Below are 55,544 nucleotides of genomic sequence, written 5' to 3' on the forward strand. Positions count from 1 at the left end.
ATCACGCCCATTCAAGGATCGCGCCAGCTTCACGGTGGCGCGATCCACGCTTAACAGCGCACCGCGCACCCTGCAGTCATCGTGATGCACAGGGATTGCGGCAATGAATGTCGACAAGAAAGCAGATTTTTCCAACGTGACCTCGTCGGTCGACAGCACTGCAGAGGTTGCGCCTGCGGCGGATTTTTCCAACGTGCGCACCAGTGTTCAGAGCACTGCGCAGCTGGTTGGCGAATCCGTCACCGTGCAGGCGGGCGACAGCCTGTCCAGCATCGCCAAGCGCCATTACGGCGATGGCAATCTGTGGCCACGTATTTTCGAGGCCAACCGCGAAACACTCAAGGATCCGGACAAGATCTTCCCCGGTCAGGTCTTGCAGCTGCCGCCGAAGTCATAAGCGCGTTGCACACCTGGCACCTTCCGAAACCCACTTTTATTTTGATCTCCGGAGATTGATCCATGCGTACCACATCCGTTTCTAGCACCCTTGCCCTTGCGCTGGCTGGCGTGCTCGCATTGTCGGGCTGCAGCAAGAAGGCTGACGATGACAGCGTATCCAAGGATCCGACGTCCGGCGCTGCCACCGAAGCGATGCCGGGCCCTGCTGCAACACCGCCGGCAAGCGATCAGGCCGGTCAAAGCACCGCGACCGGCGCTGCAAGCACCGATACCGCAGCTGCGACGGGTTCGGCAGTGACGGTGTCGAGCGTGGTAGTCGGTACCACGGCGACTGCAGACAAGTCGGTGACCCCGTCGGCCAATATCGGCAGCAAAGACACCATCATCGTCTCGGTGAAAACCGCGGGCAGCGCGAGCAACGTGGCGGTTGCAGCCAAACTCACTTATCAGGATGGCCAGGTGGCCGGCGAGCAGAATGCCACCTTGACCACGACAGGCCCGGAAACGACCAACCTGAGCTTCAGCAAGCCCGATGGCTGGCCGGCTGGCAGCTACACCGCGCAAGTCATGGTGGATGGCAAGCCGGCGGGTACTCCGCAGACCATCACGGTCAAGTAAGTAGCCACGCGAGCAGGCAGTCTGCAGATAGGGATGCGTTCTCGCAGCCTGGGTAGCGCACTGATCCCAAGCATGTCGGATACGCGCGTCCATCGCGCTGTCCCAACGCTCATTAAGCAGGCCATCAAGGCGCGATCACATGATCGCGCTTTTTTTCTGCGTAATTCTCTCAGTCGGCACATTCGTTACAGCTGCATCCATCGCATTGGACGGGTGGCGGGATGGAGCATCCGCCTGTGGTCGCTTTACCCGGGCGCGGCTCAGACGCGACAATGCCGTGCTGATCCATCGCCGCGTTCTACGCGCCGGCCGATCGGCGTGCCAGCAGCGACCCCCGTCGCGCACGCCAACGCCAGTGCCGTGAACACCGGCGCTCCTTCCGACCACACGAGCCATCGCACCTTATGTCGAAGACACCGAAGATCATCTACACGCTCACCGACGAAGCACCGTATCTGGCCACGCAGTCGCTGCTGCCGATCATCGATGCCTACACCAATACTGCCGGCATCGTGGTCGAAACCCGCGACATCTCGCTGGCCGGCCGCATCCTGTCACTGTTTCCCGAACACCTGAGCGACGCGCAGAAGATCGCCGACGATCTTGGCGAGCTGGGCGAGCTGGCCACCACGCCGGAAGCCAACATCATCAAGCTGCCCAACATCAGCGCCTCGGTGCCGCAGCTCAAGGCCGCCATCGCCGAACTGCAGGGCCAGGGCTATGCGCTGCCGGCCTATCCGGACACGCCCAAGGACGATGCCGAAAAGGACATCAAGGCGCGCTACGACAAGGTCAAGGGCAGCGCGGTCAATCCGGTGCTGCGCGAGGGCAACTCCGATCGCCGCGCGCCGCTGTCGGTGAAGAACTACGCACGCAAGCATCCGCACCGCATGGGCAAGTGGAGCAGCGATTCCAAGTCGCACGTGGCGCACATGGACGAGGGCGACTTCTTCGGCAGCGAACAATCCACCACCGTGGCCGCCGCCGGCGCGTTGAAGATCGAGTTCGTCGGCAATGACGGCAGCAGCAGCGTGTTGAAGGATAAAGTCGCGGTCAAGGCCGGCGAAATCGTCGATGCCGCGGTGCTGAGCAAGCGCGCGCTGGCCAGCTTCATCGACGCGCAGATCGCCGATGCCAAGGCCAAGGACGTGCTGTTCTCGGTGCATCTGAAAGCCACCATGATGAAGGTCTCCGACCCGGTGCTGTTCGGTGTGGTGGTCGGCGAGTTCTACAAGGACACGCTGAGCAAGCATGCCGAGGCGCTCGCGTCGGTCGGCTTCGATCCCAACAACGGCATCGGCGACCTGTACGCACGCATCGCCACGCTGCCGGAAGACCAGCAGGCGCAGATCAAGGCCGATATCCAGGCCGAATACGCGCAGCGCCCGGCCCTGGCAATGGTCAACTCCGACAAGGGCATCACCAACCTGCATGTGCCCAGCGACGTGATCGTCGATGCGTCGATGCCGGCGATGATTCGCGACTCCGGTCAGATGTGGAATGCCGAAGGCAAGCTGCAGGACACCAAGGCGGTGATCCCGGATCGCTGCTACGCCGATGTCTATCAGGCGGTGATCGACGACTGCAAGGCGCATGGCGCATTCGATCCGTCGACCATGGGTTCGGTGCCCAACGTCGGCCTGATGGCGCAGAAAGCCGAGGAATACGGCTCGCATGACAAGACCTTCCAGCTTGCCGCTGCCGGCACCGTCAAGGTCACCGACGACACCGGCGCCACCGTCTTCAAACATGCGGTGGAAGCCGGCGATCTGTGGCGCATGTGCCAGGTCAAGGACGCGCCGATCCAGGACTGGGTCAAGCTGGCGGTCGAACGTGCGCGCCTGAGCGAGACGCCGGCGGTGTTCTGGCTGGACAAGGCCCGCGCGCACGATGCGCAGGTCATCGCCAAGGTTGAAACCTATCTGAAGGATCACGACACCAACGGCCTGGATATCCGCATCCTGCCGCCGGTGGAAGCCACCACCTTCTCGCTGGAGCGCATCCGCAAGGGCCAGGACACCATCTCGGTCACCGGCAACGTGCTGCGCGATTACCTCACCGACCTGTTCCCGATCCTGGAGCTGGGCACCAGCGCCAAGATGTTGTCGATCGTGCCGCTGATGGCCGGTGGCGGCCTGTTCGAGACCGGTGCCGGTGGCTCGGCGCCCAAGCACGTGCAGCAGTTCGTCGAACAGAACAGCCTGCGCTGGGATTCGCTGGGCGAGTTCCTGGCCCTGGCCGCCTCGCTGGAGCATCTTGGCAACCGCTACGACAACCCGTCGGCCACGGTGCTGGCCAAGGCGCTGGACGTGGCCAACGGCCAGTTCCTGGACAACAACAAGTCGCCGGCGCGCAAGGTCGGTGAACTGGACAACCGCGGCAGCCACTTCTATCTGGCGATGTACTGGGCGCAGGCCCTGGCTGCGCAGACCGAGGACACCACCCTGCAGGCCAAGTTCGCACCGCTGGCCAAGGCCCTGACCGAGAACGAAGCCACCATCGTGGCCGAGCTCAACGGCGCCCAGGGCAAGCCGGTCGAGATCGGCGGCTACTACCACCCGGACCTGGCCAAGGTCAGCGAGGCGATGCGCCCCAGCAAGACCTTCAACGACGTGTTGGCCACGCTGAAGGCCTGATCCGGCGCACCGCCTGTCGGCGGTGTGTCCAGCGATGCGACAGGCAGGGCCCGCTCGATGAGAGGCGGGCCCTGCCGTTTTCGGCAGTTGCATGCAACTGCGATAGCGCAGGTGGTGCGCGCATAGCATGCATGACGTTGCAATGCCCTGACTGCGAGAGCTCCTGCGTCTGGTTGCGAGCGGCCTCGGCATTTGCGCGCCTGTTCGATTGGCCCGGCGGTCTTGGCTGCACGTGGCAACATGCGCTGGGTACACTGCCGGCATGAGCCAGCTCCCGTTACCGCCGCAGTCCGAGCGCCGTGCGCTGGCGATCGCCCAAGCCGTGTACGACGCCTTCGAGGATTACCACGCCCGGTTTGCCGAGATCACCGCACGCGCCAAACAGCGCTTCGAAACGCGCGACTGGAGCGGTGCGCGCGATGACGCGGTGGCGCGGATCGCGCTGTACGACCAGTACATCAGCGAATGCATGCTGCGCTTGCGTGCGGTGCTGCTGGGGCAGGCGCACGATCGCGCGCTCTGGATGCGCGCACGCCTGCATTACGCCGCGCTGCTGAGTGGGCTGATCGATCAGGAGTTGTACAAGACCTTCTACAACACCCTGACCCGGCGTTACTTCGGCACCCACGGCGTGGATGCGGAGATCGAATTCATCGCGCTGGATATCGAACCAACCGATGCGATCACTGTGCCGGTCGCGCGGCATACCTACGCGGTCTCGCCCGGCCGGCTGACCGACATGCTGGTGCGCGTGCTCGGCGATTATTCCTTCGACGTGCCGTATGCGCATCGCACCCGCTGTGCGGCGGCGATCGCGGTGCGCCTGCTCGACGATCTCGCGCATTGGGGCGAGCACCCGGTGCGCAGTGTGGAACTGCTGGAGACGGTGTTCTATCGCGAGCGGCGCGCCTACCTGGTCGGCCGCGTGTTCGGCGAACATCGCTTCTCGCCCTGCGTCATCGCCCTGGTCAACGACGACGCCGGCCTGCGCGCCGAAGCGGTGCTGACCCGACGCAGCGATGTCGCGCAACTGTTCAGTAACTCGCGCAGTTACTTCCAGGCCAATCTGTCCACCGTCGGCGATGCGGTGGTGTTCTTGCGCAGCCTGCTCACCCACAAGCCGGTCGACGAGCTCTACACGATGCTCGGGCGCGCCAAGCAGGGCAAGACCGAACGCTATCGCACCTTTTTTAGCCATTTCCAGGCACATTCGTCCGAGCAGCTGGTGCATGCCGATGGCACGCCTGGCATGGTCATGGTGGTGTTTACGCTGCCCAGCTATCCGCTGGTGTTCAAGCTGATTCGCGACCGCTTCGCCTATCCCAAGACCATGAGTCGCGCGCAGGTGGAGGGCAAGTACGAGCTGGTGTTCCAGCTCGATCGCATCGGCCGCCTGCTGGACGCGCAGCCGTATCGCTTCCTGCGGTTTCCCAAATCGCGCTTCGCGCCGGCATTGCTGGACGAGCTGCAGACCAGCTGCGCGACGAGCCTGAGCGAAGATGGCCAGGACGTGCTGATCGCGCTGTGCTACGTGCAGCGCCGCCTGCGCCCGCTCAATCTCTACCTGCGCGAACAGCTGCCCGAAGCCGCGCATGCGGCCGCGCTGGACTATGGCCAGGCGATCAAGGACATGGCGCGCAACAACATCTTTCCCGGCGACATGCTGCTGAAGAACTTCGGCATCACCCGCCATCAGCGCGCGGTGTTCTACGACTACGACGAGCTGTGCCTGATCACCGAATGTACGTTCCGCGATTGGCCCACGCCCACCACCTACGAAGAACAGATGGCTGCCGAGCCCTGGTTCCACGTCGGCCCGCGCGACGTGTTCCCCGAGCGCTTCGCGCTATTCATGGGCCTGCCGCCCTCGCAGCTGGAAGCGGTCAAGCACCTGCACCCGGAACTGTTCGACCCGCAATGGTGGCGTGATCTTCAAGCGCGACTGCGCGAAGATGATTATCCGGACACGCCACCCTATGCGGACTCGCGTCGTCTGGCGTAGCTGCCGAATGCCGATGTGCGTGGCGCGGCGATGCCCGTCGGACACAACTCCGCAGCAACAAAAAAGCCCCGCAATGCGGGGCTTTTTCGTCTCGATCAATTTGCTCGAAATCAGCGCTTCATCGAACTGAAGAACTCGTCGTTGGACTTGGTGGTCTTCATCTTGTCCAGCAGGAATTCCATTGCCGCGATTTCATCCATCGGGTGCAGCAGCTTGCGCAGGATCCAGATCTTCTGCAGCAGCTCCGGCTCGATCAGCAGGTCTTCGCGACGCGTGCCCGAGCGGTTGATGTCGATCGCCGGATACACGCGCTTTTCGGTGATGCGACGGTTCAGGTGCACTTCGCTGTTGCCGGTGCCCTTGAACTCTTCGTAGATCACCTCGTCCATCTTGCTGCCGGTTTCCACCAGCGCCGTGGCGATGATGGTCAGCGAGCCGCCCTCTTCGACGTTACGGGCCGCACCAAAGAAGCGCTTGGGACGGTGCAGCGCATTGGCGTCCACACCACCGGTGAGCACCTTGCCGGAGCTGGGCACCACGTTGTTGTAGGCGCGCGCAAGACGGGTGATCGAGTCGAGTAGGATCACCACGTCCTTCTTGTGCTCGACCAGGCGCTTGGCGCGCTCGATCACCATCTCGGCGACCTGCACGTGGCGCGCGGCCGGTTCGTCGAAGGTGGAGGAGATGACCTCGCCGCGCACGGTGCGCTGCATTTCGGTCACTTCTTCCGGGCGCTCGTCGATCAGCAGCACGATCATGTGCACTTCGGGATGATTGCTGGTGATGGCCGTGGCCACCTGCTGCATCATCATCGTCTTGCCGGCCTTGGGCGGGGAGACGATCAGCGCGCGCTGACCTTTACCCTGCGGCGCCATCAGATCCAGGATGCGGCCGGTGATGTCCTCGGTCGATCCATCGCCACGCTCCAGCCGGAAGCGCCGGCGTGGAAACAGCGGGGTCAGGTTCTCGAACAGCACCTTGTTCTTGCTCGCTTCCAGCGGCTCGCCATTGATGGTGTCGACGATCGACAGCGCGAAATAGCGTTCGCCGTCCTTCGGGAAGCGGATGCGGCCGGACAGGTGATCGCCGGTGCGCAGGTTGAAGCGGCGGATCTGGCTGGGCGAGATATAGGTATCGTCCGGGCCGGCCAGGTAGCTGGCTTCTGCGGCACGCAGGAAGCCGAAGCCGTCGGGTAGGATTTCCAGCACGCCGTCGGCGGCAACGCCCTCGCCGTGGCGGGTCAGCACCTTGAGCAGGGCAAAGATCACGTCCTGCTTGCGCGCGCGCGCCACGCCTTCCTGGATGTTGAGCTGGTCGGCGATATCCAGCAGCTTCTGCGCCGGCATCCGCTTGAGATCGCTCAGCGAGTAGATCGGGAAGCCTTCCGGCACGGCCGGGTGCGGGCGCGCGATGAACGGCTCGTTGCTGCCATCCGACGACGGCATGCCGCCGCCACCTTCGTTGCCGAAGCGGTCGCGTCCACGGTCGCGGCGGTTGCGGAAGCGGTCACGGCGGTTGCCTTGCTGGTTCTGCCCCTGGCCCTGGCCTTGCTGACTCTGGCCGCCATTCTGGGCTTGGTCCTGACCCTGACCCTGCGCCTGGGGCTGAGCCTGGTTCTGGCCCTGGGACCGGTGCTGCGCCTGATTCTGGTTCTGCTGCTGCTGCGCCTGATTGAAGCGCTGCTGCTGTGTCTGGCCACCCTCGCGGGAGTCGCCATGGGTGTCGCCGCCCTGGTTGCCCTGGTTGGCGCTGGGGGCGTTACCGGCATAGGAGGCGCCATCGCCGGACGTCTGCGCCGGTGCCGAATCGGCAGCGTGCGACGGGGCCTGCGGGGCACGTGGAGTCTCGGGTGCGGGGCTGGCGGGCAAGGGCAGGTTGGGCTGCTGCGCGCCACCATCGTCGGTGGCAGCGGCGGTCTTGCTCACGCGCGGCTTGCGCACGCGCTTCTCGACAGGAGCGTCGACGCTGCTCCCGGTATCGGAGGAAGGATGATCGGACAAGTGCGTGATTCCTCGCTAAGAGTGCGAGCGCCCGGCTGGGGGGCGAACTTTAGGTGATGGGAGTCTAGAAGAGGTTTCTAGAGGGGTACGTCGGCGCACGAACGTGCTCCGGATCAACTGACACTATCACCGCTGCGCGCAACCGCGCAAGCGCCTGCCTCAGCAGGATTTAACTGCTGGCGCATCACGGGGCGCCCATCGCTGGACGCCCGCTCTCTCAGGCGACCGCGCCGCCCAGGGTCTTGTCGATCATCTGGGTCAGCTGGCCCTTGCCAACCGCACCGATCTGGGTGGCCTGCACCTGCCCGTCCTTGAACAGCAACAGCATCGGGATCGAACGCACGTGGTACTTGATGGCCAGGGCGCGGTTCTGGTCCACATTGACCTTGGCAACCTTCAGTCTGCCCTGGTATGTATCGGCCAGATCGTCCAGCACCGGGGCGATCATCTTGCAGGGTCCGCACCACTCGGCCCAGAAATCCACCAGCACCGGTTCGCCGGATTGCAGTACAGCTGTATCGAAGTCGGCATCGCCGACATGTTGAACCTTGTCGCTCACGTTGGGTCTCCTGGAAACCAAAACGGCCCGCCCGAACGGGCAGGCCGCTACATTGCGTTAAACTGGGGCATTGCGCGACTGAATCAAGTGTCAGTCCTGAAGCCGCGCTGTCCGCCACAACAGCCGCAGTTTGCGACGCTGTCGGCATCGATGCAAGCCGCGCCCGGGCTGCCCAGGGCGCCTCACGAAGACGGAATAATGAGCGACAAACCGCTGACCGATTTGACTTTTTCCACGTTCGACCTGCATCCGGCGTTGATCACCGGGCTGGAGAGCGCCGGGTTTACTCGCTGTACCCCGATCCAGGCGCTGACCCTGCCGGTCGCGCTGCCAGGCGGCGACGTCGCCGGCCAGGCCCAGACCGGCACCGGCAAGACCCTGGCGTTCCTGGTGGCGGTGATGAACCGCCTGCTGATCCGGCCGGCGCTGGCCGACCGCAAGCCGGAAGACCCGCGCGCGCTGATCCTGGCGCCCACCCGCGAGCTGGCGATCCAGATCCACAAGGATGCGGTCAAGTTCGGCGCCGACCTGGGCCTGCGCTTTGCGCTGGTCTACGGCGGGGTGGACTACGACAAGCAGCGCGAGCTGCTGCAGCAGGGCGTGGACGTGATCATCGCCACTCCGGGCCGGCTGATCGACTACGTCAAGCAGCACAAGGTGGTCTCGCTGCACGCCTGCGAGATCTGCGTGCTGGACGAAGCCGACCGCATGTTCGACCTGGGCTTCATCAAGGACATCCGCTTCCTGCTGCGGCGCATGCCCGAGCGCGGCACCCGGCAGACTCTGCTGTTCTCGGCCACGCTCAGCCATCGCGTGCTCGAGCTCGCCTACGAGCACATGAACGAGCCGGAAAAGCTGGTGGTCGAAACCGAGACCATCACCGCCGCACGGGTGCGCCAGCGCATCTATTTCCCGTCCGACGAAGAAAAGCAGACGCTGCTGTTGGGCCTGCTGTCGCGTAGCGAAGGCGCGCGCACCATGGTGTTCGTCAATACCAAGGCGTTCGTCGAGCGCGTGGCGCGCACGTTGGAGCGGCATGGCTACCGCGTCGGCGTGCTGTCGGGCGATGTGCCGCAGAAAAAGCGCGAGTCGCTGCTCAACCGCTTCCAGAAGGGCCAGCTCGAGATCCTCGTCGCCACCGACGTGGCCGCGCGCGGCCTGCATATCGACGGCGTCAAGTACGTCTACAACTACGACCTGCCGTTCGATGCGGAAGATTACGTGCACCGCATCGGCCGTACCGCGCGGCTGGGCGAAGAGGGCGATGCGATCAGCTTCGCCTGCGAGCGCTATGCGATGAGCCTGCCGGATATCGAGGCCTATATCGAGCAGAAGATCCCGGTCGAACCGGTGACCTCCGAGCTGCTAACGCCGCTGCCGCGCACCGCGCGCGCGCCGGTGGAAGGCGAAGAGGCCGATGACGACGCTGGCGACAGCGTCGGCACGATCTTCCGCGAGGCGCGCGAGCAGCGGGCCGCCGAAGAACAGCGTCGTGGCGGTGGTCGCAGTGGCCCGGGCGGCGCATCGCGCAGCGGCAGTGGCGGCGGTCGTCGCGACGGCGGCAGTGCCGATGGCAAGCCGCGTCCGCGTCGCAAGCCACGTGTGGAGGGCGACGCCCCGGCAGTGGCCGCACCGAGCGAGACGCCGGTGGTTGCTGCAGCGTCGGTCGAGGCGCCTTCTACCATCGTCGCCGATGCCGAGCGCGCACCGCGCAAGCGTCGTCGTCGTCGCAACGGCCGCCCGGTCGAAGGGGCCGAGCCGGCAGTGGCCTCCACACCGGCCGCCGCACCTGCCGCTCCGCGCAAGCCCACCCAGGTGGTCGCCAAGCCGGTGCGCAGCGCCGCCAAGCCGTCCGGCAGCCCGTCGCTGCTGAGCCGTATCGGTCGTCGCCTGCGTTCGCTGGTCTCCGGCAACTGATCGCCCACGGCTGCAATCGCATCGCCGGACTCCGGCGATGCGACGCAAGCGCTGGCGCTCCGGCATAATCGCTGGATGACCGTTCTGCGTTTCGACAACGTCAGCAAGCACTACGCCGGTGGCCACCAGGCGCTGACCGATGTCAGCTTCGAAGTGGCCGATGGCGAGATGCTGTTCGTGACCGGCCACTCCGGCGCCGGCAAAAGTACCTTGCTCAAATTGATCCACCTCAGCGAGCGGCCCAGCCAGGGCGCGGTGCTGCTGGGCGAGCGCAACCTGCTCAAGGTGCGCGGCCGGCAGATTCCACTGCATCGTCGTCAGGTGGGGGCGGTCTATCAGGACCATCGTCTGCTCAACGACCGCAGCATCGCCGAGAACGTGGCCTTGCCGTTGATCCTGCGTGGCACCCGGCGTGCGGAGATCGGCAAGCGTGTGCGCTCGGCATTGGAGCGGATCGGTCTGGCCCATCGCGAGAAGGCGCTGCCGTCGCAGTTGTCGGCCGGCGAGCAGCAACGCGTGGGCATTGCCCGCGCCATCGTTGGCGAACCGCGCCTGCTGGTAGCCGATGAGCCCACCGGCAATCTCGACCCGGCACTGGCCGCCGAAATCATGCAGTTGTTCGCCGAGCTGCCGGCACGCGGGACCAGCGTGCTGGTGGTCAGTCACGACCTGGCCCTGCTCAAGCAGATGCGCAAGCGCGTGCTGATCCTGGACCACGGCCGGCTGGTCGACGACATCTCGCCGCAGGATCTGGCCGAATGAGCAAGCCCGCCAATACCGAAGCCGTTGCCCCCTCGCGGGTCGGCGTGTGGATCGACCACCATCTGCACAGCATCGCCTTCAGCCTGGGGCGGGCCATGCGCAAGCCCTGGGCCACCTTGCTGACCATCGTGGTGATGGCGCTGGCGCTGGCCTTGCCGCTGGGGCTGTCGATCGCGCTGGACAACGTCAAGTTGCTGGCCGGCAGCGTGCAGCAGTCGCGCGAGATCAACCTGTTCCTGAAGGTCGAGATCGGCGCCGAGGCCGCGCAGGCGCTGGCCGGCGAACTCCGCGCCCGCCCGGATGTTGTCCGGGTCACGCTGCGCACGCCAGCGCAGGGGCTGACCGAGCTGCGCGAGAGCGCCAAGCTCGACGAAGCGATCGACGCGCTCGGCGACAATCCGCTGCCCACGCTGTTGATCGTCACGCCCACCGAGACTGCCGATGATGCGCAACTGGCCGGCGCGCTGCAGGCCTTGCCGCAGGCCGATCAGGTGCAGCACGACGCGCTGTGGCGCAAGCGCCTGGATGGCTGGCTGCGTTTCGGCGAGCGGCTGGTGCAGGTGCTGTCGGCACTGCTGGGGATCGGCGCGGTGCTGGTGGTCGGCAACACGGTGCGGCTGGATATCCAGTCGCGGCGCGAGGAAATCGGCGTGCTGCAGTTGCTGGGCGCCAGCGATGGCTTCATCCGGCGCCCGTTCCTGTATCTGGGCGCCTGGTACGGGCTCGGTGCCGGCGCCGTGGCGCTGGCGCTGATCGCCGCCTCCGGGCTGGCGCTGCGCGCGCCGTTGGCGATCCTGGCCGACAGTTACGGCAGCTCCTTTACCCTGCACGGGCTGGATCTGCTGCATTCTGCGATGGTGCTGGTCGGCACCCTGGTCCTGGGTTGGCTGGGCGCCTGGCTGGTGACCGGCCATTTCCTTCGCCAGACCCGTCCCACCGAGACCTGAGGCTTGCCATGCATCCACCAGATCTCAAGCACCTGATCAGCGACGCGCCGCGCGTGATGGTGGTCGATGGCTCCAAGCTGGTGCGCAAGCTGATCGCCGATGTGCTGCAGCGCGACCTGCCCAACGTGCAGGTGATCGGCTGCTCCAGCATCGCCGAAGCGCGCCAGGCGCTGGAAGCCGGTGCGGTGGATCTGGTCACCACCTCGCTGTCGCTGCCCGACGGTGACGGCCTGACGCTGGCGCGCAGCGTGCGCGAGGCGGCCGGCCAGGCCTATGTGCCGGTGATCGTGGTCTCCGGCGACGCGCAGCAGCACCTGGTGGAGCGCCGCTTCACCGAATACGTCACCGACTACTTCGACAAGGCGCTGGGCCACGAAGCCCTGGCGACCTTCATCCGCGGCTATGTGCAGCCCGAGCCGGTGGTCGGCGCGACCGTGCTGTATATCGAGGACAGCCGCGTGGTAGCCGAGGCGACCAAGCGCATGCTCGAGCGGCAAAGCCTGAAAGTCATCCACGTACTCACCGCCGAGGACGCCTTTGCGCTGCTCACCGCCGAATCGCTGGGCCGCACCGAGCGCCGCATCGACGTGGTGCTGACCGATGTGACCCTGAAGGGCGAGCTCAACGGCCGCGACGTGGTCGAGCGCATCCGCATCGATTTCGCCTACGGCAAGCGCCGTCTGCCGGTGCTGGTGATGACCGGCGACACCAATCCGCGCAACCAGTCCGAGCTGCTGCGCGCCGGCGCCAACGATCTGGTGCAAAAACCCATCGAAGAACGTCTGCTGGTGACCAAGGTGCTGTTCCAGCTGCGCCTGGCCCGGCTCGAGGATCAGGCCGTCACGCTATGACCGAAGTGGCTGAAGTGGAAGCGCGTATCCAGCTGGAACCGTCGTGGAAGGCGCGGGTGGGCGATTGGTTGCTGCGCCCGGAAATGCAGGCGCTGTCCGCATTCCTGCGCCAGCGCAAGGCGGCCGGGGCGCGGGTGTTCCCGCCGGGTCCGCAGATCTTTGCGGCCTTCGACGCCACCCCGTTCGAGCAGGTCAAGGTGGTGATCCTGGGCCAGGACCCGTATCACGGTGAAGGCCAGGCGCATGGGCTGTGCTTTTCGGTGCTGCCCGGCGTGCCGGTGCCGCCGTCGCTGCTCAACATCTACAAGGAGATCCAGGATGACCTTGGGATTGCGCGGCCGGACCATGGCTATCTGATGCCGTGGGCGCGCCAGGGCGTGCTGCTGCTCAATGCGGTGCTGACGGTGGAGCAGGGCCGGGCCGGCGCGCACCAGAACAAGGGCTGGGAAGGCTTCACCGACCATGTCGTGGAGACCCTCAATCGCGAGCGCGAAGGCCTGGTGTTCCTGCTCTGGGGCAGCTACGCGCAGTCCAAGGGCAAGGTCATCGACCAGGCGCGCCACCGCGTGTTCAAGGCCCCGCATCCGTCGCCGTTGTCGGCGCATCGCGGCTTTCTGGGCTGCCAGCACTTCTCCAAGACCAACGAGCATCTGCAGCGTCGCGGGCTCGGCCCGATCGACTGGTCACTGCCGCCGCGCAACGTGCTGGACTCCACGTCGGCCAGCGGCTGAACGACACAGGCGTCAGCGCGTTTCGTGGTGTCTTTGTCACGGTCCGCGCAGGACCACAGTGGTAGCGTAGCCACTTGAATTCGGGAACTGTGCCATAGAACGACGGTGAAGCCAAAAGCCCGAACGTCCTATAAATGGAACGCTGGGAACTCTTCCTGTACCCGGCAGTCCAATAGTTCGACTGCTAAGATGGTGCCCTATGAACCAGATCACCTCGACTGCCCTTGTGGCAAACAATCTCCCGATTCCCAGTGCGCTCGGTTCGCTGGACGCCTACATCGGTGCCGTGCACCAGATCCCGGTGCTGTCGGTCGATGAGGAACAGAATCTTGCCCGTCGCTTCCGTGACGAGCTGGATCTGGACGCCGCGCGCGAGCTGGTCCATTCCCACCTGCGCTTCGTGGTGCACGTCGCTCGCGGCTACAACGGCTACGGCCTGCCGCTGGGTGACCTGATCCAGGAAGGCAATATCGGCCTGATGAAGGCGGTCAAGCGCTTCGACCCGGAAATGGGCGTGCGCCTGGTCAGCTTCGCGGTGCATTGGATCCGTGCCGAAATGCACGAGTTCATCCTGAAGAATTGGCGCATCGTCAAGGTCGCCACGACCAAGGCGCAGCGCAAGCTGTTCTTCAATCTGCGCAAGTCCAAGACCCGCCTGGGCTGGCTCAATGCCTCCGAAGTGACGGCCGTTGCCAAGGACCTGAACGTCTCCGAGCGCGAAGTGATGGAGATGGAGTCGCGTCTGTCCGGTCGCGATATCGGCTTCGATGCCTCGTCCGACGAAGACGACGATCACGGCCCGCCGTCGCCGGTCAGTTACCTGGTGGCCAACGACGAAGATCCGTCGCAGGCCTACGAGCGTCACGACAGCGAAGACAATCAGCTGCAGCTGCTGCGCGAAGGCATGGCCGGTCTGGACACGCGCTCGCGTGATATCGTCAAGCGTCGCTGGCTGGATTCCGACTCCAAGGTGACGCTGCAGGAGCTGGCCGACGAGTACGGTGTGTCGGCCGAGCGGATCCGCCAGATCGAGGCGAATGCGCTGAAGAAGATGAAGGCACTGTTCGTAGCCTGATCGTTGATCATGCTGCAGGTGTTGCACAAACGGCCCGGTTTTCCGGGCCGTTTGCATGTGTGGCGCTGGTGATGCCTCGATTCTGAAGACGCGTGCTTGTTCACCGGTGATCGACCACGCACGGCGGCCGGCTGCGCTATTCCGGCAGGCGTGCCACCGGCAGGTGCCAGCCGTAGCGGATGGCCATGAAACGCAGCCCGAAACAGACCAGCGCACCCGTCGCCAGCGACCAGGCCTGCGGCACGTCGAGCACGTGCCCGATCGCGACCAGGCCGCCGCCGGCCAGCGCGGCGACGGCGTACAGCTCGGCCTGCAGCACTACCGGGGTACGCGCCACCAGCAGATCGCGGGCGATGCCGCCGCCGATGCCGCTGAGCATGCCGAGCAAGGTCGCGCTGAGCGGGCTGAGTTGATAGTCGAGCGCCTTGCTGGTGCCATAGACCGCAAACAGCGCCAGCCCGGCCGCGTCGAACAATTGCACCGGGTTGCGCAGCCGCTCCACCGCCGCATGCCAGTAGAAACCGGCCACGCCGGCCAGGCAGGCGACCAGCAGGTACTGCGGATGCACCAGCGCGGCTGGCGGGGTGGCGCCGATCAGCACATCGCGCACGATGCCGCCGGACACCGCCGCCGCGCACGACAGCACCAGGACGCCGAACAGATCCAGACGATTGCGCACTGCCACGGTGGCGCCGCTGAGGGCGAACACGAAGGTGCCGAGCAGATCCACCAGGAACAGGAGAGTGGTCACGATCAGACCGTCGCATCAGGCCGCACAGCATCGCGTACGGCCCGTGGCGCTGTCATCCGTCCTTGCTGCTGGGCGGCGGGTCGTCGGTGGCGCCGCCGAAGATGATGCGCGCGGCACGCTGGTAGCTCCAGTACGCCATCGCCCAGTTCACCAGCACCACGAAGCGGTTGCGGAAACCGATCAGGAAGTACACGTGCGCGGCCAGCCAGAACCACCAGGCCACGATGCCGGAGAGCTTGAGCTTGCCGACATGCACGATGGCGGCCATGCGGCCGATCGTGGCCAGGTTGCCGTAGTCCTGATAACGGAAGGCCGGTGCAGGCTGGCCGCGGTGGCGGGCGCGGATCGCCTTGGCGATATGCTTGCCCATCTGCTTTGCTGCCGGTGCCACACCCGGCACCGGACGGCCGTCCTGCTGGACCGAGGCCAGGTCGCCGCCGACAAAGATCTCCGGGTGGCCAGGCACGCTCAGGTCCGGCTCCACCAGCACGCGGCCGGCGCGATCCAGCGGTACGCCGAGCGTGCGCGCCAGCGGCGATGCGGCCACGCCGGCGGCCCACACCACGGTGCGTGCAGGCACGAAGGTGTCGCCCAACTGGTAGCCCAGCGCATCGATGTGGGTGACTGGCGTGCCGGTGTGCACTTCCACGCCCAGGCGCTCGAGCTGCTTGCGCGCCTTGGCGGTGAGATCGTCCGGGAACGAGGGCAGCACGCGTGGGCCGGCTTCGACCAGGCGCACGCGCGCCTGTTGCGGGTCGATATGGCGGAACTCGTTCTTGAGCGTGTGGCGGGCGATTTCGGCCAGCGTGCCTGCCAGCTCGACGCCGGTCGGGCCGCCGCCGACCACCGCAAAACTCAGCCAGGCCGCGCGTGCGGCCGGGTCGGATTCGGCTTCGGCGCGCTCGAAGGCGAGCAGCAACTTGCGCCGTAGCACCAGCGCGTCGTACAGCGTCTTCAGGCCGGGCGCATGCTCGGCCCATTGATCGTTGCCGAAGTAGGCATGGGTGGCGCCAGTGGCCAGCAGCAGCACGTCGTAGCCGAGCGTGCTGCCATCGGCGAGCACCACTTCGCGGCAGGCCGGTGCGATTTCGGCGACGTCGCCGAGCAGTACCTCGACGTTGCGTTGTTCGCGCAGGATGTGGCGCAGCGGCGCGGCGATATCCGGTGCCGACAGCCCGGCGGTGGCGACCTGATACAGCAGCGGCTGGAACAGGTGATGGTTCTGGCGGTCGATCAGGGTGATGCGGATGCCGGGATCGTCGAGCGCGCGGGTGGCCCATAAACCGGCGAAACCGCCGCCAACCACGACCAGGTGCAGCGGAGCTTGGGAGGGGGAAGAAGTCATCGTCAGGTCCGATGGAATGCGACGCGGGCTCATCAGCATGCCGCATCGGCAATGAACATGACGCCTGAACGCGGCCCGCCTGCGGCATCATGTCGCATCTCATCCACGTGATTACCGCATGCCGTCACTACCGCCACCGTTGCCGCCGTTGCCGCCATCACCATCCGTTTCGCCGGCGATGGCAGCGGCTGCCGCGCGTACGCCCGGACAGCAACTCAGTGGCGTCACGATCGGGCTGATCGGGCTGGCGGCCTGCGTGGTGCTGTTCGGCATGGTGGTGCTGGGCGCGCTCGGCTGGCTGATCGTTTTCGGCTGGTCGCTGTTCGCCGATCAGGCACGCGCCGCGCTGCAGGACGATGCCGTGGTGCAGGAACAGATCGGCCAGATCCACACGATGCGGGTGGATCTGGTGCGCACCGGTCTGGCGCCGGGCGACGACGATTTCGTGTTCACGGTGGAAGGCGATCGCGGCCGCGGACGCGTGCATGCCACCTGGGTCAGCGGCGGCTCCGAGCGTGAGATCCTGAGTGATGGCGTGTTGACCATGCACGACGGCAGCCAATACACGCTGCCGTCGGCGGATGCCGTCGAGACCGAAATCGATGCCGCAAGCGACACCGACTCTGCCGACACCTTCGAGGAATGACCATGATCGACAATCCCGACAAACGCATCGCCTTGCTGATCGATGCTGACAACGCGCCGGCCGGCAAGATCGACGTGGTGCTGGCCGAAGTGGCGCGCTATGGCGTGGCCAACGTGCGCCGCGCCTACGGCAACTGGAAGAGCCCGCATCTGAAGAACTGGGAAGCGGCGCTGCACGAATATGCGATCCGGCCGATCCAGCAATTTGCCTACAGCTCGGGCAAGAACGCCTCGGACATGGCGATGGTGATCGATGCGATGGACCTGCTGTACGCGCGCAATCTGGATGGCTTTGCGATCGTCTCCAGCGATGCGGATTTCACTCCGCTGGTGATGCGGCTGCTCACCGATGGCATGAAGGTGTACGGCTTCGGCGAGAAAAAAACCCCGGCGCCGTTCGTCAATGCCTGTTCCAAGTTCACCTATGTCGAAGCGCTGGGCGAGCAAGCGGCAGCGGCCAGTGACACCGCCGCCGGCCGCAAGGATGCCACCGCGCTGCGCGGCGACACCCGGCTGGTGCAGATGCTGCGCAATGCGATCGACAGTGCCTGCGAAGACGATGGCTGGGCGCATCTGGGGGCGGTGGGCAAGCAGGTGGCCAACCAGGCCTCGTTCGACCCACGCAACTACGGCTATCGCAAACTCAGCGATCTGGTGCGTGCGATCGGCCTGTTCGAGATCAAGCAGGACGAGCAGGCCCTATGGGTACGCGATGCGCCCAAGGGCGGGCGGGCGAAGGCAGCGCAGCCAGCGGCCGCTGTCGCCACGCAGGCCTCCACCGCGAAGCGTCCGGCGCGCACGACGCCCAAACCGGCAGCAGGGAAATGACGATGGCTGACGTTGCAATGCCATCGGCTGCAGGGAACGGCCCGATCACGCTATGGGGGCGGCGTAATTCCAGCAACGTGCGCAAGGTGCTGTGGTGCGCCGAAGAAGCCGGGGTGGCGTATACCTCGATCGAAGTCGGTGGTGCGTTTGGTCGTAACGACACGCCCGCCTATCGCGCGTTGAATCCCAATGGCCTGGTGCCGACGATGCAGGATGGCGCGTTGGTGCTGTGGGAGTCCAACGCGATCGTGCGCTATCTGGCCGCGCAATATGCGCCGGCCCTGTATCCGCAGGCACCGGCCGAACGCGCGCTGGGCGATCGCTGGATGGACTGGACCACCTCGACGTTTGCCGGTGTGTTTCGCGACCTGTTCTGGGGCGTGCTGCGCACACCGCAGGCCGAGCGCGATCCTGCGCGCATCGCCGCGGCGCTGACGCGCTCGGGCGAACTGCTGGCACGCGCCGATGCGGCCCTGGCGCAGCAGCCGTATCTGTCCGGCGCACAATTTGCGATGGGCGATATCCCGCTGGGCAGCTTCATCTACGCCTGGTTCGAAATGCCGATCGAGCGCCCCGAGCTGCCGCATCTGCAGGCCTGGTATCAGCGCCTGTGCGCGCGGCCTGCCTACCAGCGTGGCGTAATGACCGCGCTGACCTGAGTTTTGCGTTTCCGCTCAGGCCAGCATGGTCCATGGCAGGCGCCGCACGCGCTGCCGACCTCACGCGTTGTTGCAAGTACATGGGCCTTGTACATCACGCAACCAAGTAGCCCGCGTTTTCTGTAGGAGCGCACTTGTGCGCGAGGGCATTCCCAGTAACGCCCCATCGCGCGCAAGCGCGCTCCTACAAAAGCGTGAGGACACGTGCAGCCTGTTGGCTCGCGTTTGTTCGTAGGAGCGCACCCGGGCGCGATGGCATTCCCGGTAACGCCACATCGCGCCCAGGTGCGCTCCTACAAAGGATCACGCCACGCGCGATCAAGGACCTGGGCACACCGCGCAAAACGTGAGCCTGGCTGCAGCGCCGCGTGTGCGATACGCCTGCACTAATACAGATCGATCGGATCCACATCCAGCGACCAGCGCACGCGTCGCGCCTGCGGTAGCGCATAGATCGCAGGCAGTTGCGCGTCCAGCAGACGATGCAGCGCCGAACGCTGTTGCGCGGACAACAGCAATTGGGTGCGCTGGAAACCGGCGCGGCGCGGCATCGGTGCCGGCATCGGGCCGTAGCATTCCACTGCGGCAAACGCGGGCGATTGCGCGGTGCTGTCCGCCGTGGTCAGGCCACGCACCGCCAGCAGGAATTGGTTGGCCGCTGCCACGTCCTTGGCTTCGGCGCGGAACAGCGCCAGATGCGCGAATGGCGGAAATCCCGCGGCCTGGCGCTGTTGCAGTTCGGCATCGGCAAAGGCGTGGTAGCCGCCGTTGACCAGGGTCTGCAGCAGGGGATGTTCGGGATGATGGGTCTGCAGCCAGACCTCGCCGGGGCGGTCGGCGCGCCCGGCGCGTCCTGCCACCTGTATCAGCTGCTGGGAGAGTTTCTCGGCGGCACGGAAGTCGGCCGAGAACAGGCCTTCGTCGATGCCGACCACCACCACCATGGTCAGCCGTGGCAGGTCATGGCCCTTGGCCAGGATCTGGGTGCCGACCAGGATGCCGGCGGCGCTGCCCAGGCGCGCGAGCTGGGTTTCCAGCGCGTCGCGGCGCTGGGTGGTGCTGCGGTCGATGCGCACCACCGGAAAGTCCGGGAACGCCTCGGTCAGGCGTTCTTCCAGCCGCTCGGTGCCGATGCCTTGCGGCTGCAGCGCCAGGCTGCCGCAGGCCGGGCAGGCCAGCGGTGCGGGCTGGCGCGCGCCGCAGTGGTGGCATTGCAGGCGCCGGCCACCGGCGTGCACGGTCATCGGGGTCTGGTGCAGCGGGGTGCTGCAGCGCTGGCAGGCGGCGGTCCAGCCGCAGTCGTGGCATAGCAGCACCGGCGCATAGCCGCGGCGGTTCTTGAACACCAGCACCTGCTCGCCGCGCGCCAGGGTGGCGCCGATGCCGGCCAGCACTTCCGGCGACAGGCCGTCCTTGAGCGGGCGCTTGCGCACGTCGAGCACGCGCACGCGCGGCGGACGCGCCTCGCCGGCCCGGCGCGACAGGCGCAGATGCTGGTAGCGACCGGAATAGGCGTTGTGCAGGCTTTCCAGCGATGGCGTGGCGCTGCCCAGGATCACCGGCACATCCAGCGCCTTGCCGCGCACCAACGCGAAGTCGCGGGCGTGATAGCGGATGCCGTCCTGCTGCTTGTAGCTGCCGTCATGTTCTTCGTCGATCACGATCAGCCCGGCATTGGGCAGCGGGATGAACACCGCCGAGCGCGTGCCGACGATCAGCTTGGCCTCGCCGCGCCAGGCCGCCGCCCACACCCGCGCCCGCTCGCCATCGGACAGGCCCGAGTGCAGCGCGTGCACCGGCACACCCAGGCGGGCGCGGAAGCGGCCCAGCGTCTGCGGGGTCAGGCCGATCTCCGGCACCAGCACCAGCGCCTGGCGACCGGCCGCCAGGCAGTCGGCAATTGCTTGCAGGTACACCTCGGTCTTGCCGCTGCCGGTGACGCCATCGAGCAGATAGGTGGCGAAACCGCTTTGCGCACGGATGGCGTCGGCGGCGGCCTGTTGTTCGTCGTTGAGCTGCGGGCCGCTGCCGGGGCGGGGCGGGATGCTGTCGGCCGGCACCGCCACGCGCGCGGCATAGTCGCGTTTGGCCAGGCTGCGTGCGGCCTCGCGCCATTGCGGCAGCAACGGGTCCAGCTGTTCTTCGCCGAGCGCGCCGGGCAGCAGCAGGGCGGCCAGCAAGGCGGGGCGGCTGCCGGCACGCAGGCTGGCGGCGCCGGTGCGCCCGGCTTCGGTCAGTTGCCAGGCCCAGGCGTGGGTGTCGGCCAGCGGCTCGCCGCGGCGCAGCGGGCCGGGCAGGGCGCTGGACTGGGCTTCGCCCAGCGGGGCATGGGTGTAACGCGCCAGCCACTGCAGCGAGCGGGCCAGCTCGTCGACGAGCAGCGGGGCGTCGTCGCACCATGCCAGCGCCGCGCGTAGCCCCTCGGCGGAGGCCAACTGCCCGATCTCCACCACCACCCCGACCAGCTCGCGTGGCCCGAACGGCACCCGCACTCGGCAGCCGACCCGCGCCGGGTCGGTCAGCGGGGCCTCAGCCGGGGGCAGATAGTCGAACAGTTGGGGCAGCGGCACCGGCAGGGCGACGCGCAGGGTGGCGACGGTCGAAGACATCCGGTCAGTCTACCGACCCTGTCCAGTACCCGGCAGACGCCTGCCGATCACCCCGGATCGGCGCGCGGGCTTACGACGCATTTGTGTGACCGAAGTGATAAATCCGACGTAAACCTATGTGAGGGCTGAGGAAACGGGTTTATCCACACAGCCTGTGGATAAGCCTGTGAATTAGTCTCGTGCTCCACGCTGTGAAGGCGGATTCACTAGCCTCTGCAACCTGTTGGACATTTTTTAGCCAATCGGCTTAAAGCTATCAGGATCAATCACTTAGGCGTGAAACACGAATGCAACAAAGAAAAACCAACAGTTGACAGACGCCTGCGTATCGGCATGTATGCCGCTGTGCACAACCCGCGCTGGTGACAGTGGCCGGCGGCGCCGGGGCGCAACGTAGCCGGGTCGATCTGTCAAGCCATCGGCGGGGGCCGATTGCGTCGGTATCATGCCGGCCGATGCTGGAGTTCTCATGACCGTAGTCCCCGACGCCCCTGTCACCCCTGCCGCGTTGTCAGCTTTCCTGCGCGGTGTCGAACGCCGGGGTCTGGTGCTCGCACAACTGCAATGTGGCGATGACGCGGCGGCCGAGCGGGCCTTGGCGGCGGCGTTGCGGGCGTTCAGCAGTCAGGCGGCGGGTCGCCCGATGGCCGGCTGGCCGATGCGCTTCTGGAGCCTGCTGGCAAACGCCCCCCCGCTGCGACGCGAGCCAATGCCGGGGACCTGGTTGCCGCCGTTCACCGCCCTGGGACGGATGCAGACCGCCGACCGCATGGCGCTGCTGCTGCGTATCGTGGCCGGGCTGGAAGAAGAGCCCGCCAGCGAGGTGCAAGGCATCGAGGTGGCGGCTTATCGGCAGTCGCTGGCCCGTGCCTGCCCACGCGATGCGGCCGGCAACCCGGACGCGCAAGCCTGGCGGGTGCTGGCCGAGGCGGCGCAGCAGGAGTTGCGCGACCTCACCCCGGCGCAGGTGAGCCGGCTGGCACAGCTCCGCGAGTCGGCCCTGGCCGGCATGCCGCTGCAGCCTGTCGCGGCCGCGCCTGTGGCTGCCGCCGCCGAGCCACGGCGCCCGGCCACACCGCGCACCCGTCCCGCCCGCCAATGGCAGTGGCCGCGGATCAACCGCCGCCACGCCGGCATCGTGCTGGCCGTGCTGGCATTGGCGCTGCTGCTCGCGGGGTGGACACATCGCCGGCCGGCGCTGCCGCCCGAGCCGGTCTCGCAGGCCCCGGCCGGCGTGCTGCATGTCACCGACGCCGCGCCTGTACTGGTGGAAGACCTTCCCGCCGCCGACCTGCCCGAGGCTGTGGCAAGCCCCGGCATGGATCCACGCGACCAGGCGATGCTGGCCGACCCGGACCTGGAACTGGCGCGTTCGGCCGATTTCTACGCCTGGTATGCGGCCGGGCATCCGGTGCCGGCCGACGAATCCGGCGCGCATGCCACCGCCGCCGACCAGCCTGCCGCCAGCCTGGAGACCGTCGATGACGACAATTAAGTGGTGCGGCCTGCTGGTGTTGGCCGCGGTCGGCATGGCCGCGGCGCAAACCCTGCCGGCGCCGTTGGAAGAAGGCAGCGCGAGCGCGCCGTCCGGCCTGCCGACGCCGGCGGTCTCCACTGCCGCAACCCCGAGCGCCGCGCAGCAGCGCGCGCGCTGGGACGCATTGACGCCTGCGCAGCGGGCCGAGCTGCGCGCCCGCTATGCGGCCTGGAAAGGGCTCACCGCCACCGACCGGGTGGTACTGCGGCAGGCACGTGAGCGCCTGCATGGTTTGCCCGAAGACCAGCAGCGCGCGCTGCGCACGCAGTTCACCGCGATGGATCGCCTGCATCGCGATGGCTGGCGCCTGGGTTCGCAGCTGGGCGCGTTCTATCCGCAGTTGCAGCCCTTGATCGGCTACGTGCCGCCAGCGCAGCGCGACACGTTGCTGGCGGCGCTGCGCAGCCTGGATGCCGGGCAACTGGAGCAATTGGCGGTGCTGGCACAACGCACGCCACCGCAGGAGCGCGATGCCTTGCGCGATGCCCTGCTTGCGCAGGCACCGGCAACGCGCAGCGCCTGGCTGAAGCGCCAGCTGGCGCGGTAACCGGCAGCGGCGAGGTGGCGCTGTTGCAGCATCACTGCGCTGGCGTGGTCTCCATACGTCCTCGGGGACCACATCCTCGATGCCGCGCCCCGAGGTCGGACGCCGGCCTCGGGCATGCGAGGCTGCCGCCTTCGGCAATGCGCGTGCAAGATGGCGATCGTCACGACCAGGACATCGGCCCCGCTCGAGCCCAGGCATCCGGGCCCGGTGACCAGCCACCACGGCCGCCTGACGCGGCGCATCTGCCGCTCGCGTGTTCCCGGCGTGGCGTGGTCTTCCCGGCGACCCAACTGCCCATCTGGGAAGTCCGGGTAAGATAGCGGCCCCACGCGACCCGGTGCCAGCGCCTCCCGGCACGGCCGTAGTCCGCGCAGCGATCGGTTTTCATGTCTGTCTCTTCTGCACCCACCTCCGCGACGCCGCGCTTCGCCGCGGAAGTGCGCACCACCGGCCTGCTCGCATTGCCGCTGGTGCTTGGCCACGTCTCCACCGGCCTGATCGGGTTTGTCGACAACGTCATCGCCGGCCACCACGGCACCGCCACGCTGGCGGCGGTCACCATCGGCACCTCGCTGCTGTGGCTGCCGATGCTGGTGCCGATCGGCACGCTGATCTCGTTGACCGCCTCGGTCTCGCAACTGCGCGGTGCCGGCCGCGAGCATGAGATTGGCCCGCTGTTCCGCCAGGCCCTGTGGCTGTCGCTGGGACTGGGTGCGGTGATGTTCGCGTTCCTGAGCGCGGTGCCGCCGCTGTTGCCCACCTTCGGGATTGCGCCGGACATCGTGCCGGGCGCGACCGACTTCCTGCACGCGGTGCGCTGGGGCGGGCCGGCGCTGACGTTCTACTTCTGCATGCGCTATCTCAGCGAGGGCATGCACTGGACCCTGCCGACCATGCTGCTGGGCTTTGGCGGCCTGCTGGTGCTGGCGCCGCTGGGCTATGCGCTGACCTATGGCAGATTCGGCTTCGCCGAGCACGGTGCGCAAGGCCTGGGCATGGCCTCGGCGATCACCATGTGGGTGCAGGCCAGCGTGTTTGCGCTGTATCTGTGGCGCTCGCGCCGCTTTGCGCACCTGCAGTTGTTCGCCCGTTTCGAGGGGCCGCGCTGGCGGGCGATTGGTGACTTGTTGCGCACCGGTCTACCGATCGGCATCACCGTGCTGATGGAAGGCGGCCTGTTCATCGTCACCGCCCTGCTGATCGGCCGGCTCGGCTCCACCGAAGCGGCCGCGCACCAGATTGCGATCAACGTCGCGCAGCTGTGTTTCATGATCCCGATGGGCGTGGCCGAGGCCACCACCGTGCGGGTCGGGCATGCGGTGGGGCGCGGCGATCCGCTCGGCATGCGGCGCGCGGCCTGGGCCGGCTACGCCATCGTGCTGGGCACCCAGGCATTGTCGGCCAGCGTGCTGTTGCTGGGCCACGATGCCATCGTGAGCGTCTATACCGATGACGTGGCGGTGGCGGCGCTGGCCTCGGTGCTGCTGCTGTTTGCCGCCACGTTCCAGTTTCCCGATGGCATCCAGGTGCTGTCCAGCGGCGCGTTGCGGGGACTCAAGGACACCCGTGTACCGATGTTCCTGGCGATGTTCTCGTATTGGGGGGTCGGCATGCCGATCGGCGCCGGGCTCGGTCTGGGGCTGGGCTGGGGACCGCAAGGCATGTGGATCGGCCTGATCCTGGGCCTGACCGTGGCGTCGGTCCTGATGGGCTTGCGTTTCCGGCAGACCAGCCGGCGGCTGACTGCCGGCGCGACCCCCTGACTTCCAGCGCATGCCGCGCGCGCCGCGCAGCCGGTATGCTGGACACCATTGATTTGTATGCAGCGTCTTTCGACGGAGTTTTCCATGAACCACCCCGTGCATCGCAGTCCCATCGCCAGTTTCTTCGTCGGCCTGTGGGATGTGATGAATTTCACCCGGCGCCTGATCTTCAACCTGGTGTTCTTCGGCTTTCTGTTCCTGATGCTGCTGCTGTTCGTGGTGGCGATCGCACGGGGCGACGGCACCAAGCCGCTGGCCGAGCGCACCACCCTGGTGATCAACCCCGAAGGCACGCTGGTCGAGCAGTTCAGCGCCGACCCGGTGAGCCGGTCGCTGGCCAAGGCGGTCGGCGACAAGAGCGCCGAGGAAGTGCAGCTGCGTGACCTGGTGCGGGTGATCGAGGCCGCCGGCAAGGACCGCAAGATCGAGCGGGTGGTGTTGAACCTGGACAAGTTTCAGCCCGCCGGTTTCGCCTCGCAGCGCGAAGTGGCCGCGGCGTTGCAGAAGCTGCGCGCCTCCGGCAAGCAGATCGTCGCCTTCAGCGAGAGCATGAGCCAGGGCCAGTACCTGCTGGCCGCACAGGCCAACGAGGTCTACCTCGACCCGATGGGCAGCGTGCTGCTGGAAGGGCTTGGCCGTTATCGCCAGTATTTCCGCGAGGGCCTGCAGGACAAGCTCGGCGTGGACGTGCATCTGTTCCGCGTGGGCGAGTACAAATCCGCCGCCGAGCCGTACATCCTCGATGCCGCGTCGGCCGACGCCAAGGAAGCGGACCTGTTCTGGATGAACGACGTCTGGCAGCGCTACCTGACCGATGTCGGCACCGCGCGCAAGCTGAGCCCGGCGCAGCTGACTGCCGGCATCGACACCCTGCCCGAGGGCGTGACCGCTGCCGGTGGCGACCTGGCCAAGTTCGCGCTGCAGCAGAAGCTGGTCGACGGGCTCAAGACGCGCGAGGAAGTCGATGCGCTGCTGACCAAGCGCGGCGTGGCCGACAGCGATGCCGACAGCGGCTTTCGCAACATCGGCTTCAACGACTATCTGAGCCAGCTGCAGGCGCAGCGTTCGGCGATGGACAGCCGCCCGCAGGTGGCCGTGGTGGTGGCCGCCGGCGAGATCAGCGGCGGCGAGCAGCCGGCCGGCCGCATCGGTGGCGAGTCCACCGCCGCGTTGCTGCGTCAGGCGCGCGACGACGACGAGGTCAAGGCGGTGGTGCTGCGCGTGGATTCGCCCGGCGGCGAAGTGTTCGCCTCCGAGCAGATCCGTCGCGAGGTGGTCGCGCTCAAGCAGTCCGGCAAGCCGGTGGTGGTGTCGATGGGCGATCTGGCGGCCTCGGGCGGCTACTGGATCAGCATGAACGCCGATCGCATCTATGCCGACCCGTCGACCATCAGTGGCTCGATCGGCATCTTCGGCATGGTGCCCAACCTGACCCGCGCGCTGGACAAGATCGGCGTGCATACCGATGGCGTGGGCACCACGCGGTTTGCCGGCGCCTTCGACATCACCCGTCCGCTGGACCCGGCCGCCGGCCAGGTGATCCAGGCGGTGATCAACAAGGGCTACGCCGACTTCACCGGCAAGGTGGCGCAGGCGCGGCATCAGTCGGTGGACGCCATCGACAAGGTCGCACGCGGCCGCGTGTGGAGCGGTGCGCAGGCCAGGCAGCATGGCCTGGTGGATGCGTTCGGCGGCATGTCCGAAGCGGTGGCCGATGCGGCCGACCGCGCCAAGCTGAGCCGCGGCAAGTTCCGCGTGCGCTACGTGGAAAAGCCGGCCACGCCGTTCTCGCAGTTCATGAGCGGATTTGCCGGTAGCCGCATGGGCGCCTGGATGCTGGGCGACTCGGGCATGGCGCGCGCACTGCTGGCGCGCTCGCTGCCGGAAGTGGACACACAGCTACGCTTCGTCGAAGACGCCGTGCACGACAGCAAGGCGGGCGGCACCCCGGTCAAGTCGCTGGCGTACTGCTTCTGCGGGTTCTGACGCGGCACGTTTGCAACGTGATGGATCGACATCGCCGGCCACGTGCCGGCGTTGTCGTCTCTGCGCTCAGGTGATGCAGCGATGCGGGCGCGCCAACGACGCAAACACAGATGGCAGAACGCATGGCGCCACGATCAAGGGCAGTCAGCCATCGGCCGAGCGAACGCACGCGTGTTGGCCGTGCGCAGATGCAGTGATCGCCTTGCGCTCAATCGCACGCGCACAGTTGCTGCCTGGACAGAAACGCGCGTGCTTCAGACAGCAGGCTTCGGTTACTGCGTGGCCGCGTCGATCGCCTTGCGTTGATCGTCTGCGGCCTGGTCGCTTGCCGCCTGCACCGCGTGCGCCTTGTTCAAGGGCTGCTGGATGTGGTCGCGCAGGGCGGTGGCCTGCGGCTCGGGCTTCTGCTCGGTGGGTGCAGGTTGCGGTCGCTGACACGCGCCCAGCAGCAACATCACGCTGGTCGCAAGAATCCAATGCCGTTTCATCGTCGTGACCTCGCTCGGGGTGGCGGTATCCTAACGCCGGGGCCATCGTTGCGCGTCAACTGCGCTGCGGCGGCCGTTTCCTGCGTCTTGAAAGAGGATCACCCACGTGACAACCCATCGTTGGCGGCTGGATGGACAGACCGCGCTCATCACCGGTGCCAGCGCCGGCATTGGCTTTGCCATCGCGCGCGAATTGCTGGCCTTCGGCGCGGATCTGCTGATGGTGGCGCGCGATGCCGATGCCCTGGCGCAGGCACGCGACGAGTTGGCCGAGGAATTTCCCGAGCGCGAGCTGCATGGGCTGGCCGCCGATGTGGCTGACGATGAAGAGCGACGCGCGATTCTGGACTGGGTGGAAGACCACGCCGATGGCCTGCACCTGCTGATCAACAATGCCGGCGGCAACATCACCCGCGCGGCGATCGATTACACCGAAGACCAGTGGCGCGGCATCTTCGAAACCAATGTGTTCGCCGCCTTCGAGTTGTCGCGTTATGCGCACCCGCTGCTGACCCGCCACGCGGCATCGGCGATCGTCAATGTCGGCAGCGTCTCCGGCATCACCCATGTGCGCAGCGGTGCGCCGTACGGCATGACCAAGGCCGCGTTGCAGCAGATGACCCGCAACCTGGCGGTGGAATGGGCCGAGGACGGCATCCGCGTCAACGCGGTGGCGCCGTGGTACATCCGCACCCGTCGCACCTCCGGGCCGTTGTCGGACCCGGATTACTACGAGCAGGTCATTGAGCGCACCCCGATGCGCCGCATCGGCGAACCGGAAGAAGTGGCCGCCGCCGTCGGCTTCCTCTGCCTGCCGGCAGCCAGCTACATCACCGGCGAATGCATCGCAGTGGATGGCGGCTTCCTGCGCTACGGGTTTTAGCCCGCCTGCGTGCATGTCTGCGCCGGAGCGCCAGTCCCAATATCACGGTGTGGCGGACGGATTCGCGCAGCGGCTTTCGTCCAGCACCCGGCGCATCTGCGCGTAGCGCTGCTTGCGCTCGGCCGATTGCGCCTCGTCGGAGAAACGCCAGGTGGATTCGGCCTGCTCGGCACGCTGGCGCCAGGCCTCGCACAGGCGCTGGTCCGGCACCGGTGCGCAGCGGTCGGTGACTACCTCGCAGGCGCTGCCGCCGCCGGTCGCCGGCCCGCCCGCCAGGTTGGTGGTCTGCATCGGCAGGCAGCGCGTGGCCGGCTCGCGGTCTTCGGTGAAATAGCGCCCGTTGTCGTGCGCGGTGCATTCGAACAGGGGCGGTGGTGGCAGCGTGGAGGTCGAGGTCGAGGTCGAGGTCGTGGCAGGTGGCATCGCAGCCACCGGTGCCGGCGTCGCAGCCGGGGCATCGGTCTTCGGCCTAGTGGGCGGCTGCGCAGCGGGCGCGCTACGTACAGGCGATGCTGCGCCTAATCCACCCGCCGTCAACGGCACCGCGGCCGGCGCCGTCATCAGTTTCTTCTGCTGCTGCATGCCTTTCGGGCACGGCATGTTCTGCACGGTGAGCGCGCCGGTGGGATCGGTGCAGCGGTAGATCGCCACTTCCTGTGCGCCAGCAACCGACCCCCACGCTGCCATCGTGGCCACCCACAGCCAGCGCCTCATGCGCCGCCACAATCGCGTTGCAGGCGCGCGTCGATGCCGCGCTGTTCGCGGCTGAGATCCTGGCGTTCGCTCTGCAAGGCGTTGTTGTAGCGGCGGATCAGTTCCCAGCGACGGTCGGCCAGGCGCGCGCAGACTTCCTGTTCGGGCAGGGCATGGCATTCGTCGCGGATCTGCACGTTGCCGTACGGCACGATCACGGTGCCGCCGTGGCCGCCGCCGTTGTAACCGCCCTGGTAGCCGCCGCCTCCGAAGCTTGCGCCGCCGCGCAGGCTTCCCCCCCGTCCGGAGCTTCCCTGCAGCGCGCCCGCCGGGCGTGGGCTGACCGAGATCGGCGGACGCTGGATGCCGCCGCCGCTGACCGGCGGGCCAATGCCATTGCCCACATAGGCCGGGCCCCAGGTCGGCACCCAGCGCGGATTGCCTTCCGGGCTGTCGCTGGTATAGCGCTCACCCTCTTCGGTGGTGCACTCGTACATCGGCTGCGGCGGCTGCACGGTGATGATGCGCACCTCGCGCGGCGGCTGCGTGGCGACGGCGGCCGGGGCGGCGATGGCGCGCTGCGGTCGCGGCGGCGGATCCTGCGGGCGCTGCAGGTCCAGCACCTGCTGGCGGCCGCTGCTGCACGGCGCATCCTGCAAGGCGACGGTGCCGGTGCTGCTCACGCAGCGGTAGATCCGCACATTCGGATCCGGTTTGCTGGCGGTATTGGCTGCCGACGCAGGCAGCGTGGTGGCCAGCAGCAGAAGGGTCAGGAGGGTGCGCATGGCCGCAGTGTGCGCGTCTGCCCGGCTATGGGCAAAGGGGCAGGCGGTGTTCAGGGGCGGGCGAGCCGACAGGCGGCGCGTTGCGACGGCTCAGTCGCGCAGGATCTGTCCGCTGCGGGCGTCGCGGATCTGGGTCGGTTGCGCCAATGCGCCCACCTCGCCATCCGTTACCCCGTCAATGCTGGCCAGCAGGGCCGGGTCCAGCGCCTGGCGGCTGCGCGCGGGCGGTTCACCGGCCAGGTTGGCGCTGGTGGACACCAACGGGCCGCCCCAGGCCGCACAGAGCGCGGCGACCAGCGGGTGTGCGCTGATGCGCACCGCCAGCCCGTCATGCGCGCCGGTGACCCAGCGCGGCGCCTGGGCGGTGATCGGCAGAATCCAGGTATGCGGGCCGGGCCAGCTGGCCAGCACCTGCTGCCTGCGGGCCGGCGCCAGCACCTCAATATCCACCCACGCGTGCAGCACATCCACGCTGGCGGCAACCACGATCACGCCCTTGTCGACCGGGCGGCGTTTGATCTCCAGCAGCCGCAACACGGCGGCCTGCTGGCGCGGGTCGCAGCCCAGTCCCCACACCGCTTCGGTGGGATAGGCGATCACGCCGCCTTGGGTCAGGGTGGCGACGGCGCTGTCCAGGCTGAGTATGTGCTGCATGCGGCGCCCTTAGCCTGCGGCCTTGCTCACGGTCTTCTTGACCACGCGCCTGGTGGCCTTCTTGGCAGCGGCCTTCTTGGCCGGCGCCTTCTTCGCCGCCGTCTTGGTGGCGGTTTTCTTGACCGCGGTCTTCTTGGCGGCGTCCTTGGCCTCCTTGGCCGAATCCTTCACCGCGTTCTTCTTGAGCGTGGCCTTCTTGGCGCCGAAGCCCTTGCGCACCGGCTTGCCGGTATCGGCCAGCAACTGCTGCACTTCTTCGAACGTCAGCGTGGCCGGCTCGCGATCCTTGGGGATCTTGCCATTGAGCTTGCCATCGCTGATGTACGGGCCGAAGCGGCCATTGAGCACCTGGATGTCGCTGCCTTCGAAGTCCTTGATCACGCGGTTGCGCGCGATCTCTTCCTTCTCCTCGATCAGGAACACCGCACGCGCCAGGTCGATGGTGTACGGGTCGTCTTCCTTCTTCAGCGAGGCATAGACGCTGCCGCGGCGCGCGAACGGGCCGAAGCGGCCGATGCCGACGCTGACATCCTGCTCCTTGTCCTGGCCCAGGGCGCGCGGCATCTTGAACAGTTCCAGCGCGTCTTCGATGGAGATCGAATAGATGCTCTGGCCCGGCCGCAGCGAGGCGAAGGTGGGCTTTTCCTCGTCTTCGACGGTGCCGATCTGCACCATCGGGCCGAACCGGCCGATGCGCGCGCTGACTTCCTTGCCGCTGACCGGGTCGGTGCCCAGCACGCGCACGCTGCCGGCGTCGGTCTTGTCCAGCGAATCCTTCTTGTCCTCGACCAGTTCCTTGAACGGGCCCCAGAACTTCTCCATCAACGGGATCCACTCTTCCTCGCCACGCGAGACCGCATCCAGGTCGTCTTCGAGCTTGGCGGTGAAGTCGTAATCCACATAGCGGGTGAAATGCCCGGACAGAAACTTGGAGACCGCACGGCCCACGTCGGTGGGGCGGAAGCTGCGGCCTTCCATTTCCACGTACTTGCGGAACTGCAGGGTCTGGATGATAGAGGCGTAGGTGGACGGCCGGCCGATGCCGTATTCCTCCAGTGCCTTGACCAGTGCCGCTTCGGTGAAGCGCGGCGGCGGCTGGGTGAAATGCTGGTCGGTGACGATGCGGTCCAGCGGGATGTTGTTGCCGGCCTTCATCAGCGGCAGCTTGCGGCCTTCGTCCTCGTCCTCGCTGCTCTTGGTGTCCTTGCCTTCTTCGTAGACCGCCAGGAAGCCCGCCACCACCACTGTGGTGCCGCTGGCGCGGAACACGTGCTCGCTGCCGGCCGACAGATCGACGCTGACGGTGTTGAGCGTGGCCGGGATCATCTGGCAGGCCACGGCGCGGCGCCAGATCAACTCGTACAGGCGGCGCTCGTCGTCGGATAGGAAGCGCGCCACCTGCGCCGGGGTACGCAGCGCCGAGGTCGGACGCACCGCCTCATGCGCTTCCTGCGCGTTCTTGGATTTGGTGGTGTAGGCGTTGGGCTGGTCCGGCAACGAGGCGGTGCCGAAATCGCGCGCGATCACATCGCGGATCTCCGCCAGCGCGTCCTGCGACAGGTTCACCGAGTCGGTACGCATATAGCTGATCAGACCGACCGAGCCTTCGTCGCCCAGCGCCACGCCTTCGTACAGTTTCTGCGCCACCTGCATGGTCTTGCGGGTGGTGAAGCCGAGCTTGCGCGAGGCTTCCTGCTGCAGCGTGGAGGTGGTGAACGGCGGGGCAGGGCGGCGCTTGCGCTCCTTGCTGGCCACATCGGTGACATGCAGCACGCCTTGCGCGGCCTGCTGGATGCGCAACCGCGCCGCCTCGGCGGTATCGCCGTCGGTGACGGTGAACTGCTCGAACTTCTGACCGTCCAGCTTGATCAGGCGCGCATTGAACGCTTGCGACGGATGCCGGCAATGCGCATCGATGGACCAGTACTCGCGTGCGATGAAGGCTTCGATCTCTTCCTCGCGCTCCACGATCATGCGCAGCGCCGGCGACTGCACGCGGCCGGCCGACAGCCCGCGCTGCACCTTGCGCCACAGCACCGGCGACAGGTTGAAGCCGACCAGATAGTCGAGCGCGCGACGGGCCTGCTGCGCATCGACCAGGTCGACCGCGATCGCACGCGGCTTGAGCATGGCTTCCTTGATCGCGCGCGGGGTGATCTCGGTGAACACCACCCGCTGCATCGTCTTGTCCTTGAGCAGCCCGCGCTCTTTCAGGATCTCGGCGATGTGCCAGCTGATCGCCTCGCCCTCGCGGTCCGGGTCGGTCGCCAGATAGATGTCGTCGGCGCTCTTGGCCGCGCGGGCGATGGCTTCGACATGCTTCTCGTTCTTCTCGATCAGGTCGTAGCGCATCGCAAAGCCATTGTCCGGATCGACCGCGCCCTCCTTGGGGACGAGATCGCGCACGTGCCCATACGAGGCCAGGACGGTGAAGTCCTTGCCGAGGTATTTATTGATCGTCTTGGCCTTGGCAGGCGATTCGACGATGAGCAGGTGCTTGGGCATGGTGGCGAATTCTTTGGGCAGAGCCCGGGGGGCGGGTAGCGTGGCCTAATTGGCCGGTGGAGGGAAGCAGATCGACTGTTTCCCACAGGTCAACGCCCGGGAAACGAGCCCGGGCCCGGGCGTTCAGTTCTCTTAATTAGAAAGATCACGGCGGACGCCGCCGTGTCAAGCGGCCAGGGCCGCGAACTGCTAGTTCTGGCTCATTCCGATGGCGGCCAGCATGAAGCCCACCACCACGATCGAGATCACCAGCATCACCGCATAGATGGCCAGAACCACGATGGTGACCGTATCCAGACCGCTGGATTGCCGCTCCGGGTGATCCGTGAACGCCCAGCGGTCCACCACCAGGGTGTCGCACACCTTGTCGTGCGGAGCCTGCTTGCGCGCGGTCATGCCGGCCATGAACGCCGCCACGATCAGGCCGATGCCCAGGGTGAGCACGCTGATCAGCATGTAGGCCAGATAGCGCAGCACATTGCGCCAGAAACCGACCCGGCCGCCGTTGCTGTCGGCGCGCACCAGCTTGATGCCGCAGGCGAGCTTGCCCAGGCTGGCCTGATGCCGGCTGGACTGCATCCAGGCGAAATACAGCGTCGGGATCGCCAGGCCGATGCCATAGGACAGCACCAGGATGGCGATGCCGAGCGCGCTGCCGTCGTCCAGCGCCGAACCGGAATCGCCCCGGGTGGTCGCCAGCGCCACGACGAACACCAACGGAATCACGATCAGGTACACCGCAAAGCTGGTGATCAGGCTGTCCAGGATGCTGGCGGCCACGCGCCGCCACAGGCCGGCGTAGACAACCGGGGCATCGCGCAATGCAGCGGTGGCTGCGGGCACGGCGGCGGAGCCCCAGGCGTCCGGAAGTGGCACGCCGGCGGGTGTTTGCGAGGAGGCATGGGCAGGCGTCGCAGGCGCGTCCGCGGTGTTGGTCAGGATCGGGTTTGAGGCCGCTGGAGTTGTGGCCGCGTCTGCCGGCGTGGTGGCCCATGCCACTGGATCGACCGCTGCAGCATCTGCCGGTGCAGCGTGCCCGCTCGGCGGACGCTGCTGGTGATCGACCACTGCAGGCTGATCGGCAAGGCCAGGTTCGGTCTGCCCTAGCGCAGCGTCTGCAGCAGCGCCGGCAAACGGCGTGGCTGCGGCTGGCGCACTGTCCACCGGGGGGCTGGCCGGGTCAACCGTCGCCTGCGGCGCACTGTGCGGAACGTCCACGGACGCATCTCCGGCCGGCGCGGGAGGCATTGGCACGGCCGTGGCGACGCCCAGCTCGGCCGCGACCTCGCCAAGTGCAACCCACTGCGGCAAGCCTTCGCGCCAGACCAGGCTGGATGCATCGATCAAACCTTCGGACAGGCGCGCGCGTAGCGTGTCCGTGTCCACCGGCCCCTGGCGCTCGCGTTGTGCGTCGGCGTAGTACCACTGCGTCATTGAAGTCCCCTTGGGTAAAGCGATTGACTAGCCGCGGCAGTCCGGCGGAAGTTGGTCGTCGTCGATCTCGGAGCTGCATTGCCAGGTGCCGGCGTCCGCGTCGAAATCCAGCCACATCGCCTTGCCGTCGATCCTGGCCATTGTCGGCGCATGCAGCAGCGCCTCGACTCCGCAGTTGGTGGTGTCGAAATGGCCGATCTGCACGCTGGTCAGGACGTCGTTGGCATAGCGCTCGGGCGCTAGGAAGCCGACGTCGCCATTGACCGGGCAGCGGCCTTGCTGGGCGAGAAATCCGGCGATCTGCGGCTTCAAGGGCGCCAGCGCCGTGATCGCCTGGGCGACCTTGGTACGCGCGGTGTAGTCCTGATACGCCGGCAACGCGATCGCGGCCAGGATGCCGATCATCGCCACCAGCACGAACATGCCCACCACCGCGCCCAACACCACTGCCAGCGGCCACCCTGGCCCGTTGCCGGGCAGGCGATACGCTGACGAAGAAGGCGAACTGGTGGCGGCGCTATGACCAGCACCTGGCGGAACCAGCGGGATTGGCGGCGGCAATACTGCGGCGCGCACATCGGTGGAAATCGGTGGCCCGAGCTCGTCGGCGCACGCAGACAGCGGCGCCCATCGGGCTAATCCTTCGCGCCAGACCAGGGTGTCCAGTGCGATCGCGTGATCGCGATACAGCGCCAGCAAGGCCTCGTCGGCCACCGGGCCACGCCGGTGGCGGTTGCCCTCGGCGTAATACCAACTGCTCATTGCCGTCCCCTCGCACGCTTCCGTTGCGGCTTCCGCCTCAGTGTACGGGTTCAGGCTCGTCCAGGAACATCTGCGTTTCCATCCAGGCGTAGGCCGCTTCAGCGCCCGGCTGGTTGAACAGCACCATCAAGACCACCCATTTGAGGTCGTCCAGGTCCAGTTCGTCCTGATCCAGGGCCATGGCGCGGTCCAGCACCAGCTCGCGCTGGTCGGCGTCCAGAATGCGGTGTTGTTCCAGAAACAGCAAAAATCCACGGCAGTCCACGTCGAGCTTGTCAAGTTCCGGGCCGTGATAGATGCGTACCGGTCCATCGACATGCGGGCGCGCGACACTGGGCCGCTGCTCGGAGAGCGCGTCCAGCCAATCGAAGGCTTTGCTGATTTCTGCGGGACTGAAACCGGCCTGGATCAGGCCATTCTGAAGCGAGTCACGGTCGCGAACCAGGTCCGCATCTTCGCTGAAATAATGTTCGAACAGGTACAGCAGTACATCAAGAATGCTCTCTTTCATTGCCCCTCGGCCTGCGTCGCGCGACGCTGTGGAGGTGAAGAAACTAGGGATTGCGGGTATAGCGACCGTGCTCGGCGACCACGTCTCCCTCCAGTTCCATGATGAGCAGCATGGAGGACAGCGCGGCGGCCGTCAATCCGGTGCGTTCGACCAGGGAATCCATAGGGGTTGGGTCGTGGCCCAGCGCCTGCCACAAGCGCTGGTAGTCCGGGTCCGAGCGCGCCGTACCGGCCTGCGGCGGCGGCGTCCTGGCCTGATCAGTGGGGGCGGCCAGGCGCTTGCGCAAGGCGTCGGCCAGTTCGCCCGACAGCAGGCGCAGGCCGTCGACGATCTGGGCCGGCTCCTGTGCCAGGGTGGCGCCCTGCCGGATCAGGTGATGGCAGCCACGCGCGAGTGGATTGTGCAGCGAGCCGGGCAGGGCGAATACCTCGCGCCCGGCCTCCGCCGCCAGCCGCGCGGTGATCAGCGCCCCTGAGCGCATGGCCGCTTCCACCACCAGAGTGCCCAGGGCCAGCCCGGCGATGATCCGGTTGCGGGCCGGGAAGTGCCCCGCGACCGGCCTGGTGCCTGGCAGGTACTCGCTGACCACCGCGCCACGTGCGGCGATGCGATCGCGCAGGGACTGGTGATGCGCGGGGTAGGCCACATCCGTGCCGGTACCCACCACCGCCACGGTGATGGCATCGGTGCGGGCAAGCGCGGCCTCGTGTGCGATCGCATCCACGCCGGCGGCCATGCCGCTGACGATGGCCAGGCCGGCGCCGGCAAGACTGGAGGCGAATGCACGGGTGTGGTCGCGGCCACCGGCGGTGGCGGAGCGGCTGCCGACCACGGCCACGCCCGGGTGCCACAGCGCGTTCGGGTCGCCGTCCACGAACAGGGCCAACGGCGGGTTGACGATGTGGCGCAGCAGGGCGGGGTAGTCGGGATCGCTCCAGCCGATGACGTGGTGTCGGGGTTGATCGCACCAGCGCAGCGCCGCGTCCAGCAGTTGCTTGTCTGGGGCTTGCAGGCGCGCTGCTTGCTCTTCGTCGCAGCCGGCAGCACGCCATGCTTCGGATCCGCCCGCCAGGATCTCGGCCGGTGCGCTGGCCGTCGTCAGCAGCGCCCGTCGCGGCGGTCGGCGGCCGCCAGCCAGCACCAACATCAGGAGTGAACGCAGGTCGGGAGCGGTCAGGTTCATGGGGCCAGCGTAGGCCGCATACGCCGACGGCGCCCTCAGGCGCCGTCGCATTACCGCATCGGAATTTTTGCTTACTGCGCGTCGGGATGCTTGACGAAGTAGCCCAGGCCGGTCGGCTTGACGCTTTCCATCACCAGCGCATAGCTGACCTTGTCGAAGGTGCGGAACACCATCGCGTGCGAGGCGTATTCGTCGGGCAGGCCGACGGTGGAGCCGGCCGGGCCGCTGAAGTCGTCGTCGGTCCGCGAGAAGCGCGAGTGCTTGACGCGGTCGCTGACCGTGCGGCCCTTGCGCCAGATCGAGAACACCGTGCCGTTGTTGATGCCTTCGCGGGCACCGCCGGAGATGGCGATCACGTCGCGGGTGCCGCCGACGGTGAAGGCATCGGAGATGGCCAGTACCCGCAATTCGGTCTGCAGGGCCTGTTCCGACGGCGGATGCGGGATGAACTGCAGGTCGTAGGGCTGCGCCTCGACGGCGACGATGCGATCGCCGGCGCGTACCTCGCGGCCGCTGTCCTGCAGCAGCAGGGTGGCCGCCTTGGAGTTGCCGCCCGCCGCGCTGCGCGTGATGGTGCCGACATTGACCTGTGCCAGTTCGTAGCCCAGGAACTCGCGGCGCGTGCTCGGCGCGATGTAGTTCTTCCAGATGTTGCCGGCGCCTGCGGTGATGTTGCCGGCCGCATCGAGGTCTTCGTTGTGCTTGGGCAGGCTGAACTTCACCGTCGGGCGCACCACCGCAAAGCGCTGGCCCGGCTGTGCATTGTCCAGGCCGACCACATAGGCCACCTGGCCGGTGGTGGCGCGCGTGCGGCCGCCTTCCAGACCCACCACATACGGCAGCTGGTCGAAGTCGTCGGTGACGCGCAGGTTCTTCAGGAATGGCTCGACATCCGCCAACGGAATCGCGTTGATCGGCGCTTCCTGGCGCGGGCCGGGCTGGACGGTGCCCTTGGCGACGCGATCCAGGTAGGCCAGGCTGATCACGTCACCGGGATAGATCAGGTGCGGATTCTGGATCTGCGGGTTGGCCTGCCAGATTTCCGGCCACAACCACGGTTTTTGCAGGAAACGTCCAGCGATGTCCCACAGGGTATCGCCCTTGCGGACCACGTAGGTGTCTGGATGTTCGCCCACCGCTTGCGCGGCAGCGTAGGTCGCGACGGTCAGCATCGCCGCAGCGACGACCGTACGAAGTCGGTTCAACATGAGTGCCTTCTTGCCTGATTCCCCAACAGGTCCGCGCACTATAGTCCAGAAACCGGGGCGCCACGCAAGCATTGCGCTAGAATGACAGCGTCTTGCCGGCTCAGCGCCGGTGTTCCCAGACGGGTAATCCCATGGCTTTGCTCCCTATCCTCGAATTCCCCGACCCGCGGTTGCGCACCAAGGCCGTGCCGGTCGATGCCGCCGAGCTCACCAGCCCGGCATTTCAGACCCTGCTCGACGACATGTTCCAGACCATGTACGAGGCGCCCGGCATCGGCCTGGCCGCCAGTCAGGTGGATGTGCACAAGCGTTTCATGGTGATCGACGTCAGCGACGAGAAGAATCTCCCGCAGGTGTTCGTCAACCCGGAAATCGTGAGCAGGCAGGGCGAGCAGGTCTATCAGGAAGGCTGCCTGTCGGTACCGGGCATCTATGCCGATGTCGCCCGCGCCGATGCGATCACCGTGCGCTATCTCGACCGCCACGGCAAGGCGCAGGAACTGAGCACCGATGGCCTGCTGGCAGTGTGCATCCAGCACGAGATGGACCATCTGGACGGCAAGCTGTTCGTCGATTACCTGTCGCCGCTCAAGCGCGAAATGGTGCGCAAGAAGCTGGCCAAGCAGCGTAAACACGTGGCCTGACGGCGGGGATTTGGAATTTGGGAGTCGGGATTCGCAAAGCCGGTTCTCTCACCGATTGCCGAATCCGCCCTTGCGACTCCCCAATCCCCACTCCCGAACCCCCGCCCTATGAGAATCGTATTTGCCGGTACGCCGGATTTTGCCGTCGCCTCGTTGCGCGCCGCCGCGCAGCGGCATGAAGTGGTGGCGGTCTACACCCAGCCGGATCGGCCTGCCGGCCGTGGCCGCGGGTTGACGCCGTCGCCGGTCAAGCTGGAGGCGATCGCGCGTGGCATCCCGGTGTTGCAGCCGCAGACGTTGCGCTCGCCCGAGGCCCTGGCCACGTTGCGCGCGCTCAATGCCGACCTGATGGTGGTGGTGGCCTACGGCCTGATCCTGCCCAAGGCGGTACTGGCTGCACCAACCCATGGCTGCTGGAACGTGCATGCCTCGTTGTTGCCGCGCTGGCGTGGCGCCGCGCCGATCCAGCGCGCGATCGAGGCCGGCGATACCGAAACCGGCGTCTGCCTGATGCAGATGGAAGCCGGGCTGGATACCGGCCCGGTGCTGCTGTCGCAGCGCATCGCAATCGGCGAGCAGGAAACCGGCGGGCAGCTGCACGACCGCCTGGCCGCACTGGGCGCGCAGGTGCTGTCCGATGGCCTGGGCTTGCTGCGTGCCGGCATCCGTCCGGTGGCGCAACCGCAACCGGCTGAGGGCGTGACCTACGCGCACAAGCTGGACAAGGCGCAGGCGCGGCTGGACTGGGCGCAGCCGGCGCAGGAACTGGCACGGCGCGTGCGCGCGTTCAATCCATGGCCGGTGGCCGAGGCGGTCCTGGCCGGCGAGCGCGTGCGCCTGCATGGCGCGGTGGCGCTGGAGCTGGCCCATCAGCAGGCGCCGGGCACCCTGCTCGCCGCCAGCAAGCAGGGCATCGACATCGCCTGCGGGCAGGGCGCGCTGCGGGTGCGCGTGCTGCAGCGCGAGGGCGGCAAGGCGATCACCGCTGCCGACTACCTCAACGCACGCCGCGACCTGCCGGCGCTGCGCTGATGCCGGCAGAGACCGCAATGGCGGGCGTGGGCTCGCGTCTGGCCGCGGCACGGGTGCTGACGGCCGTGTTCGACCAGGGCCGCTCGCTCAAGGCCGAACTGGCCGCGACCCTGCCGGGCTTGAGCGATCCACGCGACCGCGCGCTGGTGGAGGCGATCTGCTTTGCGGTGCTGCGCCGCCGCCCGGCCTACGACGTGGCATTGCGGCAATGGCTGGAACGCCCGTTGCCGCCGCGCGATGCCGAACTGAAGGCGCTGCTGATGGCCGGCTTCGCCCAGCTCGACGTGCTGCAGCTGCCCGCGCATGCGGCCTTGTCGGCCACCGTGGACGCGTGCCGCGCGCTGGGCCGGCCGCGTCAGGCCGGCATGGTCAACGCGATCCTGCGGCGCGCCCAGCGCGAGGGGTTTCCGGCGGTGTCCGCCGATGCGGGCTGGCCGTCCTGGCTGCGCAATCAACTGCGCGCCGATTGGGGCGACCAAGCCGAGACCATCTTCGTGGCGAGCGCGCAGATGGCGCCGATGTGGCTGCGCGTGCAGCGCTCGCGGATCGACCCGGCCGGCTATGTCGCAGGTCTGGCCGCGTTGGGTATCGCCGCCGAAACGGACGCGGTGTTGCCGGATGCGGTGCGTCTGCACAGCGCGGTGCCGGTGAGCCAGTTGCCGGGCTTTGCCGAGGGCGATGTCTCGGTGCAGGACGGCTCCGCGCAGCAGGTCGCCGATGCGCTGACGCTGGCGCCATCGGCGCGTGTGCTTGATGCCTGCGCCGCGCCCGGCGGCAAGGCCGCGCATCTGCTGGAACGCCATCCTGGCCTGCAGCTCACCGCGCTGGACGTGGATGCGCGCCGGCTGGAGCGGGTGCAGCAGACCTTGCAGCGCACCGTACCGGGCGCGCAGGTGAGCTTGCATGCGGCCGACGCGGCCGAGACCCACGCATGGTGGGACAGCCAGCCGTTCGATGCGGTGCTGCTGGATGCGCCATGTTCGGCCACCGGCGTGGTGCGCCGTCAGCCGGACGTGCTGCTGCATCGCCGTGCCGACGATATCGACGCCTTGTGCGCGTTGCAGGCGCGTCTGCTCGATGCCACCTGGCGCACGCTGCGACCGGGTGGGCAGTTGCTCTACACCACCTGTTCCCTGCTTGCGCGCGAGAACCAGGCGCAGGTGGATACCTTCCTGCAACGTACTGCCGACGCCCGGGCGCAGCCGCTGGGTGCGCAATTCGGGCATGCGGCCGGTGCCGGACGCCAGCGTTTCCCCGGCGAGCAGCACTGCGACGGTTTTTTCTACGCGCTTTTGCTAAAAGCGTCCTGACCGCGCGCCGATCCCGGCGCTCCACCTCCGCTCCCATCGCCGCCCGTCATGCTCAAGACTCGTGCTTCCAAGGATTTCTGGCTGCTGGCCATCACGGCTGTGCTGGTGATCGGTGCCGGCCTGGGACTGCGCGACCCCTGGCCGTCGGACGAGCCGCGGTTTGCACTGGTCGCCAAGCAGATGGTGATGAGCGGCGACTGGCTGTTCCCGCATCGCGGCAACGAGCTGTATTCGGACAAGCCGCCGATGCTGATGTGGCTGCAGGCGGCGTTCTACATGCTGCTGGGCAACTGGCGGGTGGCGTTCCTGCTGCCGTCGCTGCTGGCGGCGCTGGGCACGCTGGCCTGCGTGTACGACCTGGGGCGGCGGCTTTGGACGCGGCGCGTGGGTGCCTATGCGGCCTGGATGCTGCTGTTCACGCTGCACTTCACCTTTCAGGCCAAGAAGGCGCAGATCGATCCGCTGGTGGTGTTCTGGATCACCCTGGCCAATTACGGACTGCTGCGCCATCTGCTGCTGGGGCCGGCCTGGCGCTGGTGGACGCTGGGCTGGTTCGCCGCCGGGCTGGGCGTGATCACCAAGGGGGTCGGCATCATCGCCCTGCTGATGCTGATCCCGGCCGGCATTGCGGCCGCGCGCGGCTGGCCGGGCGTGCGCGTGCGTGTGCGCGATCGACGTTTCTGGCTGGGGCCGCTGTTCTTCTTCGTCGCGATCCTGCTGTGGTTCGTGCCGATGATGGCGACCGCGCTGACCGCCGGCCAGCCCGAGTACCGCGTCTATCTCAACGACATCCTGCTGCGCCAGACCGCCAAGCGTTACGCCAATTCCTGGGATCACGCGCAGCCGGTCTGGTACCACTTCAAGGGCATGGCCACGATGTGGCTGCCGACCATCCTGTTGCTGCCCTGGGCGATCCCGGCCTGGTGGCGCCGGCTCAGGCGACGCGATGCGCGCTATCTGTTGCCGCTGGCCTGGTGGCTGCTGGTGCTGGTGTTCTTCACCATTCCCAACGGCAAGCGCGACGTGTACATCCTGCCGGCGCTGCCGATGTTCTGCCTGGCGCTGGCGCCGCTGGCGGCAGGCCTGCTGCGTCGCGCCGGGGTGCAGCGGCTGCTGTTCGGATTCGTGGTGCTGCTGACGGTGGCCTTCGTTGTCGGCGGTGCGGCGATGCTGATCGGGCACCCGGGGTTCGAGCAGAAGATCATGGACAGCCGCGGGGTCGGCAGCGAGGCCACCGACCCGCTCGGCTGGCTGCTGCTGGCGGTCGGCCTGTGGGGCGTGGCCAGCCTGTTGCTGCTGCGGGTGCGCCGTTCCGCGCTTGCCGCCGCCTCGCTGCTGGGCGCGTGGTGGGTGGCGTTCGGGCTGGTCTGCTATCCGATCTTCAACGATTCCAGTTCGGCCGGCGCGGTGATGCGCGAGGCCGGGCGTCGGATCGGCCAGGACGCGCAGCTCGGGCTGGTGGCCTGGAAAGAGCAGAACCTGCTGATGGCCGACCGCCCCGCGCAGACCTTCGGCTTCAAGGTGCCATGGGAACAACAGCTGCAGCGGGCGGTTGCCTGGCAGGCAGAGCGTCCCGATCAACGTTGGCTAATGGCGCAGGAGACCGCGCTGCTGGCCTGCGTGGACCGCAGCCGCAGCCAGATGGTGGGGGTGGCCAATCGCCGTCGCTGGTGGCTGGTGCCGGCCGATGCCGTGCACGGCAGCTGCGTGGCGAGTACCGAGCAGCGGGCGGTGGAAGCGCAGGAGCAGGGCAACCTGGACACCGAATGAGCCGGCGCAGCGCAGGTTTCCGCCGCGATCGCCGGCCCGTCAATGCCGTCGCCGGCCGCTGTCTAGCATGGATTCATGCGGGGCATCGTTAGCTTGGCCGGCGTCGCTGACGCGTGCTGCCCGATGTCACCCCCATTCGCCACCGATGTCTGAATGAATTCCTTGCCCACCCAGCCCGCTGCACTTTCCTCCTCGGCCCCCATTGCATCACCAGCAGGTGTGGGCATTGCCGAACTGGGTGTCTTTGCGTTGACCGCGTTGGTGGTCAACATGCCGAGCGGCTTGCTGCCCTTCGGGCTGTGCCTGCTGCTTGGCTCGCTGGTGGGTTGGCGCAGCCTGCGCGCGGGCGTCGTCGCGCGTAGCTGGTCGGTGCGCGCGCTGGGCTGGCTGACGGTGGCGGTGATCGCGATGTCGCTGCTGTCGATCGTGCTGTTCGAACACGGGCTGCGCGATGTCGACAATCGCTCGCGCTTTCTGGTGCTGCCGTGGGCGGCGGTGTGGGCGTACGCACTGCAGCCGCGCCAGATCTGGCTATGGCGCGGCGCGTTGGCCGGCGTGTTCGCGGCAATGGTGATCGCCATGCTGCAGGTGATGAACGGGGCCCCCCGCGCAGAAGGCTGGACCAATGCGATCGTGTTTGCCGATATCGCGCTGATGCTGCTGGTGGTAGCGGTGTTCTGCCGTCCGGTCGGCCACGTGCGCTGGCTGGTGGGCGCGGCCATCGCCACGGTGGTGGTGATCGTGCTCAGCGGCAGTCGCGGGGTGTGGTTGTCGTTGCTGGTGACCCTGGGCGTGCTGATTTGGGGCGCGCCCTGGCAGAGCGCACGCCTGCGCTTGCTGACCTTCGTCGGCAGTGCGGTACTGGCGGTGGGCGTGGTGCTCAGCGTGCCGGCCTTGACCGAGCAGATGCGGCTCGGCGAATTGCAGAGCGACCTGCAGCGCTATGAGGTCGGCGACAGCGACTCGTCCGCCGGTGCCCGTATCGAGCGCCTGCATGTGGCCTGGGACACCTTGCGCGCGCATCCGCTGACCGGCATCGGCGTCGGGCGCTTCGACGATGCGATGCGCGAGCTGCCGGTGTGCGCCGGCGACACCTGGCTGCTGCGCTGTCATCTGGGCCATGCGCACAACGATCTGGCCGAGTGGGGCGCCACCCAGGGTATTCCGGGCTTGTTGCTGCTGTTTGCGGTCTACGGCGTGCCGTTGTGGATCTTCGTGCGGCTGCATCGCCGCAGCGGTCAGCGCCAGTTTCGCGGACCGGCAGCGGCCGGTGTGATGATCGTGGTGAGCTATGCGCTGTGCGGACTGACCCAGTCGATGTTTGCGCATCAGGTATCGGCCAGCTTCTACACGTCGATGGTCGGTGTGCTGGTCGGCCTGGCAGCGCGCCAGGCGCAGGAGCTCTCGGCTCGCGCGGCCGACAAGGCCTAGCGAGCGGCCTTGCGGTGGTTTTGGGGTTTGCGCCTATCACTGGACTAGACGTTTGTGGACTGCCGGTTTCGAATGCCGCTCGCGCTGCCGGGCGGCGAGCGCAGTCGTGTTGCTGGCCGCTCTTAGTCGCCGCGACGATCGTCCGCACGCGGTGGGTCCTGCACCGGCTGGTTGTGCTGCAGCAGCCACAACATGATGGTCTTCTGGCGCACGTAATTGGCGCGGACGTAGGCGTAGATCAATCCATGCCAGCCGTCGCGAAACCCGCCGCGTAGCAGGTAGCCGCGCCAGAAGCGCCAGGCCGGCGCCAGCACCAGCTTGCTCCAGGTCGCACGCTTGCCGCGCGCGTAGTCGTGCTCGGCCATCATCTGCGCGTAGCGCTGGGTCTTGGCCAGTTGCTGCGCCAGCGAGCGGTAGGGGTAGTGGATCAGGTCGCCCGCCAGGGTCATGACCGCCCCGTCGACACTGGCCGCTTCGTGGATCTCGCGCTTGCCGCGCCAGCCGCCGCGGCGTCGATCGAACAATCGCAGCACCCGATCCGGATAGGCATTGCCATGGCGCAGGAACCGGCCGAAATACGCCGACAGCCGTGCAAAGCGATAGCCGGCCGCGCCGGCAAAACCGCCATCGCGCGCGGCAATGATCGATGTACGCAGGCTATCGCTGACGCGCTCGTCGGCATCCAGGCACAGCACCCAGTCGTGGCTGGCCTGCGCCACGCAGGACGCCTTCTGGCTGCGGTAGCCATCGAAGGCGCGCTGCAGGACGCGTGCGCCATGTGCGGTGGCCAGCGTCACGGTGGCATCGGTGGAGCCGGAGTCCACCACCACGATCTCGTCGCAGAACGCCAGCGAGCGCAGGCAGTCGCGTAGGCGATCGGCCTCGTTGAACGCGATAATGCAGGCGCTGATGCGCGGCCGTTCGTCGGGTGCGGTCGAAGAGGACATGTGATGGCTCAATACCTGCTGTTCGCAACGGAGCGTTACGCGTTGCCTATTCTGGCGCCATTGGCGCAGGCATTACAGGCCCGCGGGCACGCCGTGTCGGCCTGGTTCGAGGGCGGTGCGCACGGGCTGGTGTTGCCGGATGTGCGCCAGGTCGGCCTGCGCGAGGCGCTGGCGCAGCGCCCGCATGCGGTGTTCAGCGCAGCCAACTGGGTGCCGCCATTCATTGCCGGCGCCAAGGTGCAGCTGTTCCATGGTTTTAATGTGCAAAAACGCGAAGACAACCGTGGGCATTTCCGCGTGCGTGGACTGTTCGATCTGTATTGCACGCAGGGCCCGGCCACCACTGCGCCGTTTCGCGCACTGGCCGAGCGCGAAGGGCATTTCGCGGTGGTCGAAACCGGCTGGCCCAAGCTCGACCCGGTGTTTCGCGACGATGGCGGACGCAGCGCTGCACTGCGCGCGCCCGCCAACGGGCGGCCGGTGATTTTGTTCGGCTCCACGTTTACCGAGCGCTTGAGCGCTGCGCCCGCGCTCTATGACGAAATCGCCGCCGATATCGCGCGCGGTGCGCATTATTGGCTGCTGACCCTGCATCCGAAGTGCGCGCCGGAACTGTTCGATCGCTATCGTGCGTTGGCCGGACCGCATGCATGCTTTGTCGAACCGGAAGACGTCATGGCCGCGCAGCGTGCGGCCGATGTGCTGGTGTCGGATACCTCATCGATCGTGTCCGAGTTTGTGGTGCAGCACAAACCGGTGGTGACCTTCCGCAACCGCGTGCCGCAGCCGCATATGCTGGACTTTCAACAGCCCGAACAATTACCGCAGCAGCTGGCGCGCGCGCTGGCGCCGGATGCGGCGCTGCGCAGCGCGCTCGCCAGTTATGCCGACGCGATCCATCCGTATCGCGACGGGCAGTCCTCGGAGCGGGTGATTGCAGCGACCGAGGACTTCATCGCCGGCAAGCTCGGTCCACTGCGGCGCAAGCCGTTGGGCGCAGTGTGGCGAGGCCTGCAGATCCGCCGCGAGCTCGGTTACTGGGGCCCGGCACAACGCTGATCGCTGCTAGTTGCGCGTTGACGAGCTATCGCCGCCAATCAGCACTTCACCCAATCCCGATTCCCGATTCCCGATTCCCCATTCCCGATTCCCGATTCACCAACGCAGCTTGCGCCGCATCAACGCCGCACCCAACTGGGCCTGCAGTGCCTGCGCCTGCGCCAACGGCACAAAGCGCAGGCACAACCCCGGGCCAGTCGGGCTGGCGCCGGCAGTGTCCAGCCACAGCGTTGCGGTGCCGGACAGACGATCCAGCGGCGAGCGTTGCAGTTGCAGCGCCTGCAGCTTGTCCAGCTCGGCCAGCCGCCACCAGCGTTTCCACCAGCCGCCGCGCACGGCGACAAACCGCGCATCCACCGCATAGCCCATGCGGTGCACCTGGCGATGCGCCTTGAACGCACTCCACGGCAACCACAGCAGCAACCACGCCGCCTGGTTGCCGAATTGCCAGGCCAGGCCGATCACCAGCGGCAGCAGCACCAACAGCGTGGGCAGGCTCAATCGCCACCAGCAGTGCGTGGCGATCGCCTGCCACTGCGCAGGCGGCCAGGCAATCCCCGGTAGCAGGCGCTGCAACAGGGCATCGCAGCGCTGTGGGGCGGCAATCGGCGCCAGTTCCTTCAACGCGCTGCCTTCGCTGTCGGCGGTGCCGGCCACTGCGGTCTCCACCCGCAACTGGCGACGGCCGAACAGGCGATGCAGGCGGCTTTCGTACAACGTCCACGACTGGATGCGCCGCAGCGCCACACTGCTGCGGATGCGCGTCAGCAGGCCGCGCTCCACGGTCAGGCGGCGCTCGGATTGGCTGAGGTGGAAGCCGTGGTATTGCGCCACCGCCAGGGCCACCGACAGCGCGCGCATTGCGATCAAGACGGCCAGGGTGCCGAGCACGACCAAGGTTGCGGCAACAGCCGTCCCCGGATGGATCTGGCTGACGTAGCGGTACGCCAGTTCGCCGTTGTGTTCGACGAAGTTGGACACCGTGCGGCGCGGGATCATCTGGTAGATCACGCCGAAGCTGGCAGCCACCACCACCATGCCGCGATTGGAGATCAGCCCCAGCCGGATCACTTCGCCCATCGGCAGGCGCAGCAAGCTGTTGCTGTCGGCCTTGGGCTGCGGCGTACTGGCGTCGGCGTCATGCGTGCGGCGACGGATCAGGTCTTCCAGTGCCAGCGCCTGGTCCAGCCGCAGCACGCGCATTTCCGCTTCGGGCTTGTGGCCGCCGGCCGATTCCAGGCGCACTTCGGCCACCCCGGCCAGCCGGTGCAGCAGCGATTGATGCACCACCACGTTGTGGATGCGCGCGAACGGGATATCGCGCCGGCTGCGTTCCAGCAGCCCGCTGCGGATCGCCACGCCATCGGTGCCGATGCGGTAGCGGTAGGTGAAATAGCGCAGCACCGAGATTGCCACCAGCACCGCCATCACCACGCCGGTGGCGATGTGGTCGGCCGAGTCGCGGCTGCCATCGCGGCTGCCGAACAGGATCAACGCCGCCAGCGGAATCAGGAACTGGCGGATCTGCTGCAACAGCACGAACACCCACGACAACGGATGCAGGCGCTGCTCGTCCTGGCCGGGATGTCCGATGGCACTCACAGTGCGTCGTCGTCGTGATCGAGCTGGCGGGCGAGGCGGTCGCGCAAGCGTTCGGCATCGCCCTGATCCAGGCCGGACAACGCCACCGCGTTGAGCCGGCTGCCGGCGGTATGCACCACCAGCGTGGTCAGCCCGGTGGCGCGTTCGATCGGGCCGCGGCGCAGGTCCACGTGCTGCACGCGCGAAATCGGAATGCGCGTGTCGCTCTGCCAGAGATGACCGCGTTGCAGCGCCAGCCCGTGGTGGTCGAGTTTCCAGTGGGTGAGCCGATGCCGCTTGACCGCGAACCACGCGCCCAGCAACGCGGCAACCACGGTCAGGCCCAGCACCAGCGGCCAGTGATGCCAGGCGTGCAACCCCGTGGCGGTCACACCGGCCGCGATCAGCCCGGCACATCCGCCGCCCAGTGCGCCGTTGACGCCGGCCACATAGGCCCCGCGCTGCGGTAGCGGTTGCCACTGCGTGTGGTCCACGGCCGGACCCTCTGCCGGCGCGGCGGTGACGATGACCTCGGGGTGCGGCGGTGGAGCGTCGTGCACAAGGCTGGCCTGCAGAAGCGGTGCGCAAGCATAGCCGGGCGCCGAGGGCGGGCGCATCCGGCGCAGGCGGCGCTTACTGCGCGGCCAGAATCAGCGCGTCCACATCCAGCGCATGCCCGGCGCGCGCGGCCTTGGTGCGCAGGTACTGCTCGTTTTCCGCAGTGATGTCGCCGGTCACCGGGATGCGGTCTTCGACCGCGATACCGGCCGCGCGCAGGCGCTCGGCCTTGGCGGGATTGTTGGTCAGCAGCCGGATCCGGCCGATGCCCAGGCCGCGCAGCATCGCCACCGCACTGCCGTAGCGGCGCTCGTCCGGGCCAAAGCCCAGTTGCGCATCGGCGTCGATGGTGTCCAGGCCGGCATGCTGGTAGCCGTACGCGCGCATCTTGGCGGCGATGCCGGTGCCGCGGCCTTCCTGGTCGAGATACAGCAGCACGCCGCCGCCGAGCTCCTTCAGCTTGGCCAGGCCATGCCGCAGCTGGTCGCCGCAATCGCATTTGAGCGAGCCGAACAGATCGCCGGTCAGGCAGGAGGAATGCACGCGCACCGGTACTGCGGCCGACAGGTTGGGCTGGCCGACCACGATCGCCACCTGGTCGCGTTGCGCCACCCCGCCGCGGAACACCACGAACTCGCTCATCCCCAGCCCGCGCAACGGTACCGGCGTGCGGGTGACCAGCTCGTAGCCGGCCGCGGCGGATGTGGCGCAGCCGCTGCCCAGATCGTCCAGTGCCAGCGACTGGCAGCCGGCAAAGGCGGCGTGGTCGTCCGCAGCGTGCAGCTCCACGGCCAGCATCGCCGGCAGCAGCAGTCCCAGCCGCGCGATCTCCACCGCGCCTGCGTCCAGCGCATCGCCCGGGGTCCACTGCGTCGGGACCGGGGTGTCGCGCAGGTAGGCCAGGGCAGCGAGCTGGTCGTAGTCGTGTTCGACCAGCGCCACGCGTGCGCCCTGCGGGGCGTTCAGGCCCAGCACCTGGGCGCGGGTCGGGGTGACGAACAGATAGTGCCGCCGCTGCGCCGCACGTGCGAAGGCCGCATACGACTGCGCGGTGCTGCTATCCAATGCCAATACCGCGCGTGCCTGCCCGTTGGCCGCGGTCAGCAGTACCGGGCGGCCGGCGCGCAGTTCGGAGGCGGCGCGCTCGCAACGGATCGCGGCCGGATCACCGAAGGCCTGTGCGCTGGGGGAGGGGACGGGGCTGCTCATGCACGACTCCAGATGGGGATTGCCACGGCCGCTTCAAGGCGGACGCCGCCGCGGCCGTTGCCTGCCGCGTGCGGCCATTGTCGCGTGGTTCGCAATCGCCAGTCGCCACGGCCGGGCGGAACGCTGCATCCAGCGCCCGCCGTTTGAGTTGCGCGGCAGGCGTGGATTGGTTGCATGCCGGCTGCGTTGTTCATCGCCCGGCAATGCCTTTTAATCCCAGGACCCTCTGCCCGCACCGGACCCCATGCCTCTCATCGACTGCAGCGAAGACCGCCACGCCAGCGCCATCCTGGAGATCTTCAACGACGCCATCGCCAACTCGACCGCGTTGTACGACTACAAGCCGCGGCCACCGGAGAGCATGGTCGGCTGGTTTGCGACCAAGCGCGCGGGCGGCTTTCCGGTGATCGGGGTGGAAGCGGCCGACGGCAGCCTGATGGGCTTTGCCAGCTACGGCACCTTCCGCGCCTGGCCGGCGTTCAAGTACAGCGTCGAGCATTCGATCTACGTGCACCGCGACCATCGCGGCAAGGGCCTGGGACGCCTGCTGTTGCAGGGCGTGATCGCGGCGGCAGAACAGCGCGGCGTGCATGTGCTGGTCGGCGGTATCGATGCCAGCAATCAGGCCAGCATCGCCTTGCACGAACAGTTCGGCTTCACCCACGCCGGCACCGTGCGCGAGGCCGGTTTCAAGTTCGGCCGTTGGCTGGATCTGGCGTTCTATCAGCGCATCCTGGCCACCCCGGCCGATCCGCACGACGATTGAGCCTGCGACGGTGGTTGCCGACGCCGCAACGGCGGCGGCACTTTGCGCAAGCGGATCTGTCTGCAGCCCGCCGGGGTCAGTGTGGATGCCGCTCGGTCGCATACGGATTGGGCTCGCCGCTGCCCGGCGGGCGTAGCGTGTAGCGCTTGTAGGTCCATTGGTACTGCGCCGGGTCGCGCCGGGCGATCTGTTCGATGCCTGCGTTGAGCGCGCTGGCGGCGCGCACCGGGTCGGCGTCGGCCACCGCCGGGTCGGCCGGCTGCACATGCAGCGCGAATTGCAGGTCGCCACCGGTGCGTTCGCACCAGCCATACAGCACGATCGCGCCGGTGCGCTCGGCCAGTCGGTTGACCAGGGTCATGGTCAGGGCCGGGATGCCGAAGAACGGCGCAAACACGCCATCGCCCATTTTCGGCTGCTGGTCGGGCAAGATGCCGACCGCGCCACCGTCCTTGAGCACCTTGAACAACTGCCGCACGGCCGGGCCTTCGGCACGCACCTGGCGCACGTTGTCGCCGCCACGGGCCAGTTGCAGGAAGCCGTCCACCGCGTCCGATTCGGGCGGGCGGTACACGATGGCGATCGGCCCGCGTTCGGACAGCCACTGGTTGAGCAGCTCCCAGTTGCCGAAGTGCGGCGCGGCCACGATGACGCCGCGCCCGGAGGCCAGCGCCGCGTCGTAGAGTTCCTGGCCATTGCGCTGCAGTCGCGCCAGGTTCTCGGCCGGCGGCCAGGTCCAGGTGCGCAGCACTTCCAGCGTCTGCCGCGCGGTCGAACGCAGCACCTGCGCATGCAGCTGTGCGCGCCGGCCGCCATCCAGTTCCGGGTACGCCAGTTCCAGGTTGCGCCGCGCCACGCGCGCCTCGCGCGCATTGAGCTTGCGCCAGCTCCAGGCCAGCGCATCGGCCATACGTTTGAGCAACGGCCACGGCAGGCGGCCCACGGTGGCGGCGGTGGCGTAGAGCAGGCGAGCGCGAACATCGGGTTTCATCCGCGCAATTCTAAACAGCGCGGCCGGCCAAGGCCCGCGCGTGACAGTGCCAACCGTGCTGGGCATGCTGCGCGGCACGGTTTGCTGCCTGAGAGTGCCCATGCTTGCGCTGATCCAACGTGTCACCCGCGCCGCAGTCACGGTCGATGCGCAGACCGTCGGACAGATCGGTCCCGGGCTGCTGGCCCTGGTCGGGGTCGAGCCCGGCGACAGCGACGCGCAGATCCGGCGGCTGGCCGAGCGCCTGCTCGGCTACCGCATGTTTGCCGACGACGCCGGCAAGATGAACCGCTCACTCACCGACACCGGCGGCGGCCTGCTGCTGGTCAGCCAGTTCACCCTGGCCGCGGACACCCGTTCCGGCAATCGCCCCGGCTTCAGCACGGCGGCGCCGCCGTTGGAGGCTGAACGGGCGTTCAATCAATTGGTGGCGATCTGCCGTCAAAAACATCGCGGCGGGGTGGAAACCGGGCGCTTTGGGGCCCATATGGTTGTCGACCTGGTCAACGATGGCCCGGTGACCTTCCTTCTCAGACCCTAGAAACCCACGTCCACCAGCGGTCCTGTCTTGAATCCGGCAGACCGGGCTTCACGCTGGTATAATGCTAGGTTCTCTTTCCAATCTCAAAGCCGGTGGCGCGAGCACTCATGGCCAACGAACGTCCTGCCCAGCAATCCGACATCAAGCTACTGATCAGCAAGGGCCTGGAACAGGGCTATCTGACCTACGCCGAAGTCAATGACCACCTGCCCGACGACCTGGTCGACCCGGAGCAGATCGAAGACATCATCAGCATGATCAACGGCATGGGCATCGATGTCCATGAAGTTGCGCCCGATGCTGAAACCCTGTTGCTCAACGATGGCAACACCGGCAACCGCGAGGTTGACGACACCGCAGCCGAAGAAGCTGCCGCCGCGCTGACCGCGCTCGACACCGAAGGTGGCCGCACCACCGACCCGGTGCGCATGTACATGCGCGAAATGGGCACGGTCGAGCTGCTGACCCGCGAAGGCGAAATCGCCATCGCCAAGCGGATCGAAGAAGGCCTGAGCCAGGTCCAGGCAGCGCTGGGTGTGTTCCCGCTGTCGACCGAAATGCTGCTGGCCGATTACGAAGCGCATAAGGAAGGCAAGAAGCGTCTGGCCGAGATCGTGGTCGGCTTCAATGACCTGATCGAGGAAGCCGACGCCGCCGCTGCTGCGCTGGCCGCCGCCGGCCCGGTCGCCGTGGACGAAGACGCGGTCGATGAAGACGACGACGAAGACGGCGATGACGACGCTGCCGAGGAAGAGGCCGGCCCGACCGGTCCGGACCCGGTGGAAGTGGCCACGCGCATGGAGAACCTGGCCAACGAATACGCCAAGTTCAAGAAGATCTATGCCAAGAACGGCGCCGAGCACAAGCTGGTGGTCAAGGCGCGCGAGGACATGGCTGCCATCTTCACCACGCTCAAGCTGCCGCTGCCGCTGACCGATGCGCTGGTCACCCAGCTGCGTGGCGTGGTCAACGGCATCAAGGACCACGAGCGCAAGGTGCTGCACCTGGCCACCACCGTGGCACGCATGCCGCGCAAGGATTTCATCCGCTCCTGGGAAGGCAACCAGACCAATCTGGAATGGGTGGAAGACGCACTCAAGCGCAAGCAGAAGTGGTCGTCGGCGCTGCGCGACGTCAAGGACCAGATCGTCTCCGAGCAGCAGGGCTCGATCGAGATGGAGAAGGCCAACTACCTGACCCTGGGCGAGATCAAGGAGATCAGCCGCGCGATGGCCTATGGCGAAGCCAAGGCACGCAAGGCCAAGAAGGAAATGGTCGAGGCCAACCTGCGCCTGGTCATCTCCATCGCCAAGAAGTACACCAACCGCGGCCTGCAGTTCCTCGACCTGATCCAGGAAGGCAACATCGGCCTGATGAAGGCCGTGGACAAGTTCGAATACCGCCGCGGTTACAAGTTCTCGACGTATGCAACGTGGTGGATCCGCCAGGCCATCACCCGTTCGATCGCCGATCAGGCGCGCACCATCCGTATTCCGGTGCACATGATCGAAACGATCAACAAGTTGAACCGCATTTCCCGCCAGATGCTCCAGCAGTTCGGCCGCGAGGCCACGCCGGAGGAGCTGGCGAAGGAAATGGACATGCCCGAGGACAAGATCCGCAAGGTGATGAAGATCGCCAAGGAGCCGATCTCGATGGAAACTCCGATCGGCGACGACGAGGATTCGCATCTGGGCGACTTCATCGAGGACACCAACGTGGAGTCCCCGATCGACAACACCACCAACATCAATCTCTCCGAGACGGTGCGTGACGTGTTGGCCGGGCTGACCCCGCGCGAGGCCAAGGTGCTGCGGATGCGCTTCGGTATCGACATGAATACCGATCACACGCTGGAAGAAGTCGGCAAGCAGTTCGACGTCACCCGCGAGCGGATTCGCCAGATAGAGGCCAAGGCGTTGCGCAAGCTGCGTCACCCGAGCCGTTCGGAACAGCTGCGCTCGTTCCTGGACATCGACTGATCCAGTCGTCGTATCGGTGCAGTGATCACACAACAGCCCCGCACTTGCGGGGCTGTTGCGTTGTGGGGCGTGCCGCAGGCTATGCTCCGCCGGATGGACATTCTTGGAACCACGCATCCGTCGGGGATGGCGCATGGGGCATTCACGCCTCGGCGACGAAGCCGGACGGTAGCGCAACATGAAGCCGACGTTTCTTCCAGGCTCACGTGACGTTCTAACCGTGGCTTCTAAGTTGATGGACGAATGGAACGAGACCGTCGTATGAGCAGGCAAAGCCGCTTTGAAACCACCACATACCGCGAGCACGAGATTCGCGTACGCGCCGAGCAGGCGTCCCCGGGTGCCATGTGGACGCTATGGGTCGACGTGTACGCGCTGGGTGGCAAGCGTGAGCCACGGATCGATGGCCGGGAACCGGGCTGGGAGACCTACCAGGAGGCCATTGCGCAGGGATTCCGCGCAGGCCGGCAGTTGGTCGATGCGCAGCTTGAGATGGCTTAGCAGCCGGGATTGGGGAGTGGGGATTCGGGATTGCTGAGGTGCTGATTGATTAGGCGCTTGCAGTTCCGGATCTTGCATCGCCAATGGTGCACAGCGCACACTGACCGCGTCCAAATTCAAAAGCCCGGCTTGCGCCGGGCTTTTTTGTGTGTGCATGCCCAAGCGCAGGTGGATGCGGGCACTTCTCCCATCGGCGCCTGATGCCAGCAGACAGCGACGCGCGCGGACAGGTAAACTTTCGCCTCAGCTGGACGGTCCGACATGCCCCGCATCTCGCCACCCACCTGCCGGGCCTATAGCTCAACGGTTAGAGCAGAGGACTCATAATCCTTTGGTTCCAGGTTCGAATCCTGGTGGGCCCACCAGTTAAATCAATGATTTGCTGACGCGTCACATCTTAAGAGAGAGGCCAAAGGTACATTTTCGGTACAGTCCGGGAAGTAGAGACCTATGGCAACACTCGTAAAAACCCCCGCAGGTTCTTGGAAGGCCGTCATCCGTAAGACTGGATGGCCTCCTGCGATCAAGACATTCCGCACCAAGCGTGATGCCGAGGACTGGGCTAGGCGCACCGAGGATGAGATGGTGCGCGGTGTGTACATCCGCCGCGCCGGATCCGAGCGCACTACCGTTGAAGCTGCGATGCGGCGATACCTGGCCGAAGTCACGCCAGGCAAGCGGCCTGTCACGCAGATCAGTGAAGTGCGCCGTGCCGAAGTTCTGATCAAACATCTGGGCTGTTATTCATTGGCGGCGGTGACCGCAGAGATCGTTGCTCGCTTCCGCGACGAGCGCTTGGCCGGCGACTTGGATGCGCACGGTCAACGCCGGCCGCGCAGTAACAACACCGTGCGCTTGGAACTCGCGTTGCTTGGGTAATCCCCCCGCCCATTAGCTGACGCCAGAAGTGGAATTTTCTCGTCCCCTTTCCCGAGGAGGTTCCATGAAG

At 67.0% G+C, this 55,544-nt stretch carries 48 protein-coding genes, 1 tRNA gene and 2 pseudogenes (1 of these 51 only partly in view); 31 read left to right on the forward strand and 20 right to left on the reverse strand.

Translation table 11 applies throughout. From position 1 onward, the window contains the following. From queF to aceK, 5 genes are all read left to right on the forward strand, one after another. On the forward strand, position 1 holds a 1-nt sliver of the coding sequence (gene queF / locus LL972_RS07140; RefSeq protein WP_228326985.1) for an NADPH-dependent 7-cyano-7-deazaguanine reductase QueF. 815 nt of this gene lie to the left of the window's left edge; only 1 of the gene's 816 nt is visible here; its start codon lies off the left edge, out of view; only part of the stop codon is in view: it crosses the left edge, with 1 base visible at position 1. A gap of 102 nt (positions 2-103) precedes the next feature. Beyond that, complete coding sequence (locus LL972_RS07145; RefSeq protein ID WP_228326986.1) at positions 104-397, forward strand: LysM peptidoglycan-binding domain-containing protein; 294 nt, start codon at positions 104-106, stop codon at positions 395-397. A gap of 62 nt (positions 398-459) precedes the next feature. Next, complete coding sequence (locus LL972_RS07150) at positions 460-1,017, forward strand: hypothetical protein (protein WP_228326987.1); 558 nt, start codon at positions 460-462, stop codon at positions 1,015-1,017. Between the two features lie 404 nt (positions 1,018-1,421). After that, positions 1,422-3,653 (forward strand): NADP-dependent isocitrate dehydrogenase, encoded by a 2,232-nt coding sequence (locus LL972_RS07155; RefSeq protein WP_228326988.1) that lies wholly within the window; start codon positions 1,422-1,424, stop codon positions 3,651-3,653. 262 nt (positions 3,654-3,915) lie between these two features. Next, positions 3,916-5,655 (forward strand): bifunctional isocitrate dehydrogenase kinase/phosphatase, encoded by a 1,740-nt coding sequence (gene aceK / locus LL972_RS07160; protein ID WP_228326989.1) that lies wholly within the window; start codon positions 3,916-3,918, stop codon positions 5,653-5,655. A gap of 110 nt (positions 5,656-5,765) precedes the next feature. Here aceK and rho read toward each other — a convergent pair whose 3' ends face one another. Then, positions 5,766-7,655 carry a transcription termination factor Rho gene (gene rho, locus LL972_RS07165; RefSeq protein ID WP_228326990.1) on the reverse strand — a complete coding sequence of 630 codons (1,890 nt, stop codon included), beginning with the start codon at positions 7,653-7,655 and terminating at the stop codon, positions 5,766-5,768. A gap of 217 nt (positions 7,656-7,872) precedes the next feature. Then, positions 7,873-8,214, reverse strand: a complete 342-nt coding sequence (gene trxA, locus LL972_RS07170; protein WP_228326991.1) for a thioredoxin TrxA — start codon at positions 8,212-8,214, stop codon at positions 7,873-7,875. A gap of 198 nt (positions 8,215-8,412) precedes the next feature. Here trxA and rhlB point away from each other — a divergent pair, with 198 nt between their 5' ends. The 6 genes from rhlB (at position 8,413) to rpoH (ending at position 14,497) form a co-directional block, all read left to right on the forward strand. Continuing rightward, positions 8,413-10,131 (forward strand): ATP-dependent RNA helicase RhlB, encoded by a 1,719-nt coding sequence (gene rhlB, locus LL972_RS07175; protein WP_228326992.1) that lies wholly within the window; start codon positions 8,413-8,415, stop codon positions 10,129-10,131. 75 nt (positions 10,132-10,206) lie between these two features. Next, positions 10,207-10,893, forward strand: a complete 687-nt coding sequence (gene ftsE / locus LL972_RS07180; protein ID WP_003484499.1) for a cell division ATP-binding protein FtsE — start codon at positions 10,207-10,209, stop codon at positions 10,891-10,893. After that, positions 10,890-11,840, forward strand: a complete 951-nt coding sequence (gene ftsX / locus LL972_RS07185; protein WP_228326993.1) for a permease-like cell division protein FtsX — start codon at positions 10,890-10,892, stop codon at positions 11,838-11,840. The genes ftsE and ftsX overlap by 4 nt, the downstream gene beginning before the upstream one ends. Before the next feature lie 8 nt (positions 11,841-11,848). Continuing rightward, on the forward strand, positions 11,849-12,691 hold the full coding sequence (locus LL972_RS07190) for a response regulator (RefSeq protein WP_164739090.1): 843 nt from the start codon (positions 11,849-11,851) through the stop codon (positions 12,689-12,691). 5 nt (positions 12,692-12,696) lie between these two features. Continuing rightward, positions 12,697-13,422: a uracil-DNA glycosylase gene (gene ung, locus LL972_RS07195; protein WP_228327028.1), complete on the forward strand. Its 726-nt coding sequence runs from the start codon at positions 12,697-12,699 to the stop codon at positions 13,420-13,422. Positions 13,423-13,621: 199 nt separating this feature from the next. After that, positions 13,622-14,497 (forward strand): RNA polymerase sigma factor RpoH, encoded by an 876-nt coding sequence (rpoH, locus tag LL972_RS07200; protein WP_024938885.1) that lies wholly within the window; start codon positions 13,622-13,624, stop codon positions 14,495-14,497. Positions 14,498-14,633: 136 nt separating this feature from the next. Here the strand turns inward: rpoH and LL972_RS07205 are convergent, their stop codons facing one another. After that, entirely contained in the window at positions 14,634-15,248 is a 615-nt protein-coding gene (locus LL972_RS07205; RefSeq protein ID WP_228326994.1) for a trimeric intracellular cation channel family protein, read from the reverse strand. A 52-nt stretch (positions 15,249-15,300) separates the two neighbouring features. Beyond that, positions 15,301-16,593, reverse strand: a complete 1,293-nt coding sequence (locus LL972_RS07210; RefSeq protein ID WP_228326995.1) for an NAD(P)/FAD-dependent oxidoreductase — start codon at positions 16,591-16,593, stop codon at positions 15,301-15,303. Between the two features lie 118 nt (positions 16,594-16,711). Between LL972_RS07210 and LL972_RS07215 the strand changes: the two genes are divergently transcribed. Genes LL972_RS07215 through LL972_RS07225 form a run of 3 tightly spaced genes read left to right on the forward strand, consistent with a single transcriptional unit; the run spans position 16,712 to position 18,725 of the window. After that, positions 16,712-17,239 carry a hypothetical protein gene (locus tag LL972_RS07215; protein WP_228326996.1) on the forward strand — a complete coding sequence of 176 codons (528 nt, stop codon included), beginning with the start codon at positions 16,712-16,714 and terminating at the stop codon, positions 17,237-17,239. Next, positions 17,236-18,066: an NYN domain-containing protein gene (locus LL972_RS07220; protein ID WP_228326997.1), complete on the forward strand. Its 831-nt coding sequence runs from the start codon at positions 17,236-17,238 to the stop codon at positions 18,064-18,066. The genes LL972_RS07215 and LL972_RS07220 overlap by 4 nt, the downstream gene beginning before the upstream one ends. A gap of 2 nt (positions 18,067-18,068) precedes the next feature. Further along, positions 18,069-18,725, forward strand: coding sequence for a glutathione S-transferase family protein (locus tag LL972_RS07225; protein ID WP_228326998.1), 657 nt, complete (start codon positions 18,069-18,071; stop codon positions 18,723-18,725). Positions 18,726-19,111: 386 nt separating this feature from the next. Here the strand turns inward: LL972_RS07225 and LL972_RS07230 are convergent, their stop codons facing one another. Further along, positions 19,112-21,334, reverse strand: a complete 2,223-nt coding sequence (locus LL972_RS07230; RefSeq protein ID WP_228326999.1) for a primosomal protein N' — start codon at positions 21,332-21,334, stop codon at positions 19,112-19,114. A gap of 469 nt (positions 21,335-21,803) precedes the next feature. Here LL972_RS07230 and LL972_RS07235 point away from each other — a divergent pair, with 469 nt between their 5' ends. The 4 genes from LL972_RS07235 to sppA all read left to right on the forward strand — a co-directional run bounded on the left by LL972_RS07235 (position 21,804) and on the right by sppA (position 27,167). Further along, a complete protein-coding gene (locus LL972_RS07235; RefSeq protein ID WP_228327000.1) occupies positions 21,804-22,829 on the forward strand; it encodes a hypothetical protein in 1,026 nt (341 codons plus the stop codon). Then, positions 22,816-23,418 carry a DUF3106 domain-containing protein gene (locus LL972_RS07240; RefSeq protein ID WP_228327001.1) on the forward strand — a complete coding sequence of 201 codons (603 nt, stop codon included), beginning with the start codon at positions 22,816-22,818 and terminating at the stop codon, positions 23,416-23,418. Before LL972_RS07235 ends, LL972_RS07240 begins: the two co-directional genes overlap by 14 nt. A 386-nt stretch (positions 23,419-23,804) precedes the next feature. Next, entirely contained in the window at positions 23,805-25,181 is a 1,377-nt protein-coding gene (locus LL972_RS07245; RefSeq protein WP_228327002.1) for an MATE family efflux transporter, read from the forward strand. An 84-nt stretch (positions 25,182-25,265) separates the two neighbouring features. Continuing rightward, positions 25,266-27,167, forward strand: a complete 1,902-nt coding sequence (sppA, locus tag LL972_RS07250) for a signal peptide peptidase SppA (RefSeq protein WP_228327003.1) — start codon at positions 25,266-25,268, stop codon at positions 27,165-27,167. A gap of 272 nt (positions 27,168-27,439) precedes the next feature. Here sppA and LL972_RS07255 read toward each other — a convergent pair whose 3' ends face one another. Further along, positions 27,440-27,655 (reverse strand): hypothetical protein, encoded by a 216-nt coding sequence (locus tag LL972_RS07255; protein WP_228327004.1) that lies wholly within the window; start codon positions 27,653-27,655, stop codon positions 27,440-27,442. A gap of 106 nt (positions 27,656-27,761) precedes the next feature. On the opposite strand from LL972_RS07255, the gene LL972_RS07260 reads away from it, so the two are divergent. Beyond that, a complete protein-coding gene (locus LL972_RS07260; RefSeq protein ID WP_024938534.1) occupies positions 27,762-28,538 on the forward strand; it encodes an SDR family oxidoreductase in 777 nt (258 codons plus the stop codon). Positions 28,539-28,580: 42 nt separating this feature from the next. Here the strand turns inward: LL972_RS07260 and LL972_RS07265 are convergent, their stop codons facing one another. From LL972_RS07265 to LL972_RS07305, 9 genes are all read right to left on the reverse strand, one after another. Further along, positions 28,581-29,252: a DUF4124 domain-containing protein gene (locus LL972_RS07265; protein ID WP_228327005.1), complete on the reverse strand. Its 672-nt coding sequence runs from the start codon at positions 29,250-29,252 to the stop codon at positions 28,581-28,583. Further along, on the reverse strand, positions 29,249-30,016 hold the full coding sequence (locus tag LL972_RS07270) for a DUF4124 domain-containing protein (RefSeq protein WP_228327006.1): 768 nt from the start codon (positions 30,014-30,016) through the stop codon (positions 29,249-29,251). Before LL972_RS07270 ends, LL972_RS07265 begins: the two co-directional genes overlap by 4 nt. A 90-nt stretch (positions 30,017-30,106) precedes the next feature. Then, positions 30,107-30,670: a Sua5/YciO/YrdC/YwlC family protein gene (locus LL972_RS07275; RefSeq protein ID WP_228327007.1), complete on the reverse strand. Its 564-nt coding sequence runs from the start codon at positions 30,668-30,670 to the stop codon at positions 30,107-30,109. 9 nt (positions 30,671-30,679) lie between these two features. Then, positions 30,680-33,175 carry a DNA topoisomerase I gene (locus LL972_RS07280; protein ID WP_228327008.1) on the reverse strand — a complete coding sequence of 832 codons (2,496 nt, stop codon included), beginning with the start codon at positions 33,173-33,175 and terminating at the stop codon, positions 30,680-30,682. A 189-nt stretch (positions 33,176-33,364) separates the two neighbouring features. Further along, complete coding sequence (locus LL972_RS07285; RefSeq protein ID WP_228327009.1) at positions 33,365-34,609, reverse strand: RDD family protein; 1,245 nt, start codon at positions 34,607-34,609, stop codon at positions 33,365-33,367. A 27-nt stretch (positions 34,610-34,636) separates the two neighbouring features. After that, positions 34,637-35,371, reverse strand: coding sequence for a pilin (locus tag LL972_RS07290; protein ID WP_228327010.1), 735 nt, complete (start codon positions 35,369-35,371; stop codon positions 34,637-34,639). Positions 35,372-35,408: 37 nt separating this feature from the next. Then, entirely contained in the window at positions 35,409-35,882 is a 474-nt protein-coding gene (locus tag LL972_RS07295) for a DUF494 family protein (RefSeq protein WP_003484452.1), read from the reverse strand. 43 nt (positions 35,883-35,925) lie between these two features. Next, the gene (gene dprA, locus LL972_RS07300; RefSeq protein WP_228327011.1) at positions 35,926-37,065 is read right to left on the reverse strand and encodes a DNA-processing protein DprA; all 1,140 of its coding nucleotides are present in this window, start codon (positions 37,063-37,065) and stop codon (positions 35,926-35,928) included. 71 nt (positions 37,066-37,136) lie between these two features. Continuing rightward, a complete protein-coding gene (locus tag LL972_RS07305; RefSeq protein WP_228327012.1) occupies positions 37,137-38,273 on the reverse strand; it encodes a LysM peptidoglycan-binding domain-containing protein in 1,137 nt (378 codons plus the stop codon). A 131-nt stretch (positions 38,274-38,404) separates the two neighbouring features. Between LL972_RS07305 and def the strand changes: the two genes are divergently transcribed. The 5 genes from def (at position 38,405) to LL972_RS07330 (ending at position 44,460) form a co-directional block, all read left to right on the forward strand. Next, complete coding sequence (gene def, locus LL972_RS07310; protein WP_228327013.1) at positions 38,405-38,917, forward strand: peptide deformylase; 513 nt, start codon at positions 38,405-38,407, stop codon at positions 38,915-38,917. A gap of 108 nt (positions 38,918-39,025) precedes the next feature. After that, positions 39,026-39,949, forward strand: coding sequence for a methionyl-tRNA formyltransferase (fmt, locus tag LL972_RS07315; protein WP_228327014.1), 924 nt, complete (start codon positions 39,026-39,028; stop codon positions 39,947-39,949). Beyond that, positions 39,949-41,259 carry a 16S rRNA (cytosine(967)-C(5))-methyltransferase RsmB gene (rsmB, locus tag LL972_RS07320; RefSeq protein ID WP_228327015.1) on the forward strand — a complete coding sequence of 437 codons (1,311 nt, stop codon included), beginning with the start codon at positions 39,949-39,951 and terminating at the stop codon, positions 41,257-41,259. Before fmt ends, rsmB begins: the two co-directional genes overlap by 1 nt. Before the next feature lie 48 nt (positions 41,260-41,307). Further along, positions 41,308-43,029, forward strand: coding sequence for an ArnT family glycosyltransferase (locus LL972_RS07325; RefSeq protein WP_228327016.1), 1,722 nt, complete (start codon positions 41,308-41,310; stop codon positions 43,027-43,029). A 153-nt stretch (positions 43,030-43,182) separates the two neighbouring features. Next, entirely contained in the window at positions 43,183-44,460 is a 1,278-nt protein-coding gene (locus tag LL972_RS07330) for an O-antigen ligase family protein (RefSeq protein WP_228327017.1), read from the forward strand. Positions 44,461-44,582: 122 nt separating this feature from the next. Here LL972_RS07330 and LL972_RS07335 read toward each other — a convergent pair whose 3' ends face one another. Then, complete coding sequence (locus LL972_RS07335) at positions 44,583-45,407, reverse strand: glycosyltransferase family 2 protein (RefSeq protein ID WP_228327018.1); 825 nt, start codon at positions 45,405-45,407, stop codon at positions 44,583-44,585. Between LL972_RS07335 and LL972_RS07340 the strand changes: the two genes are divergently transcribed. Then, the gene (locus LL972_RS07340) at positions 45,408-46,466 is read left to right on the forward strand and encodes a CDP-glycerol glycerophosphotransferase family protein (RefSeq protein ID WP_228327019.1); all 1,059 of its coding nucleotides are present in this window, start codon (positions 45,408-45,410) and stop codon (positions 46,464-46,466) included. 96 nt (positions 46,467-46,562) lie between these two features. Here LL972_RS07340 and LL972_RS07345 read toward each other — a convergent pair whose 3' ends face one another. The 3 genes from LL972_RS07345 to ribA form a co-directional block, all read right to left on the reverse strand. After that, positions 46,563-48,068, reverse strand: coding sequence for a PH domain-containing protein (locus LL972_RS07345; protein ID WP_228327020.1), 1,506 nt, complete (start codon positions 48,066-48,068; stop codon positions 46,563-46,565). Further along, positions 48,065-48,541 (reverse strand): PH domain-containing protein, encoded by a 477-nt coding sequence (locus tag LL972_RS07350; protein WP_104584141.1) that lies wholly within the window; start codon positions 48,539-48,541, stop codon positions 48,065-48,067. The genes LL972_RS07345 and LL972_RS07350 overlap by 4 nt, the downstream gene beginning before the upstream one ends. 139 nt (positions 48,542-48,680) lie before the next feature. Then, complete coding sequence (gene ribA, locus LL972_RS07355) at positions 48,681-49,814, reverse strand: GTP cyclohydrolase II RibA (RefSeq protein ID WP_228327021.1); 1,134 nt, start codon at positions 49,812-49,814, stop codon at positions 48,681-48,683. A gap of 244 nt (positions 49,815-50,058) precedes the next feature. On the opposite strand from ribA, the gene LL972_RS07360 reads away from it, so the two are divergent. Further along, complete coding sequence (locus LL972_RS07360) at positions 50,059-50,580, forward strand: GNAT family N-acetyltransferase (protein ID WP_228327022.1); 522 nt, start codon at positions 50,059-50,061, stop codon at positions 50,578-50,580. Positions 50,581-50,656: 76 nt separating this feature from the next. On the opposite strand, the gene LL972_RS07365 is transcribed toward LL972_RS07360, so the two are convergent. After that, entirely contained in the window at positions 50,657-51,673 is a 1,017-nt protein-coding gene (locus tag LL972_RS07365) for a lauroyl acyltransferase (protein WP_228327023.1), read from the reverse strand. Here LL972_RS07365 and dtd point away from each other — a divergent pair. The 5 genes and pseudogenes from dtd to LL972_RS07390 all read left to right on the forward strand — a co-directional run. Beyond that, positions 51,672-52,112, forward strand: coding sequence for a D-aminoacyl-tRNA deacylase (gene dtd / locus LL972_RS07370; RefSeq protein ID WP_228327024.1), 441 nt, complete (start codon positions 51,672-51,674; stop codon positions 52,110-52,112). The genes LL972_RS07365 and dtd overlap by 2 nt on opposite strands. 107 nt (positions 52,113-52,219) lie before the next feature. Beyond that, on the forward strand, positions 52,220-54,094 hold the full coding sequence (rpoD, locus tag LL972_RS07375; protein ID WP_016902493.1) for an RNA polymerase sigma factor RpoD: 1,875 nt from the start codon (positions 52,220-52,222) through the stop codon (positions 54,092-54,094). 178 nt (positions 54,095-54,272) lie between these two features. After that, positions 54,273-54,595: pseudogene (locus LL972_RS07380) on the forward strand (DUF6566 family protein). Between the two features lie 289 nt (positions 54,596-54,884). Further along, positions 54,885-54,960, forward strand: a tRNA-Ile gene (locus LL972_RS07385). Between the two features lie 85 nt (positions 54,961-55,045). Further along, positions 55,046-55,471 (forward strand): annotated as a pseudogene (locus LL972_RS07390) (site-specific integrase); the annotation flags it as partial. Positions 55,472-55,544: the final 73 nt, after the last annotated feature.

Source organism: Xanthomonas campestris pv. asclepiadis, from assembly GCF_020784175.1.
Classification (GTDB): Bacteria; Pseudomonadota; Gammaproteobacteria; order Xanthomonadales; family Xanthomonadaceae; genus Xanthomonas; species Xanthomonas campestris_D.

What these genes read in the sequence shown, in the direction of transcription:
- LL972_RS07235 (WP_228327000.1), top strand. Translation starts at nt 21,804, where the DNA reads ATGACCGTAGTCCCCGACGCCCCTGTCACCCCTGCCGCGTTGTCAGCT.
- LL972_RS07190 (WP_164739090.1), top strand. Translation starts at nt 11,849, where the DNA reads ATGCATCCACCAGATCTCAAGCACCTGATCAGCGACGCGCCGCGCGTG.
- LL972_RS07270 (WP_228327006.1), bottom strand. Translation starts at nt 30,016, where the DNA reads ATGCGCACCCTCCTGACCCTTCTGCTGCTGGCCACCACGCTGCCTGCG.
- LL972_RS07155 (WP_228326988.1), top strand. Translation starts at nt 1,422, where the DNA reads ATGTCGAAGACACCGAAGATCATCTACACGCTCACCGACGAAGCACCG.
- ftsX (WP_228326993.1), top strand. Translation starts at nt 10,890, where the DNA reads ATGAGCAAGCCCGCCAATACCGAAGCCGTTGCCCCCTCGCGGGTCGGC.
- dtd (WP_228327024.1), top strand. Translation starts at nt 51,672, where the DNA reads ATGCTTGCGCTGATCCAACGTGTCACCCGCGCCGCAGTCACGGTCGAT.
- LL972_RS07285 (WP_228327009.1), bottom strand. Translation starts at nt 34,609, where the DNA reads ATGACGCAGTGGTACTACGCCGACGCACAACGCGAGCGCCAGGGGCCG.
- LL972_RS07295 (WP_003484452.1), bottom strand. Translation starts at nt 35,882, where the DNA reads ATGAAAGAGAGCATTCTTGATGTACTGCTGTACCTGTTCGAACATTAT.
- LL972_RS07330 (WP_228327017.1), top strand. Translation starts at nt 43,183, where the DNA reads ATGAATTCCTTGCCCACCCAGCCCGCTGCACTTTCCTCCTCGGCCCCC.
- rsmB (WP_228327015.1), top strand. Translation starts at nt 39,949, where the DNA reads ATGCCGGCAGAGACCGCAATGGCGGGCGTGGGCTCGCGTCTGGCCGCG.
- LL972_RS07230 (WP_228326999.1), bottom strand. Translation starts at nt 21,334, where the DNA reads ATGTCTTCGACCGTCGCCACCCTGCGCGTCGCCCTGCCGGTGCCGCTG.
- sppA (WP_228327003.1), top strand. Translation starts at nt 25,266, where the DNA reads ATGAACCACCCCGTGCATCGCAGTCCCATCGCCAGTTTCTTCGTCGGC.
- LL972_RS07255 (WP_228327004.1), bottom strand. Translation starts at nt 27,655, where the DNA reads ATGAAACGGCATTGGATTCTTGCGACCAGCGTGATGTTGCTGCTGGGC.
- LL972_RS07150 (WP_228326987.1), top strand. Translation starts at nt 460, where the DNA reads ATGCGTACCACATCCGTTTCTAGCACCCTTGCCCTTGCGCTGGCTGGC.
- def (WP_228327013.1), top strand. Translation starts at nt 38,405, where the DNA reads ATGGCTTTGCTCCCTATCCTCGAATTCCCCGACCCGCGGTTGCGCACC.
- LL972_RS07305 (WP_228327012.1), bottom strand. Translation starts at nt 38,273, where the DNA reads ATGTTGAACCGACTTCGTACGGTCGTCGCTGCGGCGATGCTGACCGTC.
- fmt (WP_228327014.1), top strand. Translation starts at nt 39,026, where the DNA reads ATGAGAATCGTATTTGCCGGTACGCCGGATTTTGCCGTCGCCTCGTTG.
- LL972_RS07275 (WP_228327007.1), bottom strand. Translation starts at nt 30,670, where the DNA reads ATGCAGCACATACTCAGCCTGGACAGCGCCGTCGCCACCCTGACCCAA.
- rpoH (WP_024938885.1), top strand. Translation starts at nt 13,622, where the DNA reads ATGAACCAGATCACCTCGACTGCCCTTGTGGCAAACAATCTCCCGATT.
- LL972_RS07145 (WP_228326986.1), top strand. Translation starts at nt 104, where the DNA reads ATGAATGTCGACAAGAAAGCAGATTTTTCCAACGTGACCTCGTCGGTC.
- aceK (WP_228326989.1), top strand. Translation starts at nt 3,916, where the DNA reads ATGAGCCAGCTCCCGTTACCGCCGCAGTCCGAGCGCCGTGCGCTGGCG.
- LL972_RS07245 (WP_228327002.1), top strand. Translation starts at nt 23,805, where the DNA reads ATGTCTGTCTCTTCTGCACCCACCTCCGCGACGCCGCGCTTCGCCGCG.
- ribA (WP_228327021.1), bottom strand. Translation starts at nt 49,814, where the DNA reads ATGAGCAGCCCCGTCCCCTCCCCCAGCGCACAGGCCTTCGGTGATCCG.
- LL972_RS07220 (WP_228326997.1), top strand. Translation starts at nt 17,236, where the DNA reads ATGACCATGATCGACAATCCCGACAAACGCATCGCCTTGCTGATCGAT.
- LL972_RS07290 (WP_228327010.1), bottom strand. Translation starts at nt 35,371, where the DNA reads ATGAGCAGTTGGTATTACGCCGAGGGCAACCGCCACCGGCGTGGCCCG.
- rpoD (WP_016902493.1), top strand. Translation starts at nt 52,220, where the DNA reads ATGGCCAACGAACGTCCTGCCCAGCAATCCGACATCAAGCTACTGATC.
- LL972_RS07325 (WP_228327016.1), top strand. Translation starts at nt 41,308, where the DNA reads ATGCTCAAGACTCGTGCTTCCAAGGATTTCTGGCTGCTGGCCATCACG.
- LL972_RS07225 (WP_228326998.1), top strand. Translation starts at nt 18,069, where the DNA reads ATGGCTGACGTTGCAATGCCATCGGCTGCAGGGAACGGCCCGATCACG.
- ftsE (WP_003484499.1), top strand. Translation starts at nt 10,207, where the DNA reads ATGACCGTTCTGCGTTTCGACAACGTCAGCAAGCACTACGCCGGTGGC.
- LL972_RS07240 (WP_228327001.1), top strand. Translation starts at nt 22,816, where the DNA reads ATGACGACAATTAAGTGGTGCGGCCTGCTGGTGTTGGCCGCGGTCGGC.
- dprA (WP_228327011.1), bottom strand. Translation starts at nt 37,065, where the DNA reads ATGAACCTGACCGCTCCCGACCTGCGTTCACTCCTGATGTTGGTGCTG.
- LL972_RS07280 (WP_228327008.1), bottom strand. Translation starts at nt 33,175, where the DNA reads ATGCCCAAGCACCTGCTCATCGTCGAATCGCCTGCCAAGGCCAAGACG.
- rhlB (WP_228326992.1), top strand. Translation starts at nt 8,413, where the DNA reads ATGAGCGACAAACCGCTGACCGATTTGACTTTTTCCACGTTCGACCTG.
- LL972_RS07210 (WP_228326995.1), bottom strand. Translation starts at nt 16,593, where the DNA reads ATGACTTCTTCCCCCTCCCAAGCTCCGCTGCACCTGGTCGTGGTTGGC.
- LL972_RS07360 (WP_228327022.1), top strand. Translation starts at nt 50,059, where the DNA reads ATGCCTCTCATCGACTGCAGCGAAGACCGCCACGCCAGCGCCATCCTG.
- LL972_RS07365 (WP_228327023.1), bottom strand. Translation starts at nt 51,673, where the DNA reads ATGGGCACTCTCAGGCAGCAAACCGTGCCGCGCAGCATGCCCAGCACG.
- LL972_RS07265 (WP_228327005.1), bottom strand. Translation starts at nt 29,252, where the DNA reads ATGAGGCGCTGGCTGTGGGTGGCCACGATGGCAGCGTGGGGGTCGGTT.
- LL972_RS07335 (WP_228327018.1), bottom strand. Translation starts at nt 45,407, where the DNA reads ATGTCCTCTTCGACCGCACCCGACGAACGGCCGCGCATCAGCGCCTGC.
- LL972_RS07215 (WP_228326996.1), top strand. Translation starts at nt 16,712, where the DNA reads ATGCCGTCACTACCGCCACCGTTGCCGCCGTTGCCGCCATCACCATCC.